Source organism: Halomonas denitrificans, from assembly GCA_019800895.1.
Lineage (GTDB): Bacteria > Pseudomonadota > Gammaproteobacteria > Xanthomonadales > Wenzhouxiangellaceae.
In genome coordinates this window covers 1-57,671 of record JAHVKF010000001.1, presented here as the reverse complement: position 1 = coordinate 57,671, position 57,671 = coordinate 1, and the positions used below count along the sequence as shown (strand labels likewise).

Here is a 57,671-nt window from a genome sequence, read left to right as displayed (position 1 = left end):
CCAGTTCGCCATCAAGGGCATCGATCAGCTCAACTTCCAGCACGACAACCTGATGCTGGAGGCCGCGAACACCAGCTTCCAGGTCCACTTCCAGGTCGGAGCCGGCGAATTCGCCTCGCTCTACAACGTGGCCCAGGCGGTCACCGGCCCGCTGCTGGCCGCCTGCGTCAATTCACCGATCCTGCTCGGCAAGCGCCTGTGGCACGAGAGCCGGATCGCCGTGTTCGAGAATTCCATCGACGCACGCTCCGAGGCCCACGCCGCACGGGGCCTGAAGCCGCGCGTCCATTTCGGCGATCACTGGATCGAGGAGTCGGTGATCGAGATCTTCAAGGAGGACATCGCGCGGTTCCGGGTGATCCTGACCACCGAATTCGAGGACGACCCGATCGGCATGGTCCGGCGCGGCGAGATCCCCCGGCTCAATGCCCTGCGCCTTCACAACGGAACGGTGTACCGCTGGAACCGAGCCTGTTACGGCATCTCCGACAACGGCAAGCCCCACCTGCGGATCGAGAACCGGGTCATTCCCTCGGGCCCGACGGTGGTCGACGAGGTCGCGAACGCGGCGTTCTTCTTCGGCATGATGTCGCGACTGTCGCACGCCATCGACGACATCCGCGACCACCTGAACTTCGCCGACGTCAAGAGCAACTTCATGTCGGCGGCCCGCGACGGGCTGCGCGCCCAGCAGGTCTGGTTCGACGAACGACAGATGCCGGCCCAGCAACTCATCCTCGACGAGCTCCTGCCGCTGGCGGACGAAGGCCTGCGCGAGGCGGGGATCGACCACGACGACATCGAGCGCTACCTCGGCGTCATCGAGCAGCGGGTCAGCAAGCGACGCACGGGAGCGCGTTGGCAGTTGAGTTCGCTGGAGAACATGGGCGAGGCGGGCAGCATGCACGAGCGGCTGCGGGCCCTGACCGCCAGCATGGTCGAGCAGCAGAAGAACGGCGGACCGGTCTCGGACTGGGCGCTGGCCGAGTTCTGCACCAACCAGGACTGGCGCGAGAGCTACCGGACCGTAGGCCAGTTCATGGCCACCGACCTGTTCACGGTCCGGCCCGACGACATCGTCGATTTCGCCGCCAGCCTGATGGAGTGGCGCTACGTTCGCCACGTGCCGGTCGAGGACGATGCGGGACGCCTGCTGGGCCTCGTCAGCCACCGCCAGCTCCTGCGTCTCGTGGCGCGGGGCGCGGACAAGGGCGAGGACGGCGAACCGGTGATGGTGCGCGACATCATGCGTCCGGACCCGAAGACCGTGCATCCCGAGACCACGACCGTCGATGCGATTCGCCTGATGCGCGAGAACAGGCTGTCCTGCCTGCCGGTGGTCGAGAACGACAAGCTGGTCGGCCTGGTCACCGAATACGACCTCATCGTCGTGGCCTCACGGCTGCTGGAGTCGGTGCTTGACGGCAACGACTGACGGTCCGGGGCTTCCCGGCCTTCGACGGGCAACCGGGGCGCCCCTGCTTCCGGTCATCGGCCTGGCCGTCCTGCTGGCCCTTTCCTGCCTGGCGACCGGTTGCGGGTCGCCGCCGCCCGCGGAAGAACGGATTTTCGCGATCATCGGGGAGATGGAAGTCGCCCTGGAGCGCGGCGAGGTCGACGACTTCATGGACCCGGTGGCCGATGATTTCATTGCCGGCAACCGCGGTCTCGACCGGCGCATGCTCGGCTTGCTGGTGCGGCGGGAACGAATGGCCCGGGAGCGGATCGCCGTCAGCCGCTTCGATACGGACGTGGTTCTTCGGGGCGAGGACCGGGCCACCGCGACCTTCACCGCCCTTGCCACCGGTGGCTCGGGGCTGCTGCCCGACGAGGGGCGCCTCTGGCGGATCGACACGGGATGGCGCCTCGACGACGGGGACTGGCGCCTGATCCACGCGGAGTGGCGCCCGGCCGGCGCCGGCTGACCGCGGCCGTTCTCAGGTTCTGAGAACGCCGCCACCGATCCTGCCCCCATGACCCTGTTTTCCGCCGTCGCCCAGTTCGATGCCTGGTTCGCCGAGGCCGTGGGGGCCCCGACGCCGATCCAGCAACAGGCCTGGCCGGCGCTCCGGAGCGGCCGCCACGCCTTGCTGATCGCCGGTACCGGACAGGGCAAGAGCCTGGCTGCATGGCGGCCCGTGGCCGAGCGTCTGGTCGATCGGCCGGACGCGGTCCGGGGCGTCCGGGCCCTGCACATCGCTCCGCTCAAGGCGCTGGCACGGGACATGCTGAACAACCTGGGGCCGCTGCTCGACGCCGCCGGCGAATTGCGCGGCCGGCCGGTCCGACGCGACCTGCGCTGCGGTGACACGCCGGTTGCCGACCGGCGCGCCCAGGTGCGCCGCCCACCGGAGGTCCTGAGCACGACTCCGGAGACGCTCTTCGTCCTGCTCGGTTCCCCGAGCGGACGGCGGATGCTCCGGACCCTGGAAACCGTCGTCGTCGACGAAGTGCACGCCCTGGCCCCCGGTCGACGTGGCGCACACCTGGCGCTCAGTCTCGCCCGCCTCGACGTGCTGTGCGGTCGAGCCGTGCACCGGATCGGACTGTCGGCGACCGCCGAACCGGTCGATGCACTCGCGTGCTGGCTGGGCGGCGAAGAGCGGGTCGAGGTGATCGCGCCCGAGACGAACCGCGATCAAGCGCCGCGGTTGATCGTCGAGCGGCCCGGGCCCGCGCTCGGCGCCTACGCGGGCACCGCGCTGTGGGAGGCGATCCACGAACGGCTGGCCACGCTGGCCGGGCGCGACGGCGGCCTGCTGGTGTTCTGCCAGACCCGGGCGCAGGTCGAGCGGACCGCCCTCGCGCTCGGAGAGCGGCTCGGCCACGAGCGCGTCGGGGCCCACCACGGCAGCCTGGACAGTGCCTGCCGGACGGACGTCGAGGCCCGGTTCCGCGAGGGCCGCCTGGACGTGCTGGTCGGCAGCGCTTCGCTGGAACTCGGCCTCGACCTCGGCACCATCGAGCGGGTGGCTCAGCTCGGCTCGCCGGGCGGCCTGAACGCGCTGCGTCAGCGTGCCGGGCGCAGCCGCCACCGCCCGGGGCAGCGGTCGGTGCTGCACTGGTTCCCGCTGACGCGCCACCAGCTGCTCGAAGTCGAAGCCGTCGAGGACGCACTGCGCGCGGGCGCGATGGATCGACTGACGGCCAGCCCGGGTTATCGCGACGTGCTGGCCCAGCAGCTGGTCGCCATGGTCGCCGCCGACGGCGTCGATTCGATCGACGCCGCGCTGGATCGAATCCGGCGAGCGTGGCCGTGGCGTTCGCTGACGCGCGAGTCGCTGGCGAAGGTCGTCGAGGTGCTGGTGGACGCGGGCGTCGGGCTGCCTGCGGCCCAGCGCACGACCTGGCTGCTGCGCGCCGGGGACGATCGGCTGGTCGTGCCGCCGGGAGCCCGACAGCGCGTACTCGCAAACGCCGGCACGATTCCCGAGTGGTTCGAGTACACGGTCATGGACGTGGTCGCCGGTGAGGCGGTCGGCCGGCTCGACGAGGAGTTCGCCTTCGAGTCCTCGCCCGGTCAGGTCATCCAGCTCGGCCATCGCGCCTTCCGGATTCTCCGCGTGCGCTGCGGCCGGGTCGAGGTCGAGCCGGCCGAGGACGAACCGGCCGCCGCGCTGCCGTTCTGGTTCGGCGAAGGCGCCGGACGCACCGACGCGGTCAGCCGGTCGATGCTCAAGGCGATCGAGCGGGGATCGCGCCGTCCGGAAACGCAGCGATGGCTGGCCGAAGCAGAAGCCGCCCTGGGTGCGCTGCCCGCGCCCGATCGACTGGTCGTCGAGCGCTTCCTCGACCCGAACGGCGACCGCCACCTGGTGCTGCATACGCTGGCCGGGGCGAGAGTGAACCGTGCCTGGGGCCTGGCCCTGCGCAAGCGCTTCTGTCGGCAGTTCAACTTCGAACTCCAGGCCGCAGCGACCGACGACGGCGTGCTGATCTCGCTGGGCGTGACGAGCGACTTCGAGGTCGCCGACGTGGTCGGGTTCGTCCGCGCTTCGAACGTGCGGGCCGTGTTGACCCAGGCACTGCTCGACACGCCGCTGTTCCTGACCCGCTTCCGCTGGGCCGCCAATACGGCGCTGGTCCTGCCGCGCGTGGACGCAGCCGGCCCGGTGCCCGCTCAACAGCAGCGGAGCCGCACCGAGAACCTGGTCGCGCAGGTGTTTCCGGACCAGCTGGCCTGCCTGGAAAACCTTGCCGGGCCGCGCGAAGTGCCCGATCATCCGCTGGTCCACCAGGCCCTCGATGATTGCCTGCACGACTACATGGACCTGGACGGCCTCACCACGCTGCTCGAAGCGGTCGAACAGGGCCGTATGGCCGTCCATGCGGTCGATCTCGATCGGCCCTCGGTACTCGCCGAGGGCCTGATCCACGCGCCGCGCCACAGCTTCCTCGACGAGGCGGCCGCCGAAGAACGCCGCACCCGGAGCTTCGAGCCGGTGCCGGGACGCGCCGGCGCCGGCCCTGGCCGAACGCCGCCCGGTTCCCGTGGGGTGGCCGCTGAAACGGCCCGTCCCCTGCCCGCGGATCGGCCCACGCGCGAGCGAGACGCCTCGTTCCGGCCGACGCTCGACGACCGCTGCGACGCGCTCGAGAAACTGCTGGGTACCGCGGGTTTCCTGACCGTGCGCGAAGGCGAGCGGGGCGTGGGGATGGCCGGGTCGTGCCGGGCCGGGGGCTGGACGCGCCGCTTCTCGGAACTGGTTCGTCAGCGCCGCGCCGTCGCCCTGCGTTTCGGCGACGGCAAGCCGCAGCTGTGGGTCCGCCTGGACCGGCTCGGGCTGGTGCGACGGGCCTGGCCCGATCTCGTTCCGTCGCCCTGGGTGTCCGACGCGCTGGTTCCGGCCTGCGACAAGGCCCGGCGCGACGCGTTTCGCGAGCTGAACAGGCGCCGGAGCCGGCTGGGCCTGGGCTGGCCATCGGCATTGCCGTCGACCCCGGGTTCCGGCGGTTCGCCGTGCCCGCGACGGGACGAGGCCCCGACCGGCGCTTCGTCGAGCGCAGGGACCGGCTCGAAGCGCTCGGACCACGTCGTTGCGCGGCGTGCGGCATCGGCGGGGACGGAGCCGGCTTGACGGACGCACGCGACGAATCCGATACAATGAGCGGTTGATTCGAAGTGAGTTCATCCATGCCCGAGGTCTCCGCAGGAAGCCCGATCCCGATTACCGTGAAAAGCGGTGAAAAGGTGCGCAAGCCCCAGGGGTTCACCGCGATCCGTGACGGCATCAAGGCCCGTCGCGACGCCGCGCCCGAGCCGATCGGCCGCAAGCCCGATTGGCTGCGGGTGCGTTTGCCGTCCGGCGGCAAGTACGAAGACGTCAAGGCCAACGTCAGCAAGCATGCACTGGCCACGGTCTGCGCCGAATCGAAGTGTCCGAACATCGGTGAGTGCTGGAGCGCCGGCACGGCGACGATCATGTTGATGGGCGATGTCTGCACGCGCGCCTGCCGCTTCTGCTCCGTCGATACCGGCAATCCGCGCGGATGGCTGGACGCCGACGAGCCGGCCAATGCGGCCGAGTCGGTCCGCTTGATGGACCTGCGATACATCGTGCTGACGTCCGTCGATCGCGACGACCTGCCGGACGGCGGGGCGGGGCACTATGCCGCCTGCATCCGCGCAATCAAGAAATCCAACCCGAACACCGCCGTGGAAGCGCTGACGCCGGATTTCCAGGGGCGCCACGCCTGTGTCGAGACCGTGGTCGACTCGGGGCTCGAAGTCTTCGCTCAGAATGTCGAGACGGTCCGCCGACTGACCCACCCGGTGCGCGATCCACGCGCATCCTATGAGCAGACCCTCGATGTGCTGGCCCACGCCAAGCGTCACCGCCCGGAGGTGCTGACCAAGACCAGCCTCATGCTCGGCCTCGGCGAAACCGACGACGAGGTGATCGAATGCATGGACGACCTGCGATCGATCGGCGTCGATATCGTCACCTTCGGCCAGTACCTGCGTCCGACGATGAATCACCTGCCGGTGGACCGCTACGTGACCCCGGACACGTTCCGCCGGTTTCGCGAGATCGGTCTCGAGAAGGGCTTCCTGGAAGTCGTTTCGGGACCGCTGGTGCGATCGAGCTACCGGGCCGAGCGAGTCCTCGAGAAGAACAACTGCGGGCTGGAATGAGCGCCCGATGACCGTGCCGGCTGCCGACGAGGTCGAACGCCTCCGGGCGATGCTGGAGCAGGCCCGGCAGGAACGTCGCACGCTGACCTACCGCGAAGTCGCCGATGCGCTCCGGGTCGAAGCACCGCATCGCATCCACCGCGTCACCGCGCTGGTCGAAGGACTGTTCGAAGCGGATGCAGCCGCCGGCAGACCATCGGCCGCCGCGCTGGTCGTCAGCCGGGTACGGAACGGCCGACCGGCCCCGGGTTTCTTCGAGCACGCCCGACGGCTGGGCCTGTACCGCGGCGACGACCCGGACGCGTTCCACGATGCGCTACTCGCCGGCCTGTTCGAGCAGACGCCAGCGAGCTGATGCGGGCATGGCGAGGCACCCACGCCGGCACACGAGTGCTGTCAGACCTTCAGAGACGCGTCACGAGACCGGGTATCTGGCCCGACTGCTGCTGATCGCGGCGACCGCGTCGATCGTTGCATGCAGCGGCTCCGATTCCGATTTTCGATCCTCGCCACCGGCGGCCGAGCGGGAAGCCCACGTCGTACGCGCCCCCGGCGGCGATCGCAGCGATCCCTACTACTGGATTCGCGACGATCGCCGGCAGGACGCTCGGGTGCTCGAACTGATCCGGGCGGAAAACGCACACACGGCCCGGGCGTTGGCCCGACTGGCGCCGCTGGTCGGCACGCTCGAAACCGAACTGGCGAACCGGGTCCCCGCCGAGCACCGGGAGGCTCCGTTCCACCGGGACGGCTACTGGTACTACACCCGCTATGCGCCGGGCGCCGATCATCCGGTGCTGGCCCGACGCCGGGGCAGCCTGGCGGCGCCGGAGGAAATTCTCCTCGACGGCCATCGCCTCGCCAGGGCGCATTCGCAGTTCCGTCTTGCCGGCTGGGACATCAGCCCGGACGGCACGCGCCTGCTCTGGCTGGAGGGTACCCGTACCGGCCGTCAGTTCAGGCTACGGATCCGCGACCTCGAGACCGGCGAGCTACACGACCCCGGAATCGACGGAATCTCGTCGGCCAGCTGGAGCCCGGATGGCCGGACGATCCTGATGGTCGAGAACGACCCGCAGACCCTGCGCGCGTTCCGAGTCCGGCGCCTGGATCCCGGACCCGGCCGGGTATCGACCGTGTACACCGAGGCCGACACCGCGTTCCGGGCGACGGTCGGACGGAGCCGATCGGGTCGCTACAACCTCGTCGAGCTGGAGTCCACCGACAGCAGCGAACTGCGCTTCATCGACGGGTCGGCGTCCGATGCGGAACTCCGGGTGTTCCTCTCCCGGTCACCGGGGCACCGATACCAGGCCGATCACGTCGGTGACCACTGGTTCATCCGGACCAATCGCGATGCGCCGAACTTCCGCATCATGCGGGCCGGTCCGGACGGCCACGACCGACCGTCGTCGTGGACCGAACTGGTCGGCCATCGGGACCAGGTGTTCATCGCCGAATTCGATCCCTTCGAGACCTTCCTGGCCTTCGCCGAACGGTCCGACGGGCAGCGCAGGATCCGGGTGCTGGACTTCGCCGGGCAGGGCGACCGGCGGATCGAATTCGACGAGGACGTTCATGTCGTGCAGCTCGGACGCAACCCGGACCCGACGCGGCGACGTGTGCAATACGTCTACACCTCGCCGACCACGCCGCAGACGACCTGGGAACTGGACCTGGACAGCGGCGTTCGGCGCCTGATCAACCGGTTCGATGTCGGTGGCGGGTTCGATTCGGGGGACTACCGGGTCCGGCGACTGTGGGCGACGGCGCGAGACGGTACGGCCATCCCGGTTTCGCTGGCCTGGCACGAGGACACGCCGCTGGACGGAACGGCGCCCCTGCTCCAGACGGCCTACGGTGCCTACGGCCGCTCGGAAGAGCCCGGCTTCTCCGCGGAGCGCCTCAGCCTGCTCGATCGCGGGATGGTGTTCGCGATCGCCCACGTACGGGGCGGCCAGGAACTGGGGCGCGACTGGTACGAGCAGGGGCGGCTGCTGAACAAGCGGAACAGCTTCACCGACTTCATCGACGTGACCCGGCACCTGGTCGACGAGCGGCTGGTCGATGCCGATCGCGTGTTCGCTTCCGGCGCGAGCGCGGGCGGGCTGCTGGTCGCCGCGGTGGCCAATATGGCCCCGGACCGCTACGCCGGCATCGTCGCTGCCGTGCCGTTCGTCGACGTGGTCACGACCATGCTCGACGAATCGATTCCCTTGACCAGCTTCGAGTTCTCCGAGTGGGGCGATCCGAGGCAACCCGAGGTGTATCGGTACATGCTGTCGTACTCGCCGTACGACAACGTGCAGCGGCGCGATTACCCACCCATGCTGGTGACCGCAGGGCTCTGGGACTCACAGGTCCAGTACTGGGAGCCGGTCAAGTGGGTGGCCCGCCTGCGGCACCGCAAGACGGACGCGAATCCCTTGTTGCTCGCGGTGGACCTGGAGGCAGGCCACGGCGGCCGGTCCGGCCGCTACGGGCGCCTGGAAACCCGGGCGAAGGAGTACGCCTTCGTGCTCGACCTGGCCGGTCTGGGCGAGTAGGGCGCCATGCGCTGGCTGCGGCTCAAGTTCCTGCAGGGTTCGCGCCAGCACCGCGGGCGCATCCGAGCCTGGCTCGCCCGCCACCCACGAGTGACGGCGCTGCTCGAGCGCGGCGGCAGTCTGCACTTCGACGAGTTCGCGCTGGCCCGCGGCGTGTCGTTGGGCCTGTTCGTCGGACTGACGCCGACGGTCGGCATCCAGACCGCGATGATGATCGTCGGGTCACTCGCGTTTCGAGCCAATTTCCCGGCGGCGTTCGTCGTTTCGTTCGTCAGCAATCCCGTGACCATGGCCCCGCTGTACTACGGGTTCAATCGCCTGGGCCAGTGGATGATGTCCTGGCTCCCGATGCCGCGGGCGGCATCGAGAACCCTGGGCGACGCGATCGCCGAGGAAACGGTCGCAACGCTGATCGGGAGCATGGGGGTCGCCATCCCGGCGGCGATCGTGGGCTATTTCGGCTTCCTCTGGCTCTGGCGGCGGCTCGGGCTGCACCTGCCGATCCGGAAGGCTCCGGGCCAGGAACGACCGGCATCCGATCGGGAACCCAGGGCCTGATCGGCCGCCGCGTTCAGACCGGGCTCTCGATCTCGCTGCCGGGCAGCACCAGCTCGCGCAGCCGCACGGGGTTGTGGATGATGTGGCCCTGGAGATAATCGATACCGATCTGCTTGAGACGGATCAGCACCTCGACGCTCTCGACCGACTCGGCAATCGTTTCCAGTCCGGCGACCCGCGCAATCTCGTGAACCGAGCGCACCATGGCGTGATCCAGTTCGCTGTGGGCCAGCTCGCGCACGAAGCCGCCGTCGATCTTGACCAGGTCGACCGGTAGCTGCTTCAGGTAATCGAAGGTCGACAGTCCCTTTCCGAAGTCATCGAGCGCGATCTGGCAGCCAAGGTCGCGCAGTGCGGTGAAGAATTCGCGCGCCCCCTCGAGGCTGGTGATCGCGGCCGATTCGGTGATCTCGAAGCACAGCTTTTCCGGCGGCACGCCGCGCGAGCGGATTCGCTCGATCAGGCCGGGCAGCACGGTGGCGCAGTCGACGGACTGACCGGACAGGTTGATGTGCCAGGCGTGAATCCGGTCGTCGCGGCATTCGAAGGCGCGGATTTCGTCGAGCACGTTGTCGATGACCCAACGATCGACGGTCCGCGCGATGTGGAAGCGTTCCGCCGCCTCCATGAACTGGCTTGCCGTGTGCAGTTCGTCGTCGTCGCCCCGCAGCCGCAGCAGCAGTTCGCAGCGATAGCGGTCGCCGTTCAACGGTTTGATCAACTGGCCGTGGAAGCGCAAGCGTCCCCGCGACAACGCCTGGTTGATCCGGTGCACCCAGCTCATTTCGGCGTGACGCCGTCGCGAGGACGACCGCTCTTCGGAGTGGACCTGCAGCCGATTGCGGCCCTGTTCCTTGGCTTCATGGCAGGCGATGTTGACCTGCTGCAGAAGGACCGCCGCGTCGTGATTGCCCGAGTGGATCGGCACCAATCCGATGCTGGCGCTGATCGTGATCGGGCGCTCCTCCCAGTGGAACTCGAAGGCGGCGATCGTTTCGCGGATGCGTTCGGCAACGTCGTTCGCGAGATCGACCGGGCAGTCCATCAACAGCACCCCGAACTCGTCGCCGTCGAGACGCGCGAGCAGGTCCATCTCGCGCAGGCACTCCTGGACTCGCTCGGTCAGGCGCACGAGCAGCGCATCACCGGCCAGGTGGTCGAAGGAATCGTTGACGACCTTGAACTGGTCGAGATCGACGAGGCACAGCGCATGCTGTCCACCACGGTGGGCCACCGAGTGCAGGACGCGGTTCAACTGTCGCTCGAACTCGCGCCGGTTCGGCAGACCCGTGAGCTGATCGTGGGCCGCCTGGTAGGCCAGTTCTCCAGCCAGCCGGTGCGGTTCCGAGATGTCTTCCAGGACCACGACCTGCAGGTCGCGCTTGCCCCGGCCTTCCGACGCGGCATGGAGCCGGGCGAGCGAAAGCTTGCCCCAGACGCTTTCCCCGTCCGGGCCGAGGTAACGGCTTTCCAGGTCCCCGTGCGCGCCCTCGTCGGTTGCGCCGTCGGCGACGAACTTCCGCAGTGCGGTCCGGTCCTCGGCATGGGAAAAGTGGCTGAGGGGCCGGCCGCGCAATTCACCGGATTCGCGACGCAGCAATCGGCACAGGGCGTCATTGACTTCGACCAGGGTGCTGTCTCGGTCGATCAGCGCCATGCCGACCGGCGCTTTCTCGAAGGTGGTCCAGAACCGGGTTTCCGATCGCCGCATCCCGCGGACCGCCCAGGCCATCGCGAGCAGCAGCAGGAGTGCGACCACGACGACCGCGGTCAGCGCGATCCCGCGGGCCCGATCGACGAGTTCCCGCGCCGCCCGCCCGATGGCCGCCGAAAAGCGGGCCGCCTCGCGTTCCAGGTTGCGGTCGATCAGCGCGAGTTCGTCGCGCACCGAGCTCAGCATCGTCGACGAGCGGCCCGGCTGGTTCCAGAGCGTCTCGAGTTCGTCGGCCAGTCGCTCCAGGCGCAGGATCCAGGTGTCGCTCTCGCGCCAGATCGACCAGGCGAGGCGCAGCGATGAACTGCGCTCCAGGTGCCGATGCAAGCGGATCAGCCGTTCCACGTCCTCCGGGTGGTTTCCGCCGTCCAGGAAGCCTGCACGAGCGCGCTGGAGTTCCTGTGGCGAGGCATCGAGCGCGCGACGTGCTTCGCGGACCGCAAGCGGGACGCGAAGTCGCTCGCGTGCGGTCCGTAGGTCATCGGGGCTGCCGGTCTCCGCATAGCGATCGAGGTGGAAGACCACGTCCTGCTGGGCGCGCGACCACAGGCTCTCGCCGGCCACGAACGCTCTTGCGCCCGACATCAGGTCAAGCACGACGACCGCGGTGCCGCCGCCGGCAGCCGCCAGGACCAGCACCAGGGCGATGACCGGGGCCACGCGCAGCGCGGCCCGCGATCGATTGAACAGGCGACGCCGGCGTCCGCGCCCCGTCATCGTTCGCGCCCCGCCGAAAGCCGGAGCCGCACGTGAACGACGCCCGGCGCATCGGGCTCCTCCAGACAGTCGAACCCCAGTTGTCGGGCCAACTCCAGCATCCGCTCGTTCTCCACCATGACCCGGCCGTAGACGGCGGCCAGACGCTTCTTCCGGCACCACTCGATGATGCGGGTCAGCAGGTACCGTCCGAGCCCGACACCACCGAGTTCTCGCCCGACGGTCAGCGCAAATTCGGCCGAGCGGTCGTTCCCGTCGACCGGGCCGGAAATTCCGACCTCGTCGATCGCCGCCCGCGCGACCGCACCGATTCGCGCCTCGTTCGGCGGGCGGGCTTCGGTCACCACCAGTGCGAACGCGCGAGCGGGGTCGAGCGTGCTCAGCGACTTCGCAAATTCCGGAGACAACTCCTTGATCGGATGAAAGAACCTAAAGCGGATTTCGGCGGGTGTCAATTCCCGGAAGGAACTGCGGAGGCGGTCGGCGTCGGCCGGCTCGATCGGCCGGATCAGCAGCCTGCGTCCGTCGTCCAGCCGGACCGCCTCGCACCACGGGCGTCCGAGCGGAAACCGCTCGAATCGATAGCTGCCTCCGCGACCGCGCCCCGGACTCATGCCGGTATCATGCCACGGCATTCCACCAACGCCTACGGCAGGGTCGGCCCATGAGCGATACCGTTCCGGACCCCGTGCTCGATCCCGCGGAGCGGCGCCTGGTCGCACGGGCACGCGCTGCGATCGAGGCCGGAGCGGGCGGTGATCCGGCACTCCGCATGCGCCTTAGGAACCGGGCCGAACGCTACCGCGAACTGGCGAAGCGATCGCGTCTCGGCGGTGCGGCTGGAGAGGTCGAGGATGCCGATCGCCGGTGCATCCTGTTCGAATCGCTCCATCGCGCGCTGCTTGCGCAGTGCCCGGATCAGTCCGCCGGTTGATCGCCGGCCGATCCGATCGGCACCGCTCCGATCCCGTCCACGGCTTTGGACTCGCGTCCGGCCACGAGGGCCGCGTCCCAGAACGCCCGGTCGAGTTCACCGACCGCGCGCGATTCGGCGTTCATCAGAAGCACCAGTCCGAGATCGAGTTCGTGCGACAGGGCGATCTCGGCACGGTAGCCGGCCAGCCAGCCGCTGTGGATCGCCAGCTCGCGACCGTCGATTCGATAGATGCGCCAGCCCAGGCCGTAGTGGGCGTCGTCGAGCACGCCCCGCCAGTGACGGTTGCGCAGCTCGCGCGCTGTCCGCACGCGCGGTGTCAGAACGTCCCGAATGACCGGTACGGGGACCACGTCCGGGCGGTGGCCGAGCATGGCGATCGCCCACTGGGCCATGTCGACCACGCTGGCATTGACCCCGGCGGCCGAGCTGACCTGGTAGTAGGTCCTGCGCGGGGCGGCCTGTTGCCAGCCGCTGCGGGTCTTCAGGTGGGGCAGGGCACGGTTCTCGACCGCCATGAACGCGTCGTAGCCGATCGACGCCCGCTGCATGCCCAGCGGCTCGAACAGGCGCTGGCGGACCAGCGTTGGATAGGGGACCGAGGTCGCCTGTTCGACGACCTCCTCGACCAGGCTGAACACGCTGTTCTGGTAGCTGTAGCACGCCCCGGGCGGGCAGATCGGCTCGATCTCGGAAAAGCGCGGATAGATCTCCCGGCGCGAGCGCCCGGCCTCGATCAGGTTGTCGTAGGCGTTCGGCACGAAGCCCGACCGCTGGCCGAGGACGTCCTGGATCGTCAGTCGCTCGGAGCCCGGCCCCCGGTAGCCGAAGGACGGCGCGTAGGGGGCAATCGGCTCCTCGAGGGCGATCCGCCCCTCGTGCGCCAGCAGTGCGGCCAGCGTGCCCGCGAAGCCCTTCGAGACCGACGCGATCCGGAACACGGTCGCCGGGTCGACCGGCCGCGAGCGTCGTTGGTCGACGTGGCCGTAGGTGCCGAGACCGAGCACCCGCCCGCGGTGCACCACGACCCAGGCCGCGCCCGGTATCCGCTCCTCGGCCACCGCGCGCTTGAAGCGGTCCTCGAACTCGGACAGCGCCGGTGCGAAGTCCACCGCGTCGAGTGCGGTTTCGGCCAGCCCCGGCCGCGCGGACAGCGCCATCGGGCCCAGGCAAAGCAGGGCCAGGAGGGCGTATCGGAGTGCCGTTTCCCTCCGGCGGCCGGACCGTTTCCGTCGCGGCGTCATTCGTCCACCTGCGGCGGCTTGCGCAGGCGCCGGATCGCCTGCTTGTGGCGCTTGTCCGACAAGCGCTTCTCCCGCTGGGCGCGCGACGGGCGGGTCTTGATCCGCCGCTTCGGCGGGCGGCTGGCCCGTTCGATCATCGCGGCCAGCCGGCGGCGCGCCTCGACCCGGTTGCGGTACTGGCTCCGGCTCGATTCGCTGCGGATCGTGATCACGCCGTCCTGGTCGGCGAGCTGCCCGGCCGCCTCGATCAGCCGATCGCGGATCGGATCGGTGAGAAACCTGCTGGCGCGCGCATCGAAGCGCAGCTGGACCGCGGTTTCGGACCGGTTGACATGCTGTCCGCCCGGCCCGGAGGCCCGGATGAACTTCTCCTCGAGCTCGTCCTCCGGCGGCAGGTGGCGCGGGCGCGGCGCGTCGACGCTCATGGCGACGCCCCGCGACGGGGCGTTGCGGTGACCGCGGCGAGCCGATCGACCGCCGCGTCCAGGGTTTCGTCGGTCTTGGCGAAGCAGAACCGGAGCACCCGATCGTCCCGCCGATCGGCGTGAAAGACCGAGACCGGGATCGCTGCGACGCCGGCGGTCTCGATCAGCCAGTCGGCCATTTCCGTGTCGGGACGCTCCGAGATCGCGCTGTAGTCGAGCAGCTGGAAATAGGTGCCCGGGCAGGGCAGCAGGTGCCACGACGAGCCCTTCAGGCCGGTGCGGAATCGATCTCGCCGTGCCTGGTAGAAGGCCGGCAGCTCGAGATGGAACCGCGGATCGGCCATGAACCCGGCGATCGCGTGCTGCATCGGCGTGGACACGGCAAAGGTCACGAACTGGTGCACCTTGCGGAATTCCGTTGTCAGCGCACGCGGCGCGACGCAGTAGCCGATCTTCCATCCCGTCGTGTGATAGGTCTTGCCGAAGGAGGAGACGGCGAAGCTCCGCTCGCGCAGTTCGGGGTGCGAAAGCACGCTGGCATGCGCCGCGCCGTCGAAGACGATGTGCTCGTACACTTCGTCCGACAGCAGGTAGCAGCCCGAATCGCGCAACAGGCCGGCCAGCCGATCGAGGTCTTCCGCGGCCAGGACCGCTCCGGTCGGGTTGTGCGGGCTGTTGATCACGACCATCCGCGTGTCCGGGCCGATCGCCGCCTCGAGGCGGTCGAAGTCGATCCCGTAGTGCGGAGCGACCAGCGGCAGGTGGGTGCAGCGACCGCCGGCCAGGCGCACGGCCGGTTCGTAGCTGTCGTACGCCGGATCGAACACGATCACCTCGTCGCCGGGCCGGACCGTCGCCTGGATCGCAACGAACAGCGCCTCGGTCGCGCCGCAGGTCACCGTGATCTCCCTGTCCGGATCGACCCGGGCGCCGTAGCAGGCCGCAACCTTCTCGGCGATCCGCTCGCGCAAGAGCGGCAGGCCCGGCATCGGTGCGTACTGGTTGTGCCCATCGGCCATGGCCTGCTCGACGCGCTGGCGCAGCGGTTCGGGGCAGGCGAAGTCGGGGAAGCCTTGCGCGAGGTTCAACGCATCGTGTTGTTGCGCCTTCTGCGACATCACGGCGAAGATCGTGGTGCCGACGTCGGGCAGCTTGGAGTCGATGCGGGTCGCGCCCATCGCGGTTCTCGGGGCTCCGGGTAGGGGTGGGAGGGGCACGAGTATAGCGAGGGGCCATCGAGGTTGCGGCACCGCTCGCGGAGATGCGAGACAATAGGGCAACGATTGCACGCGAAGCCATCGATGCGCTGGATCCGAATCTCCGTGGCCACGACGCTGCTCGGACTCAATACCCTGGTCCATTGCGCCCCCTTGCTGCTGCTGGCGCTGATCAAGGTCCTGTTGCCGTTCGCCGGAGCGCGGCGCGCGCTCACTGCGGTCCTCACCCGGATTGCGGAAAGCTGGATCGGTTTCAACAACTGGATGATCGACCGCCTCAGCGGCACCCGTCTGATCCTTCGGGGCAATGTGCCGGAGCAGCCCGATGGGCAGCTTCTCGTCATCGCCAACCACCGCAGCTGGGTGGACATCCCGGTGCTGCAGCGGGTCTTCAACCGGCGGCTGCCCCTCCTGCGCTTCTTCCTGAAGAGCCAGCTGGTCTGGGTGCCCGTGCTGGGCCTGGCCTGGTGGGCCCTGGACTTCCCGTTCATGAAACGCTATTCGAAGGAGCAGGTGGCGCGACGACCCGAACTGGCCGGCCGCGATATCGAGGCCACGCGCCGGGCCTGCGAGAAGTTCCGCGACCGGCCGGTGGCGGTGATGAACTTCGTCGAAGGCACGCGGTTCGATCCGTCGAAACAGGCCCGGCAGGACGCCCCGTTCGAACACCTGCTCAATCCGCGCGGCGGCGGAATCGCCTTCGTGCTCGACGCGATGCAGGGAGCCATCGACACGATCGTCGACGTCACGCTGGTCTATCCCCGGGGCGGCGGAGAGCTTCCGGCGCTGATGGCCGGCGAGATTCCCGAAGTCGTGGTCCTCGTGCGCTCGTTCCCGGTTCCCGACGCGCTGCGCGGCGGCAGCTACCAGGACGACCCGGAATTCCGCCGTCGCTTCCAGCAGTGGTTGAACGAGTTGTGGCGCGACAAGGACCAGGCGATCGCGGCGGTCCGGGCCGAGCGGGGCGCCTGAAGCCCGATGGCCGATCGCCTCGCGTCCAGCACGCGATCCGGCTAAGCTGTTGCCTGCTTCGCAGTCGGCAGGCTGCCTGTCTCGAACCACCTGGAGAGCTCCATGTCCCGAATTCCGTCCCTCCTCGGTCTGCTGGCCGGCACGTTCCTGCTCGCGGCCGGGTCGCCGCCGCTCCATGCCGACGACGCCGCCCCCGACGCCGGCGAAATCTTCGGCGGCCTGAGCGTCCGCAACATCGGCCCGGCGGTGACCTCCGGCCGGATCAGCGATTTCGCGATGCACCCGGACGGCTGGCAGACCTTCTACGCCGGCGTGGCCTCGGGCGGCGTATGGAAGACCACGAACGGCGGGATCACCTGGACGCCGATCTTCGACAACGAGGGGTCCTACGCGGTCGGGGTGGTGGAACTCGATCCCGAGGACCCGGACACGATCTGGGTCGGCACCGGCGAGAACAATGCCCAGCGCTCGGTCGGCTACGGCGACGGCGTCTACAAGTCGATCGACGGCGGCCGCACGTGGTCGAACATGGGGCTGAAGGACTCGGGTCACATCGGTGCGATCGTCATCGATCCGCGCGACTCGAACCACGTGTTGGTCGCCGCGCACGGTCCGCTCTGGAGTTCCGGCGGCGATCGCGGGCTGTACCGGACCCGCGACGGCGGCGCGACCTGGGAACGGGTGCTGGAGATCGACGAGCACACCGGGATCAACGAAGTGATCATGCACCCGGACAACCCGGACCTGCTGCTGGCTTCGAGCTACCAGCGTCGGCGCCACGTCTGGACCCTGATCAACGGCGGCCCCGGCAGCGGCATCCATCGCTCGACCGACGGCGGCGAGACCTGGACCGAGATCACGGCCGGCCTGCCCGGCGAGGACATGGGCAAGATCGGCATGGCCTATGCGCCCGCCCGCCCCGACACGGTCTACGCCGTGATCGAATCCGACGGGCCGGGCGAGGGTACCTACCGGTCCACCGACTTCGGCGTCAGCTGGGAAAAGCGCTCGAGCTACGTCGCCGGCAGCCCCCAGTACTACAACGAGTTGATCGCCGATCCGGTCCACCCGGACCGCGTCTACTCGATGGACACCTTCATGATGGTCTCCGAGGACGGCGGCGCGAACTGGTCGATGGTCGGTTCGGCGCACAAGCACGTCGATGAGCATGCGCTGTGGATCAACCCCGACAACCCCGATCACCTGATCACCGGCAACGACGGCGGCATCTACGACAGTTTCGACCGCGGCGCCAACTGGCGCCACGTCGAGAACCTGCCGATCACCCAGTTCTACCGGGCCACGCCCGACAACGCCGAGCCGTTCTACAACGTCTACGGCGGCACCCAGGACAATTCGACGCTCGGCGCGCCGTCGCGCACGACCTTCAACTACGGCATCGCGAACTCCGACTGGGTCGTCACGCTGGGCGGCGACGGCTTCAAGACCCAGGTCGACCCGACCAACCCGGACATCGTCTATTCGCAGCTCCAGTACGGCATGCTGGCGCGCTACGACCGCACCTCGGGCGAGCGCGTGCTGATCACGCCGATGCCGGGCGCGGACGAGGACGACTTCAAGTGGAACTGGAACTCGGCCTTCATCATCAGCCCGCACGACCCGAAGCGCCTGTACTTCGCCGCCGAACGGATCTTCGTCTCCGACGACGGCGGCAACGCCTGGCGCCGCTTCAGCCCGGACCTGACGCGCCAGCTGGACCGCAACGAGCTCGAGGTCATGGGCCGCGTCTGGAGCGTCGATGCGGTGGCCAAGAACGATTCGACCTCGATGTACGGCAGCATCATCTCGCTGTCGGAAAGCCCATTGGTCGAAGGCCTGATCTACGCCGGCACGGACGACGGCCTGGTCCAGGTCACCGGCGACGGCGGCGAGACCTGGACGCGCCGCGACGATTTCGGCCGCGTGCCGGACATGACCTACGTCAGCGACCTGGCGGCCTCGCTGCACGACGAAGACACGGTGTTCGCCACCTTCAACAACCACAAGCGCGGTGACTACAAGCCTTACGTCTATCGTTCGAACAATCGCGGCCGGTCCTGGACCTCGATCACCGGCGATCTGCCCGAGCGGGGCAACGTGCACACGATCGTCCAGGACCACGTCGACCCGGACCTGCTGTTCGTCGGCACCGAGTTCGGCGTCTACTACACGCAGAACGGCGGCGAGAACTGGCACGAGATCACCGGCGGCATGCCGACGATCGCGGTGCGCGACCTCGAGATCCAGCGCCGCGAGAACGACCTGGTGATCGCGACCTTCGGCCGCGGCATCCGCATCCTCGACGACTACCGCGCGCTGCGGACCCCGGCCCAAGCGGTCGTCGAGAACGAAGCGACGATGTTCCCGGTCCGCGACCCCTGGATGTATGCCGTCGAAGACGTCTTCGGCTACGGCACGAAGGGCTTCCAGGGCGAGACCTTCTACACCGCCGACAACCCGCCGTTCGGGGCCGTGTTCACCTACTACCTGCGCGACGGGTACAAGAGCCTCCGCGATCAGCGCCTGGAACAGGAGGCAGAGCGCCGCAAGAGCTTCGAGGACAACCCGTATCCGTCCTGGGACCGCCTGCGCGAGGAAGACCGCGAGCAGGCGCCGGAGATCCTGATCGAGATCTACGACGGTGCCGGCGACGTCGTGCGTCGCATCACCGGGCCCGCGGCCAAGGGCCTGCATCGCGTGGCCTGGGACCTGCGCACGCCGGCCCCCGACCCGGTCGAACTGGGCGGGGGCGGCTTCCGCGCGCCCTGGGACAGCGAGCCGCAGGGCGTGTTCGTCGCGCCCGGCGAGTACAGCGCGCGGATCTTCAAGCGCGTCGGCGGCGCAACCGAGGCGCTGACCGAGCCGGTGTCCTTCACGGTCAAGGCGCTGGACCGCGGCCTGTTCCGTCCCGATTCGCTGGCCGAACATGCCGAGACCATGCAGGCCGCCGCCGACCTGAGCCGCGCGGTGCAGGGTGCCGGCCGGGCCCTCGGCGAGCTCCGCGACCGTGCGGCCCACCTGGACGTGGCGCTGCGCGATACGCCGGAGCTGGCGCACGACCTGCGCGACCGCCTCGACCGCGTCGACGAACGGCTGGCCGACCTCGGCGTGCTGCTGTACGGCGACAACGTGCGTGCCGGCGCCAACGAACCGCGCCCGATGGGCCTGGCCGGCCGCGTGGGCATGTTCGGATGGGCCCACATGGGCGCACTGGCCGCTGTCACGGACAATCAGGCGCAGTCGCTGGCGATCGCGCGATCGCAGTACGACGAGGTCGAGGACGCTCTACGAGCCGCCGACGCCGCGCTCGACGGACTGGAAGACGAGGTGGCCGGCAAGGCCCCGTGGACGCCGGGGCGGATTCCGAGAATCGAGGACTGAGACGGGGCGGAGCAGGGCGATCCCGGCAGGCATCGCCGGCCGGGACCTCGTATGCTGGTGACGACTCGAGGAGCTCGACGAAGGGGACCATGACTTCGAAGCAGGCTCGTGACGCGATCGACCGCGCAGGACGTCCGAAACCTCGGCCGTCCGATGCCGTCGGCGTGGCGCTGATGCTGGTCGCGCTCGCGGTCATGGTCGGTTGGTTGGCCGACGTTGCCGTGCTGGTCCAGCTGTCCCCGGCCTGGGTGCCGATGCAGTTCAACACTGCCCTCGGCCTGCTCACGCTCGGCATCGCGATCGTGGGGATGGGGAGAAGCGGCCGCACGGCGATCTTCGTCGCCGGTGGCGCATTGCTTCTGCTCGCCTGCGCGACGCTTGCCCAGTACGTCTTCGGCATCGATCTCGGCATCGACGAGGCGGTGGTCCGGCACGGGATCACGGTCGGAACGTCCCACCCCGGCCGGATGGCTCCCAATACCGCGCTCTGCTTCCTCCTTTCCTCGGGCGCGCTGCTGGCCGTGGCCGGGCGGCGCCAGGTCGTGAAACGCATGATCGCCGTGCAGGTTCTCGGCCTGCTGGTGCTGGTGCTGTCCTCGGCGGCGCTGCTCGGCTACGTGTTCGGCAGCGAGTCGGCCTACGGATGGGGCGACTGGACTCGGATGGCGCCGCACACGGCAGCCGCGCTGCTGATCGCGGCCGCGATGATGACGTGGTGGGCCTCCGAGGTTTCCCGGCGAGAACTACCGCGTGCCCCCTTGTGGTGGGCCGGAGGGCTGTTCGCGGGCGTCTTCCTGCTCGACACGCAGACGCCGCTCGGCGTCGCCGTCGGCGTGGCCTACGTACCGCTGGTCTTCGCTTCGCTCTGGTATCGGCGCCCGCGGGCCGCCTATCTGTTCGCGGCCCTCGGCAGCTCGCTCATCGTTCTCGGCTATGTCGCCTCGCCGCCCGGAGAAACCGATGCCCATGCGGCCGTGGTCAATCGCGCCCTGGCCATCACCGCGGTCTGGATCACCGCGGCCACCCTGTCGATGTATCTGCGCGCCGTGATCGCCATCGAGCGCGGCAAGGAACAGCTCGAACTGGCGCTGGAAGGCGGCCGGCTCGGCCTCTGGGACTGGAACGTGCCGACCGGGCGGGTGGAGTATTCCAGTGCCTGGTGCGAGATGGTCGGTTACCGGCAGGAGGAGCTGACACCGGATTTCAGCACCTGGGAACGCCTGCTGCATCCCGACGACCTGCCGGTTGCCCAGAAGCGGGCGATCGACTATGTGGAAGGTCGGCTGTCGGACTACAACTCGATCTTCCGCATGCGCCACCGCAATGGCGACTGGCGCTGGATCCAGGCGCGCGGCAAGATCGTCGAGACCGACGAGCACGGCGCGCCGGTCCGCATCGCCGGTACGCACCTCGACATCACCGCGGAACGGACCGCTGAAGAGGCGCTTCGGGCCGAGCGGGAACGCTTCCTCTCCGTACTGGAGTACTCGCCGATCGGCATTGCGCTGGTGGCCCCGGACGGGTCCTGGCTGCACGTGAATCCGGCGATCTGCCGGATCGTGGGCTACTTCGAGGACGAACTCCTGGCCACGGACTTCCAGAGCATCACCCACCCCGACGATCTCGACCTGGATCTCGGCTATCTTCAGCAGACCCTGGACGGCGAGATCGATGGCTACGAGATCGAGAAGCGCTATTTCCACAAGGAGGGCCACGTGGTCTGGGTGCTGCTGACGGTCTCGCTTGTGTCGAACGCCGACGGCTCTCCGCGCCACTTCATCTCGCAGATCCAGGACATCAGCCGGCGCAAGGAAAGCGAAGAAGCGAGCCGGCGCTACCTCGACGAACTCGAGCGCAGCAACCAGCAGCTCGATGATTTCGCCTACATCGCCTCCCACGACCTGAAGGAGCCGCTACGGGCGATCAACAACCATTCGCAGTTCCTGCTGAAGCATTACTCGGACCAGATCGACGAGCGAGGACGCCACAAGCTCGATCGACTCGGCAAGCTGACCGCTCGAATGCAGCAGTTGATCAGCGATCTTCTGTATTTCTCCAGGATCGGTCGATCGAAGGAATCGAACCGGCCGGTCGATGTCGCCCGCCTCGTCGAAGAACAGCTCGATACGCTTTCGGCGTTCCTGTCCGAACGCAACGCGCGGGTCATCGTGCAGGGCGAGTTGTCGCCGGTGGTCGGCGACCCGGCAAGGATCGCGACCGTGTTCCGCAATCTGGTGATCAACGGGATCAAGTACAACGAACAGGAGCAACCCCGGGTCACGATCTCGTCCGATCCCGTTCGGAACGACGCCGATGGCGTCACCGAAGCCCTGGTGACCTTCCACGTGGAAGACAACGGAATCGGGATCGAGCCCGAGTTCCACGATGATATATTCAAGATGTTCAAGCGGTTGCACGGAGAAAAGGTCTACGGCGAAGGAACCGGCGCCGGGCTCGCCTTCGTCCGGAAGATCGTCGAGCAAGCCGGCGGCAGCATCTGGCTGGACTCGACCGTGGGAACCGGCACGACGATTCATTTCACCCTACCGCGAGCGACGCATGAAGAATCCGGATGAGCTTCAGACGATCCTCATCGTCGAAGACAGCGACGACGACTACGAGATCATGACCGAAGGACTGGCCGCGGAAAGCCGGATCAGGAACCCGGTGCTGCGCTGCGAGGACGGCCGCGAGGCGCTGGCGTATCTGCTCAGGGAGGGAGACTACTCGGACCCGCAACGTTCGCCCGCTCCGGGCATCATCCTGCTCGACCTGAACCTTCCTGGCATCGACGGGCGCGAAGTCCTGCGCCGGATCAAGGGCACGCCGCGCTTGAGAAGGATTCCGGTCGTCGTCCTCACCACCTCCGATGACGAGCGCGATGTCGAGGACTGCTACGAACTCGGTGCGAACAGCTATATCCAGAAACCCGTCGACCTGGACAAGTTCCTGTTCGCGATCCGACAATTGACGGACTACTGGCTCGGCATCGCGATCCTTCCGAAGGATTGAACGATGAGAAAACCGCTTCACCTCCTCGTGGTCGACGATAGCGAAGACGATCGCGAGCATTACCGGGATCTTCTATCCGAGGATCGGCAGCACGAGTGGACGTTCACCGGGACCGGCGACAGCACCGAATGTCTGCGCCTCGTCGAACGCCATCATTTCGACTGTGTGCTGCTGGATTACTCGATGCCGGGACATACCGGGGTCGAAGTAATGCGACGCTTGCGCGAAAAGAACCTGGAGGTCCCGGTCGTGATGTTGACCGGGCAGGGCACCGAGCGCATCGCGGTCGAGGCCATGAAGGCGGGCGTACAGGACTATCTTCCCAAGGACGATCTTGACGGACGAAGCCTCTCGGACGCCGTCCTCGCGGCCATCGAGCAGAGGGAAACGGAGCTCGACCTGTTGCGGCGGGCGAATTTCGATCACCTGACCGGCCTGGCCAGCCGGGCCCTGCTGCTGGACCGGATGCGGCGGGCCTGCAGTCGCAGCGACCGGCAGAAAACGCCCTTCGGGCTGTTGTTCATCGATCTCGACGGCTTCAAGAGCATCAACGACTCGCTCGGTCACCGGGCCGGCGATCTGCTGCTCAAGGACGTCGCCCGCCGGCTCGACGCCTGTTCGCGCGAGGGCGACACGGTTGCTCGCCTGGGCGGCGACGAGTTCGTGGTGATCTTCGAAGAACTGCCCGGCGACGGAATCCTGACCATGACCCGACTCACAGAGCGCGTCCACGAGGCGATCGCGGGGCGCGCCTATCGGCTGGCCGACCGCGACGTCGGGGTCGGCGCCAGCATCGGCTCGGTCATCTATCCGACCACGACGCGCGATCGGGAGGCGCTGCTCGACCTCGCGGACTCGGCCATGTACACCGCCAAGCAGTCAACCGATCGTGATTACGAGGTGCTTTCCGGCGAGGAGGCCTCCCCGCAGGCGAAGTAGCACGGTGCGGGGCAGGCCCGCGGTCCCACCGCCGACGAACGAATGGCGCCGGTCGTTCCCACCGATGGTTTCTTACGGAACGGCTTTCCCCGGCCTGATCCTTCGACCCGAACGCAACAGGCCCGCCGGGGGCGGGCCTGTGCGGTGCAGGCTGAACGAGTCCGGACGCGACTCAGGCGGCGGCACGACCGCTGTCCGCCGGGTCGGTGCCGGCCAACTGGCGCAGGACGTAGTGCAGGATCCCGCCGTGCTTGTAGTACTGGACTTCCTTCGGCGTATCCAGGCGAACGCGGACCTTGAACGTCGTCTCCTTGCCGGCGTCGTCGGTGGCGATCACGGTCGCTTCCTTCGACTTGCCGATGTCCAGGTCCTCGATCGCGTAGGTCTCGAAACCCGTGAGGCCGAGGCTCTCGCGCGACTCGCCTTCCATGAAGTTCAGCGGCAGCACGCCCATGCCGACGAGGTTCGAGCGGTGGATTCGCTCGAAGGACTCGCAGATCACGGCCTTCACGCCGAGCAGCAGCGTGCCCTTGGCCGCCCAGTCACGCGACGAGCCGGTGCCGTACTCCTTTCCGGCGATCACGATCAGCGGCGTGCCTTCGGACTTGTACTTCATCGCCGCGTCGTAGATCGGCATGACTTCGCCGGTCCCGACGTGGGTGGTGAAGCCGCCTTCCGTGCCTTCGGCCATCTCGTTCTTGATCCGGACGTTGGCGAAGGTGCCCCGCATCATCACTTCGTGGTTGCCGCGACGCGACCCGTAGCTGTTGAAGTCGACCGGCGAGACCCCGTGCTCCTGCAGGTACTGGCCGGCCGGCGAATCGGGCTTGATCGCACCGGCCGGGGAGATGTGGTCGGTGGTCACCGAGTCGCCCAGCTTGGCCAGGCAGCGAGCCCCCTTGATGGCGCCGAGCTCGGGCAGGTCCATGGTCATGCCCTCGAAGTAGGGCGGGTTCTGCACGTAGGTCGAGTCATCGGACCAGGCGAACATTTCCCCGGTCGGGGTGTCCATCGACTTCCAGCGCTCGTCGCCTTCGAACACGCTGGCGTAGTTGCGCGAGTACATCTCCGAGGTCACGGTCTTCTGGATGAAGTCGTGCAGCTCGTGGGCGTCGGGCCAGATGTCCTTGAGGAAGACGTCGTTGCCGTCCTCGTCCTGGCCCAGCGGCTCCTCGATCAGGTCGATGTCCATCCGGCCTGCGATCGCGTAGGCGACCACCAGCGGCGGCGAGGCCAGGTAGTTGGTCCGCACCTCGGCGTGGATCCGGCCCTCGAAGTTGCGGTTGCCCGACAGCACCGAGGCGACCACCATCTCGCGCTCGCGCACGGCCTTCTCGATCGGATCCGGCAGCGGTCCGGAGTTGCCGATGCAGGTGGTGCAGCCGTAACCGACGGTGTAGAAGCCCAGGGCCTCGAGGTCGTCATGCAGCTCGGCCTTCTCCAGGTAGTCGGTGACCACCTTGGAGCCCGGGGCGAGCGAGGTCTTGACCCAGGGCTTGACCTTCAGGCCCTTCTTGCGCGCATTGCGCGCCAGCAGGCCGGCACCGAGCATCACCGCCGGGTTCGACGTGTTGGTGCACGACGTGATCGCGGCAATGACCACGGCCCCGTCCTTGAGAACGAATTTCTCGCCCTTGTACTCGACCTCGGCCACCCCGGGGGTGTCGTGACCGACCGCGGTTCCGCCGCCTTCACCGGCGAAGGTGCCGTCCTCGTTGCCGTCGCGCTTCTGCGTCATCTGCGCACAGGTCTCGAGGAAGGCGTTCTTGGCGTCGGTCAGGGCGATGCGGTCCTGCGGACGTTTCGGCCCGGCCAGCGACGGCACGACGGTGCCCATGTCGAGTTCGATGACGCTGGTGTAGTCGGCCTGCGCATCGCCGTCCTCGCGCCACAGGCCCTGCGCCTTGGCGTACTGCTCGACAAGGGCCACGCGCTCGTCGCTGCGGCCGGACATCTTCATGTAGCGGATCGTCTCGGCGTCGATCGGGAAGATCGCGCAGGTCGAGCCGAATTCCGGCGACATGTTGCCCAGGGTCGCGCGATCGGCCAGGGGAAGGTGGGTCAGCCCGTCGCCGAAGAATTCGACGAACTTGCCGACCACGCCGTGGTCGCGGAGCATGTCGGTCACGGTGAGGACCAGGTCCGTCGCCGTCGCGCCCTCGGGCAGTTTTCCGGACAGCTTGAAGCCGACCACCTGCGGTAGCAGCATCGAGATCGGCTGGCCCAGCATCGCGGCCTCGGCCTCGATGCCGCCCACGCCCCAGCCGAGCACGCCCAGGCCGTTGATCATGGTGGTGTGCGAATCGGTGCCGACCACCGTGTCGGGCCAGGCCATCATCTCGCCGTCGACTTCCTGGCCGAAGACCACGCGGGACAGGTGTTCGAGGTTGACCTGGTGGACGATGCCGGTGTTCGGCGGCACCACCTTGAAATTGTCGAACGCGCCCTGGCCCCAGCGCAGGAACGCGTAGCGCTCCTTGTTGCGCTCGAACTCGATGCGGTTGTTCAGGTCCAGCGCATCCGGTCGCCCGTATTCGTCGACCTGCACCGAGTGATCGATGACCAGTTCGGCCGGCGACAGCGGGTTGATCCGGGTCGGCGAGCCGGAGAGATTCTTCATCGCGTCGCGCATCGCGGCGAGGTCGACGATCGCCGGCACGCCGGTGAAGTCCTGCAGGACGACGCGAGCCGGGGTGAAGGAGATTTCCTGCGAAGGCTCGGCGTTGGCGTCCCAGTTGGCCACCGCGGCGATGTCGTCGGCGGTGATGTTTTCGCCGTCCTCGTGTCGCAGCAGGTTTTCAAGGAGGATCTTCAGCGAGAAGGGCAGGCGCGAGATGTCGTGTTTCTCGCCGAGCTTCTTCAGGCTGTAGAACTGGTAGGACGTGCCGTGGGCCTCGAAGGCGTCACGGCAATTCAGAGCGTCTCGCATGGCAGTCTCCGGATTGAAGGGTCGATCGGGCAGAAGACCGCCATTTTATCATGCGGTGCCTCCGCTTCCGGCCGCACTGTCCGGCTGGCCGCGTTCAGCCGTCGGCCAGCTCGGCGGCGATCCGGAACATCCGCCTGCGCTGGAACAGCAGACGCCAGGGGCGGCCTCCGATCTGGCGCCACAGGAAGGCCGAGCGCAGGCCGCCGAGCAGCAGCGCGCGCACCCATTCGACCTTGTCCGACTGCTTGAGCACCTCGGGCCGGCCGATCACCTGGATCCGGAACGGCAGCGTCGACAGGGTGGTGCGATAGACGTCGGCCAGCTGGGCCAGGATGGCCGGGTCCAGGGGATCCTCGGCGCGCTCGCGCGCGGAGGCGACCAGCGCCAGTTCGCGTTGCAGGGCGCGCTGGCGATCCCGGTCCCGCTCGATCAGCCGGGCCAGTCGCAACAGGCCCGAGGCGTAGCCCAGGGAGGTGAGCGCATCGCGCGATCCGCCGCCGCCGAGCTCGCAGGCCACGGTGAGGCCGAGGCGTACGCCATCGACGCCGCCGTAGACCGCTGCCGTCGACTCCGCGTCGACTTCGAACAGGCTGTCGACGGTTCGCGCCGCGGCCTGGCGGCTGCACTGGCCGGAGGCGCCGAGCTGGCGCACCAGTTCGCCGGCCTGGAGCGTTCCGGCGAAGGCCAGGGTCTGTTCGGCGAGGTCGTGCTTCATGCCGCCTCCGGGACGCGCTGGCTGCCGCGCTCGATGATCCCGCCGCCCAGGCACTCGTCGCCCCGGTAGAGGACGACCGACTGGCCCGGCGTGATCGCGCGCTGCGGGCTCTCGAAACGTAGCGTCAGCCGGCCGTCCTCGAGCGCTTCGATCGCGACCTGCTGATCCGCCTGACGGTAGCGGATCTTCGCGGTCAGGGTGCCGTCGTCGTCCGGCGACGCGCCGGCGATCCAGGTCAGGCGGGAGGCGACCAGTCGCTCGCCGACCAGGTGCGGGTCGTCGGGGTCCTGGGTGACGAACAGGCGGTTGCCCGCCAGGTCCTTGTGGACCACGAACCAGGGCGCCTCCGGGCACCCGCGCACGCCGCCGATGCCCAGGCCCTTGCGCTGTCCGAGCGTGTAGTGGATCAGGCCCCGGTGCGTGCCGATCCGCCGCCCCCCGGTGGTCAGGATGTCGCCGAGCGAGGCGTCGAGATAGCGGGCGATGAAGCCGTCGAAGTCGCGTTCGCCGATGAAGCAGATGCCGGTCGAGTCCTTCTTCGCCGCGGTCGGCAGGCCCGCCTCGGCGGCGATCCGGCGCAGCTCGGGCTTTTCCAGCTCGCCGACGGGGAAGCGGGCGCGCGCGAGCTGCGCCTGGTCGAGCATGTACAGGAAATAGCTCTGGTCCTTGTTCCGGTCGCGTCCCTTCAGCAGCCGGAAGCGCCCGTCGACTTCATCCCGGCGCGCGTAGTGACCGGTGGCCATGGCCTCGGCGCCGAGGTCGCGGGCGTGTTCGAGAAAGGTCTTGAACTTGATCTCGCGATTGCACAGGACGTCGGGGTTCGGGGTCCGCCCGGCCCGAAGCTCGGCGAGAAACTCCTCGAACACCGATTCCCAGTATTCGAGCGCGAAGTTGCGGGCGTGGAAAGGAATGCCGAGCAGCTCGGCCACCGCCCGGGCATCGGCCGCGTCGTCCTCGGCCGCGCAGGCGCCGGCGAGACCGTCGTCGTCTTCCCAGTTCTTCATGAACAGGCCGGCGATCGGCTCGCCGCGCTGTTTCAGCAGCAGCGCGGTCACGGACGAATCGACGCCGCCGGACATGGCGACCATGGTTTCGGTAGTCATGGGCTGCAGGATGGGGGGCGCGGCCCCGTATCGCAAGCCGGACGCGAGCCGAGTGCGCGCCTGCGGCGCCCGGTCGCGTGTCAGCGCGCCGGCCGATCGGCGACGAATTCGGGTTCGGGGAACAGGTCCGGCGACATCAGCTCGATGAAGCGGCGCGCCTGCGGGGTCTGGTAGGCCCCCTTGCGCATGACCACGCCGTAGGTGCGCTTCGGAAACCAGCGGCTGACGTCGCGAGTGATCAGCTGGTCGCGATCGGCGTCGCTCAAGCAGATGCTGGTGACGATCGAGATGCCCATGCCGTGCGCGACGAACTTCTTGATCACCTCCCAGCCGCCGACCTCGAGGGTGACCCGGAACGGCAGCTTGTGTTTCTGGAACACGCGGTCGATCAGCGTGTAGGTGGTCAGGCGACGCGGCGGCAGGATCAGGCCGTAGGGGCTGATATCGGCGAGCGTGATTTCCCGTCGCCGGGCCAGCGGGTGGTCCCGGTGCGCGATCAGCACCGGCTTGAAGCTGTAGACCGGCCGATAGCGTATGTCGTCGGGCACGTCGATCATGGAGCCGACCGCGAAATCGACCTCGTCGGAGCGGATCAGGCCGAGCCCGTCGGCCCCGGTCACGTTGTGCAGGTGGACGAAGATCCCCGGGTGTTGCCGACGGAACCGCTGGAGCAGGGCGGGGAGCAGGTGGAGGATGGTCGACTCCCCGGCGGCGACCCGGATCTCGCCCGAGTCCAGCCGACCGAAGGCCCGCGCGAACTCGTCGGGCAGGGCGTCGATGCGGTCGACCAGCGGACGGGCCAGGTCGAGCAGGGTGCGGCCGGCCGGCGTCAGGTGCATGCGCGGTCCCTGGCGATCGAACAGCTGCTGGCCGAGCTCCTCCTCGAGCGCCCGGATCTGCTGGCTGACCGAGGGCTGGGAGACGTAGAGCCGGTCCGCGGCCGCGGACACCGTGCCCAACCGGGCGGTCTGGCAGAACGCGCGCAAGTGCTTGAGCAGATTGCCCTTGTACATGACCGGCTCCTTTCGGGTCGTGTGCAGGTCGCGTCGGGAAGTGCCCCGGGGTCGAGCGTCAGCGGGCATTGTATTGGAAAAACCAATACGGAATATCCGAATATTTAATTTGTCATATACCCATCCGGCGCCTAGGCTGGCCCCGTCTTTCGTGGAGATCGCCGATGTCGTCGAACGCCCGCACCGAAACGCGCCTTCCGGCGCAGGTCCTCGCGCCGTGTCCCGAGGGGACGGAAAGCGTGCTCGACGAGGCGTTGCTGGACCTGCTCGGCGAACTCGGGCGCCTGTACCGCGATCCCGTCGACCGGTTGCTCGCCGAACGGGCCCGGCTGCAGGACGAACTCGACGCCGGCGGCACGCTGGACTTCCTGCCGGAAACCCGCGAACTCCGTGAATCGGACTGGACGGTCGCCGAGATTCCGGCGGACCTGCAGGACCGCCGGGTGGAAATCACCGGGCCGGTCGATCGGAAGATGATCATCAACGCTCTGAACTCCGGCGCTCGCGTCTTCATGGCCGATTTCGAGGACTCGAGCACGCCGACCTGGGCGAACATGGTGCACGGCCAGAAGAACCTGTACGACGCAGCGCGCCGGTCGATCGAATTCACCGCCGCGAACGGCAAGCACTACGCGCTCGGCAACGACCCGGCGGTGCTGATCGCCCGTCCGCGCGGCTGGCACCTCGACGAAAAGCACGTCGAAGTCGACGGCCGCCCGATCCCGGCCGGAATCTTCGATGCCGCGACCTTCGTGTACCACAATGCCGCGCCCCTGATGGCGCGGGGCTCCGGCCCCTACCTGTACCTGCCGAAGCTCGAGCACCACCGCGAAGCGGCGCTCTGGGACGAGGTCCTGGGCCGGATCGAGCAGCGCTGCGGACTGGCGACGGGCACGATCAAGGTCACGGTGCTGATCGAGACCCTGCCCGCGGTCTTCCAGATGGACGAGATCCTGCACGCGCTGAAGCGCCGGATCGTCGGCCTCAACTGCGGGCGCTGGGACTACATCTTCAGCTATATCAAGCGCTTCCGTAACCATCCTGACAAGGTGCTTCCGGACCGCGAGCAGGTCACGATGACCACGCCGTTCCTGCGGGCCTACTCGCAGCTGCTGATCCGGACCTGCCATCGACGCGGCGCCTTCGCGATGGGCGGCATGGCGGCGCAGATTCCGATCAAGGACGACGAGGCTGCCAACCGCGCGGCATTGGACAAGGTGCGTGCCGACAAGAAACGCGAGGCCTCGGAGGGCCACGACGGGACCTGGGTCGCCCACCCGGGCCTGATCCCGATCGCGATGGAGATCTTCGATGAATACCTGCACGGCCCGAACCAGCTCGGCACGCTGCGCCGCGATGTCGAGGTCACGGCCGCCGACCTGGTCCGGCCCGCCGAAGGATCGATCACCGAGGCCGGCGTGCGCGGCAACATCCGGGTCGCGATCGAGTATCTCGCCGCGTGGCTGGACGGCCAGGGCTGCGTGCCGATCCGCCACCTGATGGAGGACGCCGCGACCGCGGAAATCGCTCGCGCCCAGCTCTGGCAGTGGATCCGCCACCCGGCGGGCCGCCTCGACGACGGGCGCGACATCGACGCCGACCGGGTTCGAGCCTGGCAGGCGGAGATCGTCGCCGAGCTGGCCGAGGACGGAACCGCCGGCCCCCAACTGCATGCCGCTGCCGAACTCCTGGATCGCGTCACCCACGACGACGAGTTCATCGAGTTCGTCACGCTGCCGGCCTATGCCCGGCTCGACTGAACGCAACCGGAACAGCGACCACCCCGACCCCACCCGCATCAAGGAGCCTGCAATGAACGCATCGAACGACGTCGGCGACATCATCGAGATGGAGCGCGATTGGACCGAGAACCCGCGCTGGAAGGGCGTCGAGCGCCCCTACGACGCCGCCGAGGTGCACCGCCTGCGCGGAACGCTGCAGGTCGAGCACACGCTGGCCCGGCACGGGGCCGACAAGCTCTGGCGCCTGATGCACGACGAACCGTACGTCAACGCCCTGGGTGCCCTGACCGGCAACCAGGCCATGCAGCAGGTCCGGGCCGGGCTCAAGGCCATCTACCTTTCGGGCTGGCAGGTCGCTGCCGACGCCAACAACGCCGGCCAGATGTACCCGGACCAGTCGCTGTATCCGGCCAGTTCGGTGCCCGACGTGGTCCGGCGGATCAACAATACCCTGATGCGGGCCGACCAGATCCAGCACTTGGAAGGCGAGGGCGGGATCGACTGGTTCGCGCCGATCGTGGCCGATGCCGAGGCCGGCTTCGGCGGCGTGCTGAATGCGCATGAACTGATGAAGGGCATGATCGAAGCCGGTGCCGCCGGCGTGCACTTCGAGGACCAGCTGGCGTCGGCAAAGAAGTGCGGACACATGGGCGGAAAGGTCCTCGTGCCGACCGCCGAGGCGGTCAACAAGCTTGTCGCCGCCCGGCTCGCGGCCGACATCGAGGGCGTGCCGACGATCATCGTGGCGCGAACCGACGCCATGGGGGCGAATCTCCTGACCTCGGACATCGACGAGCGCGACCGCGAGTTCTGCACGGGTGAACGCACCGTCGAGGGCTTCTACCAGGTCCGCGCCAGCCAGGAGCAGGCGATCGCCCGGGGCCTGGCCTACGCCCCCTACGCCGACCTGATCTGGTGCGAGACGTCCACGCCCAGCCTGGAGCAGGCGAAGAACTTCGCCGAAGCGATCCGCGCCGAGTACCCGGACAAGATGCTGGCCTACAACTGCTCGCCGTCGTTCAACTGGAAGAAGAACCTGTCGGAAGTCGACATCGCCCGGTTCCAGAACGAACTCGGCGCGATGGGCTACAAGTTCCAGTTCATTACCCTGGCCGGCTTCCACGCCCTGAACTACTCGATGTTCCAGCTGGCCCGCGGCTATCGCTCCCGGCAGATGGAGGCTTACGTGGAGCTCCAGGAAGCCGAGTTCGCGTCGGAAAAGGACGGTTACACGGCCACGCGCCACCAGCGCGAGGTCGGCACCGGCTACTTCGACCAGCTGACCCAGGCCATCTCGTCGGGCCAGTCGTCGCTGTCGGCCCTGAGCGGGTCGACCGAAGAGCAGCAGTTCCGCGAAACGGCCTGAGCCGCGTCCCGCCGATCCGGCGGGCGCCTCCTGACCTGCGCCGCGTCCGGCCACCGGTCGCGGCGTTTTACCGCCCGCTCGTCTTGAAAGACACCGCCGGGCGCACAACGTTGGGGTACCATCTTCCCCACGAGCGATTCATGGCTTCCTGCCGATGACCGAACCGTCCAGAACGCCCGGCGCGCCCCACGACGGGCTGGCGCTGGAAGAAGCGAAACCCAAGGTCCGGAAACCCCCGCTGTACAAGGTGGTGGTCCTGAACGACGACTACACACCAATGGAATTCGTCGTCGACGTCCTGAAGCGGTTCTTCGGCCTCGCTCACGACAAGGCGACCCAGATCATGCTCCATGTCCACACGCGCGGCCGCGGCGTGGCGGGCATCTACACCTTCGAGATCGCGGAAACCAAGGTGATCCAGGTCAACGACTATGCCCGCGAACACGAGCACCCGCTGCAGTGCACGCTGGAAGAATCGTGACGCGCATCACGCTTTCACACACGCCCGCCGACTTGACCTCCGGCGGGTCGAAGACGCACAGTGAATGCGTCGACCGCCGGCACGGCGAGGAGTGACCCGAAATGTTCAGCAAGGATCTCGAGCTTTCCATCTCGCAGGCCTACCACGCCGCCCGCAGTCGACGACACGAATTCCTGACCGTCGAACACCTGCTGCTGGCGCTGATCGACAACCCGTCGGCGCGGTCGGTCCTGCAGGCCTGCAGCGTGGATTTCGATCGGCTGGCGGCGGATCTGGAGCAGGTGCTCGACGAAACCATCCCGGTGCTGTCGGCCGGCGACCAGCGGGACACCCAGCCGACGGTCGGGTTCCAGCGCGTGCTCCAGCGCGCCCTCTACCACGTCCAGTCGGCCGAGAAGAGCGAGGTCCTCGGCGCCAACGTGCTCGCCGCGATCTTTTCCGAGAAGGATTCGCACGCGGTCTATCTCCTCGGTCAGCAGGACGTCAGCCGGCTCGACGTCATCAACTTCATCTCGCACGGCATTACCAAGTCCGGTGATCCGGCCCGCGCCGACGAATCGGCGGATGCCGAACCGGCCGGCGAAGAGTCCACGGAACCGCAGAAGTCGCCGCTGGCCACCTACGCGGCCAACCTGAACGAGCGCGCTCGCGCCGACCGGATCGACCCCTTGATCGGCCGCCAGGCCGAGATCGAGCGCACGATCCAGATCCTCTGCCGCCGGCGCAAGAACAATCCGCTGTACGTCGGCGAGTCCGGGGTGGGCAAGACCGCGCTCGCCGAAGGCCTGGCGCTGCGAATCGTCGAGGAGGACGTTCCGGAGGTGCTGCGCGATGCCGAGATCTGGGCCCTGGACCTCGGCGCGCTGCTTGCCGGCACCAAGTACCGCGGCGACTTCGAGAAACGGCTGAAGGCGGTGCTCGCCGAACTGAAGAGCCGGCCGCACGCCGTGCTGTTCATCGACGAGATCCACACCATCATCGGCGCCGGTGCCGCCTCCGGTGGGGTCATGGACGCCTCCAACCTGATCAAGCCGGTGCTGGCCAACGGCGAGCTGCGCTGCATCGGCTCGACGACCTTCGAGGAGTACCGCGGCGTGTTCGAGAAGGACCGTGCGCTGGCCCGGCGATTCCAGAAGATCGACGTGGTCGAACCGACCGTCGGCGAGACGATCGAGATCCTGCACGGACTCAAGCATCGCTTCGAGGAGCACCACGGCGTCCGGTACACCGCCGAGGGCCTCGAAGCCGCAGCGACGCTGTCGGCCCGTCACATCAACGATCGCCACCTGCCGGACAAGGCGATCGACGTCATCGACGAGGCCGGCGCGCGCCAGCGGCTGCTGCCCGACGACGACCGCGTCGATACGATCGGCGTGCACGAGATCGAAGACGTGGTCGCCCGCATGGCGCGCATCCCGCCGCGCCAGGTCTCGCGCTCCGATCGGGACGCGCTCAAGACGCTCGAGCGTGACCTCAAGCTGACCGTGTTCGGCCAGGACAGCGCGATCGAAACGCTGTCGGCCGCGATCAAGATGGCCCGGTCGGGTCTGGGCGAGGCCGAGAAGCCGATCGGTGCCTACCTGTTCGCCGGGCCCACCGGGGTAGGCAAGACCGAGGTGACCCGACAGCTCGCGATGACCCTCGGGATCGAACTGATCCGCTTCGACATGTCCGAGTACATGGAGGCGCACACCGTGTCCCGCCTGGTCGGCGCGCCCCCGGGCTATGTCGGCTTCGACCGCGGAGGACTGCTCACCGAGGCGGTGACCCAGACGCCCCACGCCGTGCTGCTGCTCGACGAGATCGAGAAAGCCCATCCGGACATCTACAACCTGCTGCTGCAGGTCATGGACCACGGCAAGCTGACCGACGCCAACGGGCGCACGGCGGATTTCCGCAACGTGATCCTGGTGATGACCACCAATGCCGGTGCGGCGGACATGAGCAAGCGCAGCATCGGCTTCACGGACAACGATGCAAGTTCCGACAGCATGGAGGCGATCCGTCGTCAGTTCACTCCGGAGTTCCGAAATCGGCTCGACGCGGTGATCCAGTTCGGCGCGCTGCCGTTCGAGGTCATCCTCCAGGTCGTCGACAAGTTCGTGATGGAACTCGAGAACCAGCTGGCCGACCGCAACGTGCACATCGAGGTCTCCGACGAGGCGCGCGAGTGGTTGGCAAGGAACGGATTCGATCCGGCCATGGGCGCCCGCCCGATGAAGCGGGTCATCCAGCAACACATCAAGCGCGCGCTGGCCGACGAGCTGCTGTTCGGCGAACTCGCCGACCACGGGGGCACGGTCAAGGTCGACCTGGACGGCGAGGGCAAGGGGCTGGCTCTGAGCTTCCCGAAGACGCCGCTGGAGACCGTTCCGGCCGACTGATTCGCTGTTCGGAGCCGCTGCGGTTCCGCTCGATCCGAGACTGCGCTCGATTCAATGGCGCTCAGTCCGGTTGCGCCGGGTCCGATCGCTGGTCGGCCCGGCGCATCGCCTCCACCAGGCGTGCCAGGCGGGCGCGATCCAAGCGACCGTCGCGGCGCAGCCCGCTGCACAGGTCGATTCCGAAAGGGCGCACGGCGCGGATCGCTTCGGCCACGTTGTCGGGATCGAGACCGCCCGCCAGGTAGACCGGCACCTCGGACAGGGCGCGACAGCGCTCGACGATCCGGCGACTGATCGACCAGTCGTGGCGGCGACCTGTCCCGCCGAGCTCGGCCACGGCCGCCGACGGCCTTCCCGAATCCAGGAGCAGCGCATCGACCCGCGGCGCGTAGGCGGCGGCCCGTTCGATCGCTTCTTCGTCTTCGACGTGCACGACCTGGACCCGGCGCAGAGCGGGCCGGGCCGACGCGAGCCTGCGATGGAGTTCCAGCGGAAGTTCCCGAACCAGCTGCAGCGTCCGCGCGCCCAGCCGATCGGCCTGGGCGAGGAGGTCGCGTTCGGTGTCCAGCGAGGTGAGAACGAAGCCCTCGATCGGGGGCGGCAGTACAGGAATCAGTCGTCGGATCGACGTCTCGTCGATGATCCCGGGTCCGCTCGGCATGGCCGAGACGAGCCCCAGTGCATCGGCACCGGCGGCGATCGCCGCGCGGGCTTCTTCGATATCGGCAATGCAACAGACCTTTAGACGCGTCCGCCGGGGCGGCGGGCCGTCCGGGCGGGCGGCCACTACTTCATGCGGTAGGTGATGCGCCCCTTGCTCAGGTCGTACGGCGTCATTTCGACCTTTACGCGGTCACCGGTGAGGATGCGGATGTAGTGCTTGCGCATGCGGCCCGAGATATGGGCGGTGATGGTGTGTCCGTTGTCGAGCTCGACGCGGAACATGGTATTGGGCAGGGTTTCGAGCACCCGGCCCTCCATCTCGATGTGATCGTCCTTGGACATGGAACTCCGTCGTTTGTAAAAACCGCGTTATTCTGCCACCAAACGGCGGGAATGGAAACTACGCGGTCGACGCCCCGGGCCGCCACCGGCTTCGGGCTCCTGACGCCGCGCGTTCCCGTGCACGCCGGCCGGTTGCCGGACCGAACGCGAGGCGTCCACCGTGCGATCACTCTTCGGGCAGGCGGTCGGCGGGGTCCTGGCCCGGGTAGCGCAGCTGCTCGGGCCGGAAGCCTTCGGCGACGCGCCAGTACATCTGCTGGATGGGCTTGCCGTTGCGCTCGACGCTCTGTGTCTGCAGCGGCCCGAGACCGATCAGCGCGTCCTCCAGCCATGGTTTCGTGATGACCTTGGTCTCGTGGCTGACCAGCAACACCGGGCGCGTTGGATCGGTGTCTCGGTCGAACCAGCGCTCCCACTGCGATCCGCCCATGCCGATCAGGTTGCGCGCGGTGATGTTGTCGCGGCGACCGTCGACGTCGTGGAAACTCAGCGCCGCCGCGATTCCCCACTTGGCGAGGCCAGCGACGATCGGCCGGCGGCCGGTGCGCGTTTCGATCTCGCGCTCGAGCTCGTGGACCTCGGCGGCGATTTCGGGCCATCCCAGGTAACCCAGCCGATGCTCGCGCCAGGGCACGCCGGGCAGCCCCAGCGCCACGTAGTGCATTCCCGCGCCGACCAGAACGAGCGAGGCCAGCAGCACCGGCGGCCAGGCGGCACGCAGGGCCCGCACGGGCGCGGGCGGTGGCGATTCCGAGGGTGCATGGACGGTCGCCGCAAGCATCGGCAGCAGACTCAGCCAGACCGGCACGATCCAGTGGAACTTGGTCGGGGTGAGCGCGCCGAAGGCGACGAACACGGCCAGCGGACCGAGCGCCATGGAAACCATGAACCGCCGCGCGAGCAGCGAGGGCGCCGCCCATCGACGCACCCGCGGCCACGCGACCAGGAGCAACGCGGCCAGCCCGGCCAGCGGCGCCAGCATGACCAGCGTGTGGACCAGCGGAAGGTGCGCGGAAAAGGCCGGGTCTTCGCTCACCCGGCGGGTCGACTGGAACGCGAACGACGCCCAGTCGTTGCGAGCGTTCCAGACCAGCACCGGCGTCACGAGGACCCAGGCCAGTCCGACCGCGCCCCAGAGGTGGATGGAGCGCAGCTGGCGCCGCGCCGGCGGGTGGAGCAGCATGAACAGCAGGATCCCCGGCACCAGGAAGACCATCGTGTACTTGGCGAGGGCCCCGACGCCCATTGCCGCGCCGACCCACCACCAGGCCCGCGCCCGGCCTTCGAGCAGGGCCGCGCGCAGCGCGACCAGCGCGGTCAACCATGCCGTGGTCAGCGCCGCGTCGGTGGTCATCAGGAAGCCGGTCGCGATCCACGCAGGCACCGTGGCCACCAGCATCGCCGACAGCAGGCCGGTGGTCTTGTCGCCGAACGCGCGGCCGTAGCGGTAGGCCAGCCACAGCGACAGGGGCGCCAGGACCAGCAGCGGCAGCCGCACACCCAGCACCGTGTCGCCGGCGAGAAGGGTTCCGGCCGCGATCAGCCAGGCGGTCAGCGGCGGGTGATCGAGATAGGACAGGGCCGGGTGGAGCGTGTAGACCCAGTAGTACATCTCATCGGGGATCAGGTCGACGCGCCCGACATACAGCAGGCGCAGCAGCAGCGACGCGGCGATCAGGCCCAGCGCCGCCATGCGCCAGCGCAGCGCGGGCTTGTGGATCGCGGCGTCGGCCTGAGCGCGCCGCGCCGGAAAGACGTAGAAGATCGAGCCCAGATAATTGATCCCCGCGGTCAGCGCGACCGCAGGGGCGATGGCCAGTGCCGGCGCCAGGCCGAAGCCGTGGACCAGCATCGCCAGCACGCCGCCGCGCATCGCCAGGGCGAGCAGGGCGACGGTGAGGAAGCGCAGATAGCGCAGGGCCGGGGATCGATCCGCACGGTACTCACCGCGGAAACTCCACGCGGCGTTGAGCGCGAAGTTCGACACCGTCGCCACCAGGAAACTGCTGCAGTGGGCGGTGGCCAGGCCGGCACCGGCCAGGGTCAGCGCCCAGAACACGATCAGGTCCACGGCGACGCCGCTCAGCCCGACCACGGCGAAGCGCGCCAGATTGCCGCCGCTGAGCCGCGCCCCGCCGAACGCCGCGAGACGGCGCAGGAACAGCCACTGGACGCGCAGGGACAACTTCGACTCGCCCGCGGCGCGGTCGTGGAACGTGAACGGAACTTCGGCGACGCGCAGCCGCTCGTCGGATCGGACCAGCAACTCCAGCAGGACCTTGTACCCGCAGGCGGCCGGCTCCAGGGCGGCCAGGTGCGCCGTCCGGGTCGCGAAGAAGCCCGACATCGGGTCGCGAACGGAGGTGAACGGCCAGGCCAGCATTCCGGCCCCGCGCGACACCAGGCGGCGGACCGCCGGCCAGTTGTCGATGCCGCCACCGGCAACGTGGCGGCTGCCGACGACCACGTCGGCCTGCCCGTCGACGAGCGGTCGAAGCAGGGCGGCGACGCGGTCGGCGGGATGGCTGCCGTCGGCGTCCATCACCACGCACCACGTGCCGCGCGCGGCGCGGGCACCGGCCAGGACCGACGCCGTCAGATCGCGAGGACCGGCGTGTTCGACCAGGCGGACCCTTGCGTCCCCGTAACCGCGCACGCGCTGCTGGGTGCCGTCGTCGGAGGCATCGTCGACGACCACGATCTCCATCGAAGGCGGCAGCCCGGGCTGTGCCAGAAGCGAGGAAAGCAGCGCTTCGATGGTCTCCGCCTCGTTCCAGGTCGGAACGATGACCGAGAGCTCGAGCGCGGCGGGTTCGGTCGTCGGCGGGCTCGGTTCCGTAGGGTGCAAGGTCGTTCCAGGGGCTGGGGCAGGGGTCGGGGACCGCGGCCGGAGACAGTCGCACCAGCGCGCGCCGGGCAGTATACGTGGCTCTCACGGTGCCATCGAAGCGAATACGGTTTTCGCGCGCCAAAGTGCTTGACAGGCTCGAGTCGTCGATTACAATACTCGACTTGTTCGCGGGAATAGCTCAGTTGGTAGAGCACAACCTTGCCAAGGTTGGGGTCGCGAGTTCGAGTCTCGTTTCCCGCTCCAGCTTACGAAGGACCCCGGCGCCGCCGGGGTCTTTCATTTCCGGCCTCGGCCGGTCGTGACCCGGCACCCGATTCGACGTTGGAACCCGCGTGGGATTCGCTGATAGAATCGGGTGAACAGGGAGCACTGTCGCGGCTAGGTGGCAGAGTGGTTATGCAGCGGCCTGCAAAGCCGTGTACCTCGGTTCGACTCCGGGCCTAGCCTCCAATCCGAAACGCCCGAAGCGCTCGCGCCTCGGGCGTTTTTTTTCGCGCAGGCGAGATCGACGCTCGCGCGAGCTTTCGCATCCTTCTATGATGTCTGCCGGGCCCGGGTGGTGAAACTGGTAGACACAGGAGACTTAAAATTTCCCGGCCGCAAGGCCATGCCGGTTCGAGTCCGGCCCCGGGCACCAGTCTCCATCCTCCTTTGCGCGGATTTTGCGCGATGCCCGTTTGCGGCTATGATCGGAGTCGAGGGACCGGTCCGCACGCCCCCTTCGATGGGCGATCCGGGCGCCGCCGCAGACCAGGGAGGGAAATCGAATGTCCGAGTCCGGAAGTTCACCGAAACGCCGTCACATGCGCTTCGATCCCGGCGACGTGGTCATTGCGCAGGTCCAGTTCATCGACGCCGAGCCCGACGACCAGTTCTTCAAGGCCGACGCCGCGGGTCCGGTACTCGACGAGTCCTACACCGGCTGCGCGCTGGTCGCACTGACCGCCGCGCTCCCCGAAGGCGCCGAACAGGGCCTGCCGTGCCTGGTCAAGCTCAACCGGCTCGGGCCGATGCGCGCGGAACTTCGGTGGGTCAAGCCGCTCGACGACGAGGTGTGCAAGATCGGCCTGCAATACATCGACGCGCGCTGACACAATAGGCGCTCGCCAACTCCAGGAACGACCCGCCGATGTCCATTTCGATCCGCCTCGACTCCGAGATCGGGGCCCTGCAGACGGTGGTGGTGCACACCCCGGGGCAGGAACTCGAGAACATGACGCCCGCGACCGCTGCCGAGGTCCTGTACGACGACATCCTCAGTCTTCCGCTCGCCCGCGGCGAGCATCGCCAGCTGAAGGGCGTACTCCAGCAGGTGGCCGAGGTCATCGAGTTTCGCGACCTGCTGACCGAAGTCCTCGGGCGGGAAAAGGTGCGGCGGGCGCTGATCGAGGAACTCTGCCAGCTGTTCCGCTGCCCCGAGTTGATCGCGGAGCTGATCGACCTGGAGCCGCGGCGCCTCGCCCGGCAGTTGATCGAAGGCACCGGCAAACGCGTCGACAGCCTGGAGAAGTTCCTGGCGCCGTCGAGCTACGCGATCCCGCCGCTGCCGAACACGTTCTTCACCCGCGACGCGACGATGTGCGTCAACGATCGCATCGTGATCGGCTCGATGGCATTCCGGGCGCGGGTGGCCGAAGCGCTGCTGCTCAAGGCGATCTTCAAGCACCATCCTCGCCTGTCCAGCGCCGGTTTCTACTTCGACGGCACGGCGAATCCCGACTCGGAAGTCACGATCGAGGGCGGAGACCTGCTCGTCGTGCGCGAAGACCTGGTGGTAATCGGCTACAGCGAGCGGACCTCGGTGGCCGGCATCGACCGGCTGATGCGGGCGATCGCCAGCAAGGGCCCGGTCACGGACTTCATCGTGGTGGAAATTCCCAAGACGCGGGCTACGATCCACCTGGACATGATCTTCACCATGGTCGATCGCGATGCCTGCGTCGCCTACCCGCCATTGATCACCGGCACCCAGCGCTGCCGCGCGTTCCACTGCCGATTCGACGGCGCGGGCGAGGGTGGGGCGCACATCCGCGAGTATTCCGGCGTGCTCGAAGCGCTTGCGGCGCTCGGCATGGACGTCGAGCCGATTGCCTGCGGCGGCCCGGATCCGTTCCATCAGGAGCGGGAACAGTGGGCATCGGGAGCGAACTTCTTCGCATTCGGGCCGGGACGCATTCTCGGTTACAAGCACAACGTCCACACGATCGAGGCCCTGTCCACGGCCGGCTTCCGGATCATCGATGCCGTCGACCTGCTCGAGGGCGACACGACGCTGCCCGACTCCGGGCGCGTCGCGGTCGGCATCGACGGCGCGGAACTCAGCCGCGGCGGCGGCGGTTGTCGGTGCATGACCATGCCGCTGGCTCGCGACCGCGTATGACCCCTGTTCCGCCGCAAGAAACTCGCTGAACCGGAATCCGCTTGCGCTCGGGGCAGGGCGTGTACGTCCGGTCGGCCGGATGCGATCAGCGCCCGCCGGACGTTTCGAGATTTCATCTCACATACATCTTGTAAGCCGTTGTTACATCAACGGTTTACTTGAAAAAAAGTGGCTCGATCGAGATGAATTCGCGCTTTGTACAGTACGCCGCGACGCGTCCGTTCGTCATAGGCAGTGCCTATGGAACGACCTTCGGTCCGGTCAGGGCGCCGCGGTCGACGCGGGTGCGGCTTCGTCGCGAGGAGCCGCCCCGAGCACGCGATACTCCGGGCCGTCGAGATCGATCAGCGGAGGATGGCCGGTCCGACGGAAGTATCGCTCCAGCGGAACGAGGGTCGACCAGAACGCCCGGTGCGGCGACTCCGCATGACGACTCAGGTTCTCTTCGGACATGCGGAACGGAAACACGTGAACCTCGACGGCGTACTGGCCGGCATCGAGGGCAGCCTCGACCAGCACCCAGAGTTGCTCCATGTAATAGTCGGTCATCGCGAAGCAGCCGTTCGACGCGCAACCGCCGTGGATCATGATGTTGCTCCCGGTCGCACCGAGCGCACGGTCGCGAGGGTTCGGGAACCCCAGGTTGAACGCGAGATGGAAGTCCGACGTCGGATGCATGCGATCGCGCGTGATCCGGTAGACGCCTTCGGGCGCCTGCAGATCGCCTTCCCGCAACTTCGGCCCCAGCGACCCGGAAATCGCGCAGATCCGGAAGGTCCGGAAGTGATCGAAACTCCCGTCACGGAGCAGGTGCACTTCGAGCTCGCGGCTTTCCTTGTAGATGCGAAGGTGGGTGCGATCACCGAGCCGGAAACCGGCCCGGCCGAGTTGCGCCCGCAGGTACTCGGCCTGCTCCGTCCACGCCGCCAGCGGCCGCTGATGTGCCGGATCGTCTTCGGACGCCGATTCCGTGTCGCGTGTCGGTTCCGGGCTCGGCGGCAGGAACCAGGCTTCCGGAACCGGCGCGTGAAGCGGGTCCGGATAACTCGACTCGGCCGGCGAGCCGTTTGCGGTGCGTGATGCTTCGCGCTCTGCAGCCTGGACGATTCCAGCCGCGGCGCACTGGAGGCCGAGAAGACCGGCACCGAACAGTAGCAGCACGCAAGCGGCGCGCGCGGCGTCGTGGCTTCGCGCGCGAGCCCTGCATCCGCTGGGCCGTTCGAACCGGGAGATCACTTGGGCAGCCTCGTCGTTGAGGGCGGTCGTGCGGATGATACCTGCCTCGAAGTCCATCGCAAGCGAAACGGGCTCGCGGACTCGGACCGCCCGGGCAGCGGGCGGCGTTTCGTGCAGGGCTAAGAAGGGGGGCCTACGGCCGCCGGGAAAGGGGCGCCCAGGGCTCCATCGATGCGACGGATCACGCGCCTTCGATCCGGATTCGGCCGCTTTATTTACCATAATATACATTATGCGCAATAGTGTGCGGGCGGCTGTTCTTCGCCACGCGCTCCCGCGTTCCTGCAACGACGTGTGCGGAATCCGTTGTTCACAGCCCGACGCGATGCGTGCCCCGGGGTTTCTAGCGGGGCTGCCGGACAGGCCCCTCCCGGCGGTGGTCAACCGGCATGAAATGCATCGGTCGATCAGGAACTTGCGGAACTTCTGGTCACTACGGGCCGAAAACCCAGACGGGCGTCACACCTCGTCGAAATCGAGTGTTGACGACCACCGGTTCAATCGGGTATCACTAGGTCCGCCGGGTCCAAAAAAGGGGTCTCGCCGACCGGATCCGGCTCGAAATGTGCTGAAAAAGGCAAACCCGCCGAAAGGCGGCGACGCAAAGCCACCTGTCTACAAGACGCCGCTTCGGTGTCTCATGATCGAGGGGCCGCCAAACGTACAGCGAACGCGTTCGATGACGTACTCGTCCAAGTCCGTGTTTCGCAACTCGAACTCCACCTCCGGGACCATGCGTTCAGGAAATCGTGGAGTCACGATTGGCATTGTGTCTGCCTCCAGCATTTCATCCACTGTCATTCGACCGATTGAAATGGAGGAACACCCATGCGTACCAACATTCGCAACTTCGCCGCAGCTGTCCTGCTGCTCACCCTTTCCTGCGGTGCATTCGCCCAGAGCGACTCGAGTACCTTCGATGTGACGGCGACCGTCGCCTCGACCTGCAGCATTTCCTCGAGCTCCTCGCTTGCGTTCGGCAGCTACGATCCCGTGACCGCCGCTGCCGTTACGGGCACGACCACCGTCGCCGTCACCTGTTCGAACGGGATGTCGGGCACGAACGTCGGCCTGGCCTACACCGGCAGCATGAGCGATGGTGCCTCGGGCACCTTGACCTACGGCCTGTATTCCGACGCCGGCCACACCACGTCCTGGGGCGACACCGCCGGAGTCGATCGCGTTGCAGTCACCGCGGACGGAACCCAGCAGAACCTGACCGTCTACGGAAGGATCGACCCCAACCAGACGACGGCACCGATCGGCAGCTACTCCGAAACGGTTACGGCAACCGTCTACTGGTGATGCAATTCCTTGCAACCCGCTCCATCCGGGCCGCCCTGTGCGGCCCGGTAATTGCGGCTTGGGCGGCCCTTTCGGCGTCCTCACCGGCGGCAGCGTCGGGGCTCCAGATCAGCCCGACCCGTGTCGATCTCGACGCCGAGCAGCCGATCGCCGCTCTGCACCTGAAGAACGGCAGCGACCGCGAAATCGCGTTCGAGATCGAGCTTGCCGAGTGGTCCCAATCCGGCGGTAGCGATCAGTTCGAGCCGACGCCGGACTTGCTGGTGTCTCCGCCGGTGTTCATTCTTCCGGCAGGCGAAGAGCAGGTCATTCGGGTCGGACTGGCCAACCGCGCCATCACCGACGGGATCGAATCCAGCTATCGCCTCTTCATCCAGGAATTGCCCGACGAAGAGGCTGCGAGCGTCAACGGATTGCGAATGCTGGTCCGGCTGAGCCTCCCGGTGTTCGTGCGTCCGGCGGAGTTCGAGCCGCGCCCTGCCCTTCAATGGCGGCTGGAGCGGTCTTCCGACCGTGCAACGGAGCTGGTTGTCACCAATGCCGGCAACGGCCACGCCAAGGTGACGGACCTGACCATCAAGAATGCGGGCGATGCGTCGATCCGTTCCGACATGTTCTATGTGCTGCCGGGCGCGACGCGCAGGATTCCCCTCGACGGTCCGGTCCCGGCATCCGAGGCCGCCCGCGTCGAAGCGCGCGTGAACGGCCACCCGATCGAAGCGCAACCCCGCGCCGATTGAGCGAGACATCGAAGATGCAGGCCTTGTCCCGTCGAGCCCTCGGTCTGCTCCTGTCCGTCACCCCGCTGTTGGCGACCGCCGTTCCGGCCGGACCCGACGCGACTCGCTCGACGGCATCCGTCGACCGAACGCCAGCCCACGGCCAGTTTGCGGCCACGGTTGCTGCGGCAACCCTCCCGGGCCCCTCTTCCGAGGGCGGGTCGTCGCCTATCGTCGATATCCGGTTCGGGCAGGATCGCGGTCGCACTCGCCTGGTCATCGAGACGACTCGCCCCATCGACGTCGAGGTCGAGGAACGGACCGCCGAGGCCGGCCTGGCCGAGTACGCCCTCGACATCGCCGGAATTTCCACGGCAGAGTTGCGAAACGCCCTGCCCGTCCCGGCTGCGCTTCCCGGCCCGTGGCTGCAGAGCGTCGATGCAATCCAGTCGGCGCGCGACTCGAACGGGCGGATCGCACTGAAATTTCTTCCCGACGTCTCGATGCGCAGTTTCCGGCTGGCACCGATGGAAGGATTCGGTCACCGGCTGGTCTTCGATTTCTCGCCACCCGCGTCGTCGCCCGTTCGGAACACTCGACCGCAGCCGCCCTCGCGGAAACCGGTCGGGATGCCGACATCGACCGATACGGAAGCGCAGGCGGAGTCTCCGCGCGAGGACTTTCTCTGGGTCGAGGCCGGGGTCAATCAGCGAGCAGGAACGGTTTCCATTCTCGTCCTGCGCGACTCGGACGGGTTCCTGGTCGCCGGCGACGATCTGCTCACGTTCGGACTGGCGGTTCCGGATCGGCCGGACCGCACACGCAATGGTCGGGAGTGGTTCTCCCTGCAACGAATGGGGATCGCGGCCGACTTCGACCCCCGGAGGCTCACGCTCGAACTGACGGCCCCTGCGAACGCCTTCGAAGGGAACACGATCACGCCCCCGGGACCGTCTCGGCCCGTTCCGACGCCAACGGCCCCGGGCCTGTTCCTGAACTATGACGTAACGGCGCGGCGGGATTCCGACGCCGGCTCCGCAGGCGCCTTGCTCGAGCTCGGAGCATTCGGTCGCTGGGGAAGTCTCACGTCCGACGCGCTGGCCGAGGCCGGTTCCGGATCCGATCGGTTCGACTTCGTGCGGCTCGAGACCCGTTTCCGCCGGGACGACCCCGCGTCGCTCCGCACGCTCGAACTCGGCGACACGGTGACGGGATCGCCCGAATGGGCCGGAAACGTTCGATTCGGTGGCATCCGGTGGGGCAACAATTTCGACCTGCACCCTCAACTCGTGACCACGCCGTTCCTGTCGCTGGACGCAGAAGCCGAACTGCCTTCGACCATCGAACTGTACGTCGACGACGCCCTGCGCTTCCGCGACCGAGTCGATCCCGGCCCCTTCGACATCGAGCGAATCCCCCTGGTCACCGGTACCGGTGAGGCACGTCTCGTGATCACCGACCTGCTCGGGCGCCAGCGCGTGATCACTCGCAGTTTCTACGCGCGTCCCGAGCAGCTCCGCGAAGGGCTGAGCGACTGGAACGTCTCGTTCGGGCGGATCCGCGAGCGCTACGGGTCGACCAGCTTCGACTACGGGCCGTACTTCGCGGCGGTAAACCATCGCTACGGCCTCACCGACCGCGCGACGGCGGCACTGCACGCCCACCTCGTCGAAGGACGGGGCGCCGCCGGCGCGGGGATGAGCTGGCTGGCGCCCTTCGGCGGTCTGATGACGGTCGATGCCGCGTGGAGTCACGGCAGCCGCGCCGGTAGCGGCTGGCAAGCGTCGCTGGGGCTCCAGCGGCAGACTCGACGCTTCTTCGGGTCGATCCAGGCGCGATGGGCAACGGAAGGGTTCAGACGGCTCGGTGCAGACCCGGACCGTGAGCTCCCGAGCCGTGAGCTCTTCGCGACCGTCAGCGCCCGCGAGATCCTCGGCGGTTCCCTGGGACTTTCCCTGTCCCACCGCGATCAGCGTGATCGTCCGGATCTCCGGTTGGCGACTCTTCGCTACTCTCGACGGATCGACGCGATCGGATTCGTGAATCTCGCGGCAGTACACGACTTCGAGCAGGACGATCTCGCCCTCGATCTGCGCCTGACCGTCCCGTTGTCGAATCCGAGGACGAGTCTCGCCCTCGGTGTCGGAAGCGCGGACGGAAGGGAGCGCTTCGGCGCCCGAGTGCGCAGGAACCTGCCGGTCGGCCCCGGGTTCGGGTACGAGCTCGAGTGGGACCGGGCCGAGGAGGAGCGACTTCGCGCCTCCCTGGCCTGGCAAACCACCCAGGGCCGATGGACGCTGGAAGCCGCGCGACGATCCGGTCGGAACTCCGGGCGGATCTCGGCGGCGGGCGGTCTGGTCTGGATGGCCGACTCGACGTTCGCGAGTCTTCCCGTGCGGGACAGCTTTGCCGTTGCCCGGGTCGGCGATTTCGAGGACGTCCGAGTCTATCTCGACCATCAGCTGATCGGCCGAACCGGCGCGGACGGCCGACTCCTGATTCCCGGTCTCCGACCGTACGAGCGGAACCGCTTGCGCGTCGAACAGGGCGACCTGCCGATCGGCGCCGATATCGACGACCTCGAGACCGAGGTCGTGCCGAACTGGCGAAGCGGTACGGTCGCGGACTTCCCCATCCGTCGCTCGCTCGATGCGCGGTTCCGCGTCGTTCTCGATTCGGGCCGGCCACCACCACCGGGCACACGCATTCTCGACGGGAACGGGCGGGCCTGGGCGATCGGTCGGGAAGGTCGAACCTTCGTGTCCGGACTGTCCCGCACCAACCGTTTCACGATCACGCTGGAGGAGGGAGAATGCATCATCGAACTTCATGCGCCGCCGAGCCAGGATCCGCTGCTCGACCTCGGTACGCAGATCTGCCGGAGCCAATGATGACAACGACCCTCCGATCCGTCATCGCGCTGACGCTACTCGGGGCCTCCGCGGCAGCTCGTTGCTGCACCGTCTCCGCCAGCGGCCTTGCCTTCGGGAGCTACGATCCCTTCGACGCTCTGCATCGCGACAGCACCGCCACGATCACCGTGGACTGTCCGACTCCCTACACGGTCGAACTCGATGCCGGCCAATCGGGCAACTTCACCCTTCGATCGATGTCGAGCATCGACGACACGCTGCAGTACAACATCTACACATCGCCCACCTACACGATCGTAGCGGGCGACGGTACGGGAGCGACCCAGACGCTCGCTGGATCCGGTGCGCCAACCCCGACCGACCACGTGGTGTACGGCAGGATCTTCGCGCTGCAGAATCCGATGATCGGAAGCTACAGCGACCTGATCGTGGTCACGGTGAATTTCTGACGCTCAGCGATACAGGCTGGGCCGTGGCCCATCGAGCTTCGAGGCCATCAGCCTCCGCTCGGCATCGGTCCCGGCCCGCGAATCTGGCGGAGCCACATCTGGGTCTCGCGATCCTCGCGTCGCAACTCCGCGACGCTGCGGCAGGTCGTACGCTGGAAGTTCGTTCCCGCCTGCCGTTCGCGTCGGCAGACGACCTGTTCGGCTTCCTGGCCGCTGACCACGCCCCAGAGCTTTTGCGACTTGTTGAAGATCATGGCCTGCTGGTTGGGATTCAGCGCGGCGATATCGTCAACGCCGTTCAGTAGCCCTCGCAGCTCGTCGGCCAGGAGATCCACCTCGCGCATCTCGGATGCGTTGAGCGCGCGCGGCTCGCCGACCTCGAGGCTCGCCTCCAGATCGTTCAACCACGCGATGAACTGCTCGGGCGAAACGACTTCCGATTCGGCCTCGGCGGTTTCCGCTTCCGCTTCGGGCCGGGGCCCGCTGGACGCACAGGCGGCAAGAAACAGCACCAATAGAAAGGCGACGACTACTCGATTCATGATCGACTCCTCCGTTGCGACGAGCGTCCAGCATAGCCGAATCGTGCTGAAATCGCGATTTCCTTCCGCGGGCGCCGGAAACGAGAAACGCCCGCAGGGCGGGCGCTTCGTCGGCTGGGCTCGTGCCCTCGGACCAGCAGGCAGGCGCGTGACGCCCTGCCCGGCTCGACCGTTCGTTACGACTTACTGAACGCCTTTCTTCGGCATCGGGCCCGGGCCGACACCCTGGAGGTAGCGTGCCGCCTGGCGCTGGTCTTCGCGGATCTGCTCCACCGTGCGGCAGCGCGTCGACTTGAAGTTCGTGCCCACGCGGTGCTCGCGACGGCAGATGACCTGGTCCTCGGCGCGACCGACGACGGTGCTCCAAAGGGCCTGGGTCGTGTTGTAGACGTCGATCTGCGCGTTGTTGTTGAGCTGTTCCACCGATTCCACGTCCGACAGCATCTCACGCAGTTCGTCGGCCAGTTCGTTCACCCGGCGCCGCTCCAGGCTCGTCAGTTCGCGCGGCTCGCCGACCTCGATATCGGCCTGCAGGGTGTCGAGGAAGACGAGGAACTCGTCGGTCTCGACGATGCGCGGCGCTTCGGCGGCCGCGGCGGGCTCCGCGATCGGCTCCGGCGCGCGGTCGGACGGCGACGATGCACAGGCGGCGAGGAAGGCCAGGGTCGCAACGGCAAGGACAAGCTTCTTCATGGGCAGACTCTCCGATCGGTTCAGGGGTGGGCAAGCGATCGGCGAAGACTATCGCAAGTCCCCGGGCCTGTGAACATGACGATCGTCATGGCTGAAGGCGAACCGGGTGATCCGAGGCGCTTCGTTCAGGCCGGCGGTGATCCATGGAGATGCCAGAGGAAGATCGCAACGGCACCGCGGTGGGGTTTCCAGCGCTCTCCCAGCCGATCGACCTCCCGGCGGCCGGGCCGGTCCTCGAGCTCGAGCAATCGCTGCAGGCCGGCCTGGATGCCGAGGTCGTCGGCCGGCCAGACATCCGCTCGCCCGAGGGAAAACAGCAGGAACATCTCCGCGCTCCAGCGTCCGAAGCCCTTCAGTGCCGTCAGCCGATCGATGACCTCGCCATCGTCCATCCCGGCCAGCGCCTCGGGAACGAGATCTCCGTCCCGCACGGCTTCGGAAAGGCCGCGTGCGTAGGCGATCTTCTGTCTCGACAGGCCGAGCGACCGAAGGGTCCGGTCGTCGCTGTCCAGCAATGCGTCCGGGTCCGGCGGATCGCCGATGTGATCGATCAGGCGGCCGTAGATGGTCGCCGCGGCCTTGACCGAAAGCTGCTGCCCGGCAAGGATTCGCAGGAGGTGTGCATAGCTCGGCGACCCCGAACGCCGCGCGGCGGGGTAGCCGACCCGCGCGATTGCCTCGGCGAGTTGCGGGTCGGCCTCTGCAAGCGTGTCGAGGCGCCGCTTCAGTCCCTTCTCGGTCAGCTGGAATCGCATGAGGTCGAGTATTGCACGGGCCGTCGTCGCATGGCTCGGCGAAGGGGCTGCGGGCCCCGTATCTCCGTGTGCCGTGTCTTGGTGAACCTCGTCCTCGTGAGACGTGTCCTCTTGAGCCTGCCGCAACACCCGACCGGCTACCATCGTCGCCTACTCCACGATCGCGCGAGGAATGCCCGGGTGGCCGACGACGACATCAAGCAGATGAAGCTGTACCAGCACGTGGAACGCGTCGAGCGGGCGCTGGCCGACCGCGGCCTCGCCCCGCCGGCCCCGCTGCGACCGGAGCAGATCGAGGACCTGGACCACCTCCATTACGAGGGCCGCGACTCGGTCGATCTGGCGAGCAAGCGGCTGGGTCTGACGCGTGACCATCGCGTCCTCGACGTCGGGTCGGGACTCGGCGGTCCGGCGCGCCGCCTGGCGACCGTGCCCGGATGCCGGGTCGTGGCCCTGGAACTGCAGCGCGATCTGCACGAATGCGCCTCGAGCCTGACTTCGCGCTGCGGCCTGGACGACCGGATCCGCCACGTGCACGGCGACATCCTCGATGCAGAAGCGGTCGACGGCCCCTTCGATGCGCTGGTCAGCTGGCTGGTGTTCCTGCATATTCCCGATCGCCCCGCCCTGCTCCGCCGCTGCCGGGCGCTGCTCGAACCCGGCGGTGGCCTGCATGCCGAGGACTTCTACCTGCGGCGCCCGCTCCACGACGACGAGAAAGCGCTCCTTCGCAACGAAGTGCAGTGTGCGCACCTGGTCGATCGCACGACCTATATCGACGAACTGGAATCGGCCGGCTTCGGCGACATCCGCTTCGACGACTGCACCGAGGACTGGCGCCGTTTCGTCGGCGACCGGGCCCGGGACTTCCGTTCCGATGCTGAACCCTTCATCGCCCTGCACGGCCGCGCGGCCTTCGAGGCGCTGTCTTCGTTCTACGCCACGATGGTTCGGCTGTTCGACGGGGGCCGGCTCGGCGGCGTGCGGGTCACGGCCCGGGCGAAGTAGACTCGATGCACCGGAGCGACGCGCTGGGTCCTCCCCGAAACCCACCGTCGCCATCCCCCCGCACCGAAGAGCGCTCCATGAACGACGACTTTCGACTCGATCCGACGCTGGAAGACGACACGCTGCAGGTCGCCGACCTCGCCCTGTGCCGCGTACGCTTGATGAACGACTCGCGCTTCCCCTGGCTGGTCCTGGTGCCGCGCCGCGCCGGCTGCCGCGAGCTGATCGATCTCGACCCAGACGACCGCCGCGAACTGACCGCGGAGATCGACCGATGTACGCGCGTGCTGCGCGACCACGCCGGCGCCGACAAGATGAACGTGGCCGCCCTCGGCAACCAGGTCGCCCAGCTTCACGTGCACGTGATCGCGCGTTTCGTGAACGACAGCGCCTGGCCGCGGCCGGTCTGGGGCGTGGGGTCGCCCCGGCCCTACCCCAACGAGGCCGCAACGCAGTGCGCGGCCCTGGCCCGGGCGCTGGACGAATGAACGACGCCGTCGCCCGGTGGCTCGACGACTACGCGCGGCGCTTTCCGGAGGAGTCCGCGACCGTCGAGCGGTTCCGCGACCTGGTCGCAGGCCACCCGGATTGCTTCCACCGCGACTGCTGGGCCGGTCACATCACCGGCGCGGCCTGGCTGGTTTCCGCCGACCACGAGGACGTGCTGCTGACCCACCATCGCAAGCTCGACCGCTGGCTGCAGCTCGGCGGCCACAGCGACGGTGACCGCAATCCGCTGGCGGTCGCAGCGCGCGAAGCCGAAGAGGAGTCCGGCTTGTCGGTCGAACCCGTCGGTCCGGGACTGCTCGACATCGACATCCATTCGATTCCCGCGCGCGGCCGGGAACCCGAGCATCTCCACTTCGACCTGCGCTTCGCGTTCGTAAGCACATCCGGGCGAGCCTTCCGGGTCAGCGAAGAATCCACGGCCCTGGCGTGGGTTCCGATCGATCGCCTGCACGAACATGTCGATGAACCCTCGATTCTCCGCATGCGCAGCAAGTGGCGACGGTGGATCGACGAAGGCTCCGTCGCCCTCGCCTGACCCCCGGTCCCGGCCGTTGCCCACTGTGCTACCTTCTGCCCATACGCTGGCGTATGTGCACGCTTCGCTCACGCGCCGGACCCGATCCGTGAACGGACTCCATGCGCTGAGCTTCGCCGCCGTACGGCGACGGCGTCCTCGCTACCCCTTCGAAATCAGGAGACCCCATGCCCAGCTATCACGCCCCCCTCGAAGACTTTCGCTTCGTCTATCACGACTACCTCGACCTCGAGGACTGCAAGGCGCTGCCTTCGATGGCCGAGGCCACGCCGGACGTGATCGACGCAGTGCTCGACGAGGCGGCCCGGTTGAGCCAGGAGGTCCTGCAGCCGCTCAACGAGGTGGGCGACCGCCAGGGCTGCCGCTTCGACCAGGGCGCGGTCATGCTGCCGGACGGCTTCGGCGACGCCTACCGGCGGTACATCGACAACGGCTGGACCGGCCTGACCACGGACCCCGAGTACGGCGGCCAGGGCCTGCCCAGCTTCGTCGGGCTTGCGCTCTCGGAGATGATCAATGCCGCGAATCCGTCGTTCGCCGCCTATCCGGGCCTGACCCACGGCGCGTACGAGGTGCTGCACGCGCACGGCACCGAATCGCAGAAACAGCGATTCCTGCCGCCGATGGTCGACGGACGATGGACCGGCACGATGAACCTGACCGAACCCCAGTGCGGGACCGACCTCGGACTGATCCGCACCCGGGCCGAGCCGAACGAGGACGGAACGTACCGCATCAACGGCACCAAGATCTGGATCTCGGCCGGCGAACACGACCTGGCCGAGAACATCGTCCACCTCGTGCTGGCCCGCCTGCCCGATGCGCCGGAGGGCACGCGCGGCATCAGCCTGTTCGTCGTGCCCAAGTACCGCGTCGGCGACGACGGCTCGCTCGGCGAGCGGAACGGCGTGACCTGCATGGGCCTGGACCACAAGATGGGCATGAAGGCCTCGGCCACCTGCGAAATGCAGTACGAAGACGCGATCGGAGAACTGGTCGGCGAACCGAACCGCGGACTCGCGGCCATGTTCACCATGATGAACGCCGCCCGACTCGTGACCGGAATCCAGGGCCTGGGCATGGCCGACGTCGCGCTGCAGAACGCCCAGCGATTCGCGCTGGAACGCCTCCAGGGCCGCTCCCTGGACGGGCCGCGCTACCCCGATCGCCCGGCCGACCCGATCATCGTCCACCCCGACGTCCGCCGCATGCTGATGATCGGTCGGGCGTCGGTCGAAGGATCACGCGCGCTGGGCCTCTACACCGGCGTCCAGCTCGAACTCGAGCAGCACCACGAGGACCCGGCAACCCGCGAAGCCGCCGGCGACTGGGTGGCCTTGATGACGCCGATCATCAAGGCCTGGTTCACCGACGTCGGCAGCGACGTCGCCAACCTGGCCATGCAGGTCCACGGCGGCGCCGGCTACATCGTCGACACCGGCGTCGAACAGTTCGTCCGCGATGTCCGCATCACCCAGATCTACGAAGGCACGAACGGGGTCCAGGCGCTGGACCTGGTCGGCCGCAAGCTCGTCGCCAATGAAGGCCGGACCCTGAAATCGTTCTTCCACCACGCCGAACGCCTGCTCGAGCGCACGGCCGATGCGACCGAACTTGCCGAATTCGTCGGCCCCTTCGCCGCGTCCGTGACGCGCCTGAAGGAGGTCAGCCAGTGGCTGTACGGCCGGATGGCGAAGAACCCGCTCGAGGCCGGCGCCGCGTCCAGCGATTTCCTGCGGATGTTCGCGCTGACCGCCATGGCGTTCGCCTGGACCGGCATGGCCGAGGCGGCGTTGCGATCGCGCGCGGCCGGCCGGGGCCGCCGGGCCTTCCTCGACGGCAAGCTCGCCACTGCCCGTTTCTTCATGCAGAAGATGCTGCCCGACACGGTGGCGCTGGACGCGAAGATCCGCGCCGGCGCCGAGCCAGTCATGGCCCTGTCCGAATCGCAGTTCGAGATCGGATGAGCGGCTCGTCGCGGCGACGGAACCGGAATCGTTCGAGCAATCGATCGATCACGATCGGCGGCACCTCCGTCGCGCCCGGCGAGCGCACGAGCATCGACCTGGAGATGGGGCGGCTCTACACGCATACACCGACGGTGATGCCGGTGCAGGTCATCTGCGGCCGCAAGGCCGGACCGGTGCTGTTCGTCAGCGCCGCGATCCACGGCGACGAGCTGAACGGGGTCGAAATCCTTCGGCAGCTGCTCAAGCTTCCCGTACTCGACCGGCTTCGGGGCACCCTGGTCGCCGTGCCGATCGTGAATCTGCACGGCTTCATCCAGTCCAGTCGCTACCTGCCCGACCGACGCGACCTGAACCGCTCATTTCCCGGGTCCGAGCGCGGGTCCCTGGCCGGCCGCGTGGCCCACCTGTTCATGCGCGAAATCGTCGGCCAGGCCACGCACGGAATCGACCTGCACACCGGGGCGGTCCATCGAAGCAACCTGCCGCAGATCCGCGCCGACCTCGACGACCCGGAAACGCTTCGGCTCGCGCGCGCCTTCGGTACCCCGGTCATCCTGAACGCGGCGATTCGCGACGGATCGCTACGCGCAGCAGCCGCCGAGCACGACATCCCGGTGCTGCTCTACGAGGCCGGCGAAGCCCTGCGCCTCGACGATTTCTCGATCCGCGGCGGCATCAATGGGATCCTTCGGGTCATGGAGGCGCTCGACATGCTGCCCGCTACCCGGAGGAAGCCGCCGCCGGAGCCGGTGGTGGCGCGCTCGAGCGGCTGGGTTCGCGCCCCCGAAAGCGGCCTGTTCCGCGCCCGACTCGACATCGGCCAGCGCGTGACGCGCGACCAGAGCGTGCTCGGTGTCGTGTCCGACCCCTTCGGCGAGCGCGAACAGGACGTCCGTGCACCGTTCAGCGGGCTGATCATCGGTCGCTCGAATCTCCCGCTGGTCAACGAAGGCGATGCGCTGTATCACGTCGCCCGTTTCTACCGCACGGACCTCGCCGCCGAGCGGGTCGAGGACTACCAGGAATCGCTGGAGACGCAAGGCGTACCGCCCTTCGACGAGGAGGAAGCCCCGGATGCGGACTGAACGGCTCCAGCGGCTGTTGGAAGCGCTGGACCTCACGCGGCTCGAAGCCGGCGATCCGGAGGCAGCGATCGAGACCCTGTGTCGCCGTGCGCACACCCCCTTCGGCCGTCCCGCCGCGGTCTGCGTACTGCCCGACCGGGTCGGCGTGGCGAAGCGGACCCTGGCCGATGCCGATCCGGACCACCGGATTCTCCTGGCAACGGTGGCCAATTTCCCGGCCGGCGACGACGACGTCGCCGCTGTCACCGCGACAGTCGAGCACGCGCTCGAGGCCTGCGCCGACGAGATCGACGTCGTTCTGCCGTGGCGGGCGCTGCGCGACGGCCGGCCGAACGCTGCGCGACGCATGCTCGAGGCCGTTCGCCGTGCCTGCGGTCCGGCGACGATGAAGGTGATCGTGGAAACCGGTGCCCTGACGAACGAGCTGGTCGATCACGCCGCTGCGCTGGCGATCGACTGCGGCGCAGATTTCCTCAAGACGTCGACCGGCAAGGGCCCGACCGGAGCGACGCCCGAGGCGGCGTCGCTGCTGATCGACCGGATCGAGCGCGAAGGCGCGGTCGATCGCTGCGGCCTCAAGGTGTCCGGCGGCATCCGCACGATCGCGGCGGCGGAAGGCTACCTGGCCCTGGCCGAACGTCGGCTCGGACCGGACTGGCCGACCCCGTCGCGATTCCGGATCGGCGCATCCGGCCTGTTCGACGTGCTGCTCGACGCGCTCGGCCGGACCGACGGCGAGCTCGGGAACGCGTCACCACCGGATTGACACCGAACTCAGTGGTCGTGCTCGGCCGCGTCGGCTTCGCTTTTCGTTGCGTGGCGCGTGCCCGCCTCGTGCTCCGGCGGCGCGTACAGGGTATAGAGCTTCAACGGCCGATCGCCCGTATTGATGAAATTGTGTTCGACGCCGGCGTGGACGAAGATCAGGTCGTTGGCCTCGACCTCCGTGGCCTGGCCGTCGAGGACCGCCTGGCCGCGCCCCTCGGCGAGCACCAGCACCTGGTCGTGCCCTCCGTGTACCTCGGCACCGATTTCCTCGCCGGGCTGGATCGTCATCAGCACCACCTGACACTTCTCGCCGGTGATCACGGTCTGACGGAAATCGTCGTTGGCCAGGGTACGTTTCAGGATCGGAACGATGGCCGATTCGTTTGCGTTGCTCATGGGGGTCTCCGTTCTGGACTCGGGTCGCACGCTACCAGCATCGCGTGCAGGCGGCCTGAACCGACCGACCGAAACGACCCCGCCCATCGTCCTTCGATCGCGCCACAACGCCTCCCGTGGCTGCGCGCGGTATGCTTTCCGCCAACGATTCCGGAGGGAACCCTCGATGTCCATCCCGACGCCTGCATCCGACCATCGCGAGGAGCTCGTCAATGCGCTGACGCACGGGCTCGGCGTGCTGTTGAGCATCGGCGGTGGTGCGGTCCTGATCACGATGGCGTCGATCCACGCAGGCGCGCGCGAGGTGGTCAGCGTGTCGATCTTCGTCGCCAGCCTCGTGCTTCTCTACACGGCCTCGACGCTCTACCACGCCGCCCGGCATCCCGACCTCAAGCGGCGCCTGAAGGTTCTCGATCACTGCGCGATCTTCCTGCTGATCGCGGGCACCTACACGCCGTTCACGCTGGCGGCGATGCGAGGACCCTGGGGCTGGTCGCTGTTCGGCGTGATCTGGGGCCTGGCGGTGTTCGGTATCGTGCTGAAGCTGTTCTTCACGGGACGCTACAAGGCCGTATCGACCGCCACCTACATCGGCATGGGATGGCTGGTGCTGATCGCGCTGGTGCCGCTGGTGCGCGCCCTTGAACCGGCCGCACTGGCATGGCTGGTCGCCGGCGGCGTGCTGTATACCTCCGGAACGCTCTTCTATCACAACGATCGCATCCCCCACGCCCACGGCATCTGGCACCTGTTCGTCCTCGCCGGCAGCATCAGCCACTTTGCCGCCGTTGCGGAAACGGTGCTGGGGTGAAAGACGAGGGGCCAGGGACAAGGGGCTAGGGGCTGGTGGCGATTTCGAGGGTTTTCCGGCCGCCCCCTAGTCCCTCTCCCCTAGTCCCTCTCCCCTAGTCCCTCTCCCCTAGTCCCTCTCCCCTAGTCCCTCTCCCCTAGTCCCTCTCCCCTAGTCCCTCTCCCCTAGTCCCTCTCCCCTAGTCCCTCTCCCCTAGTCCCTCTCCCCTAGTCCCTCTCCCCTAGTCCCTCTCCCCTAGTCCCTCTCCCCTAG

47 protein-coding genes, 3 tRNA genes and 1 riboswitch (1 of these 51 running past the window's edge) are annotated in these 57,671 nt (G+C 67.8%); of the genes, 33 read left to right on the top strand and 17 right to left on the bottom strand.

Going from position 1 to position 57,671, the window contains the following annotated elements:
- The 7 genes in view from KUV67_00250 to KUV67_00220 are tightly spaced (at most 56 nt apart) and all read left to right on the top strand, a layout consistent with a single transcriptional unit that may run on beyond the window.
- Nucleotides 1-1,435 carry the 3' portion of a CBS domain-containing protein gene (locus KUV67_00250; GenBank protein MBY6203306.1) on the top strand. Its footprint begins 491 nt before the window's first position, so 1,435 of the gene's 1,926 nt are visible here — the last part of the coding sequence; its start codon lies off the left edge, out of view; its stop codon occupies nt 1,433-1,435.
- Nucleotides 1,419-1,925 (top strand): hypothetical protein, encoded by a 507-nt coding sequence (locus KUV67_00245; protein MBY6203305.1) that lies wholly within the window; start codon nt 1,419-1,421, stop codon nt 1,923-1,925. The genes KUV67_00250 and KUV67_00245 overlap by 17 nt, the downstream gene beginning before the upstream one ends.
- A 48-nt stretch (nt 1,926-1,973) precedes the next feature.
- Nucleotides 1,974-5,078, top strand: coding sequence for a DEAD/DEAH box helicase (locus tag KUV67_00240; GenBank protein MBY6203304.1), 3,105 nt, complete (start codon nt 1,974-1,976; stop codon nt 5,076-5,078).
- A gap of 56 nt (nt 5,079-5,134) precedes the next feature.
- Nucleotides 5,135-6,136, top strand: a complete 1,002-nt coding sequence (lipA, locus tag KUV67_00235; protein MBY6203303.1) for a lipoyl synthase — start codon at nt 5,135-5,137, stop codon at nt 6,134-6,136.
- A 7-nt stretch (nt 6,137-6,143) separates the two neighbouring features.
- Nucleotides 6,144-6,491 carry a hypothetical protein gene (locus tag KUV67_00230; GenBank protein ID MBY6203302.1) on the top strand — a complete coding sequence of 116 codons (348 nt, stop codon included), beginning with the start codon at nt 6,144-6,146 and terminating at the stop codon, nt 6,489-6,491.
- Between the two features lie 7 nt (nt 6,492-6,498).
- On the top strand, nt 6,499-8,682 hold the full coding sequence (locus KUV67_00225; protein ID MBY6203301.1) for a S9 family peptidase: 2,184 nt from the start codon (nt 6,499-6,501) through the stop codon (nt 8,680-8,682).
- Between the two features lie 6 nt (nt 8,683-8,688).
- A complete protein-coding gene (locus KUV67_00220) occupies nt 8,689-9,240 on the top strand; it encodes a DUF2062 domain-containing protein (protein ID MBY6203300.1) in 552 nt (183 codons plus the stop codon).
- Between the two features lie 13 nt (nt 9,241-9,253).
- On the opposite strand, the gene KUV67_00215 is transcribed toward KUV67_00220, so the two are convergent.
- Entirely contained in the window at nt 9,254-11,671 is a 2,418-nt protein-coding gene (locus KUV67_00215; protein MBY6203299.1) for an EAL domain-containing protein, read from the bottom strand.
- Nucleotides 11,668-12,285, bottom strand: coding sequence for a GNAT family N-acetyltransferase (locus KUV67_00210; GenBank protein MBY6203298.1), 618 nt, complete (start codon nt 12,283-12,285; stop codon nt 11,668-11,670). Before KUV67_00210 ends, KUV67_00215 begins: the two co-directional genes overlap by 4 nt.
- Before the next feature lie 50 nt (nt 12,286-12,335).
- Here KUV67_00210 and KUV67_00205 point away from each other — a divergent pair, with 50 nt between their 5' ends.
- Nucleotides 12,336-12,605: a hypothetical protein gene (locus KUV67_00205; protein ID MBY6203297.1), complete on the top strand. Its 270-nt coding sequence runs from the start codon at nt 12,336-12,338 to the stop codon at nt 12,603-12,605.
- On the opposite strand, the gene KUV67_00200 is transcribed toward KUV67_00205, so the two are convergent.
- From KUV67_00200 to KUV67_00190, 3 genes are read right to left on the bottom strand one after another with little or no spacing between them, the layout of a single operon-like run.
- Nucleotides 12,590-13,849: a beta-lactamase family protein gene (locus KUV67_00200; protein ID MBY6203296.1), complete on the bottom strand. Its 1,260-nt coding sequence runs from the start codon at nt 13,847-13,849 to the stop codon at nt 12,590-12,592. The two genes, KUV67_00205 and KUV67_00200, sit on opposite strands and share 16 nt — an antisense overlap.
- Nucleotides 13,846-14,274, bottom strand: coding sequence for an aminoacyl-tRNA hydrolase (gene arfB, locus KUV67_00195; GenBank protein ID MBY6203295.1), 429 nt, complete (start codon nt 14,272-14,274; stop codon nt 13,846-13,848). Before arfB ends, KUV67_00200 begins: the two co-directional genes overlap by 4 nt.
- A complete protein-coding gene (locus KUV67_00190) occupies nt 14,271-15,452 on the bottom strand; it encodes a pyridoxal phosphate-dependent aminotransferase (protein ID MBY6203294.1) in 1,182 nt (393 codons plus the stop codon). The genes arfB and KUV67_00190 overlap by 4 nt, the downstream gene beginning before the upstream one ends.
- A gap of 123 nt (nt 15,453-15,575) precedes the next feature.
- On the opposite strand from KUV67_00190, the gene KUV67_00185 reads away from it, so the two are divergent.
- From KUV67_00185 to KUV67_00165, 5 genes are all read left to right on the top strand, one after another.
- The gene (locus tag KUV67_00185) at nt 15,576-16,463 is read left to right on the top strand and encodes an acyltransferase (GenBank protein MBY6203293.1); all 888 of its coding nucleotides are present in this window, start codon (nt 15,576-15,578) and stop codon (nt 16,461-16,463) included.
- A gap of 102 nt (nt 16,464-16,565) precedes the next feature.
- Nucleotides 16,566-19,844, top strand: coding sequence for a hypothetical protein (locus KUV67_00180; GenBank protein ID MBY6203292.1), 3,279 nt, complete (start codon nt 16,566-16,568; stop codon nt 19,842-19,844).
- Nucleotides 19,845-19,933: 89 nt separating this feature from the next.
- Nucleotides 19,934-22,420 (top strand): PAS domain S-box protein, encoded by a 2,487-nt coding sequence (locus KUV67_00175; GenBank protein MBY6203291.1) that lies wholly within the window; start codon nt 19,934-19,936, stop codon nt 22,418-22,420.
- Nucleotides 22,404-22,856, top strand: a complete 453-nt coding sequence (locus KUV67_00170; GenBank protein MBY6203290.1) for a response regulator — start codon at nt 22,404-22,406, stop codon at nt 22,854-22,856. The genes KUV67_00175 and KUV67_00170 overlap by 17 nt, the downstream gene beginning before the upstream one ends.
- A gap of 3 nt (nt 22,857-22,859) precedes the next feature.
- A complete protein-coding gene (locus KUV67_00165) occupies nt 22,860-23,795 on the top strand; it encodes a GGDEF domain-containing response regulator (GenBank protein ID MBY6203289.1) in 936 nt (311 codons plus the stop codon).
- Nucleotides 23,796-23,967: 172 nt separating this feature from the next.
- Here KUV67_00165 and acnA read toward each other — a convergent pair whose 3' ends face one another.
- From acnA to KUV67_00145, 4 genes are all read right to left on the bottom strand, one after another.
- On the bottom strand, nt 23,968-26,724 hold the full coding sequence (acnA, locus tag KUV67_00160; GenBank protein MBY6203288.1) for an aconitate hydratase AcnA: 2,757 nt from the start codon (nt 26,722-26,724) through the stop codon (nt 23,968-23,970).
- Between the two features lie 94 nt (nt 26,725-26,818).
- Nucleotides 26,819-27,439 (bottom strand): lysogenization regulator HflD, encoded by a 621-nt coding sequence (locus tag KUV67_00155; GenBank protein MBY6203287.1) that lies wholly within the window; start codon nt 27,437-27,439, stop codon nt 26,819-26,821.
- Nucleotides 27,436-28,542 carry a tRNA 2-thiouridine(34) synthase MnmA gene (mnmA, locus tag KUV67_00150; protein ID MBY6203286.1) on the bottom strand — a complete coding sequence of 369 codons (1,107 nt, stop codon included), beginning with the start codon at nt 28,540-28,542 and terminating at the stop codon, nt 27,436-27,438. Before mnmA ends, KUV67_00155 begins: the two co-directional genes overlap by 4 nt.
- A gap of 80 nt (nt 28,543-28,622) precedes the next feature.
- The gene (locus KUV67_00145) at nt 28,623-29,555 is read right to left on the bottom strand and encodes a LysR family transcriptional regulator (protein MBY6203285.1); all 933 of its coding nucleotides are present in this window, start codon (nt 29,553-29,555) and stop codon (nt 28,623-28,625) included.
- A gap of 164 nt (nt 29,556-29,719) precedes the next feature.
- Between KUV67_00145 and aceB the strand changes: the two genes are divergently transcribed.
- The 4 genes from aceB (at nt 29,720) to clpA (ending at nt 35,528) form a co-directional block, all read left to right on the top strand.
- On the top strand, nt 29,720-31,315 hold the full coding sequence (gene aceB, locus KUV67_00140) for a malate synthase A (GenBank protein ID MBY6203284.1): 1,596 nt from the start codon (nt 29,720-29,722) through the stop codon (nt 31,313-31,315).
- A 52-nt stretch (nt 31,316-31,367) separates the two neighbouring features.
- Nucleotides 31,368-32,663 carry an isocitrate lyase gene (aceA, locus tag KUV67_00135; protein ID MBY6203283.1) on the top strand — a complete coding sequence of 432 codons (1,296 nt, stop codon included), beginning with the start codon at nt 31,368-31,370 and terminating at the stop codon, nt 32,661-32,663.
- Nucleotides 32,664-32,817: 154 nt separating this feature from the next.
- Complete coding sequence (clpS, locus tag KUV67_00130; protein MBY6203282.1) at nt 32,818-33,144, top strand: ATP-dependent Clp protease adapter ClpS; 327 nt, start codon at nt 32,818-32,820, stop codon at nt 33,142-33,144.
- 101 nt (nt 33,145-33,245) lie between these two features.
- Complete coding sequence (gene clpA, locus KUV67_00125) at nt 33,246-35,528, top strand: ATP-dependent Clp protease ATP-binding subunit ClpA (protein MBY6203281.1); 2,283 nt, start codon at nt 33,246-33,248, stop codon at nt 35,526-35,528.
- 61 nt (nt 35,529-35,589) lie between these two features.
- On the opposite strand, the gene KUV67_00120 is transcribed toward clpA, so the two are convergent.
- From KUV67_00120 to KUV67_00110, 3 genes are all read right to left on the bottom strand, one after another.
- Complete coding sequence (locus KUV67_00120; GenBank protein MBY6203280.1) at nt 35,590-36,315, bottom strand: phosphoribosylanthranilate isomerase; 726 nt, start codon at nt 36,313-36,315, stop codon at nt 35,590-35,592.
- On the bottom strand, nt 36,315-36,533 hold the full coding sequence (infA, locus tag KUV67_00115) for a translation initiation factor IF-1 (protein MBY6203279.1): 219 nt from the start codon (nt 36,531-36,533) through the stop codon (nt 36,315-36,317). Before infA ends, KUV67_00120 begins: the two co-directional genes overlap by 1 nt.
- A 166-nt stretch (nt 36,534-36,699) precedes the next feature.
- Entirely contained in the window at nt 36,700-39,381 is a 2,682-nt protein-coding gene (locus KUV67_00110) for a glycosyltransferase family 39 protein (protein MBY6203278.1), read from the bottom strand.
- A 170-nt stretch (nt 39,382-39,551) separates the two neighbouring features.
- Between KUV67_00110 and KUV67_00105 the strand changes: the two genes are divergently transcribed.
- The 5 genes from KUV67_00105 (at nt 39,552) to KUV67_00085 (ending at nt 41,764) form a co-directional block, all read left to right on the top strand.
- A tRNA-Gly gene (locus tag KUV67_00105) sits at nt 39,552-39,627 on the top strand.
- Between the two features lie 133 nt (nt 39,628-39,760).
- Nucleotides 39,761-39,834, top strand: a tRNA-Cys gene (locus KUV67_00100).
- A 100-nt stretch (nt 39,835-39,934) separates the two neighbouring features.
- Nucleotides 39,935-40,021: transfer RNA gene (locus tag KUV67_00095), tRNA-Leu, on the top strand.
- A gap of 130 nt (nt 40,022-40,151) precedes the next feature.
- Nucleotides 40,152-40,475: a hypothetical protein gene (locus KUV67_00090; protein ID MBY6203277.1), complete on the top strand. Its 324-nt coding sequence runs from the start codon at nt 40,152-40,154 to the stop codon at nt 40,473-40,475.
- Between the two features lie 38 nt (nt 40,476-40,513).
- The gene (locus tag KUV67_00085) at nt 40,514-41,764 is read left to right on the top strand and encodes a hypothetical protein (GenBank protein MBY6203276.1); all 1,251 of its coding nucleotides are present in this window, start codon (nt 40,514-40,516) and stop codon (nt 41,762-41,764) included.
- 261 nt (nt 41,765-42,025) lie between these two features.
- On the opposite strand, the gene KUV67_00080 is transcribed toward KUV67_00085, so the two are convergent.
- Entirely contained in the window at nt 42,026-42,925 is a 900-nt protein-coding gene (locus KUV67_00080) for a hypothetical protein (protein ID MBY6203275.1), read from the bottom strand.
- 641 nt (nt 42,926-43,566) lie between these two features.
- Nucleotides 43,567-43,660: riboswitch (cyclic di-GMP riboswitch) on the top strand.
- Nucleotides 43,661-43,828: 168 nt separating this feature from the next.
- On the opposite strand from KUV67_00080, the gene KUV67_00075 reads away from it, so the two are divergent.
- Genes KUV67_00075 through KUV67_00060 form a run of 4 tightly spaced genes read left to right on the top strand, consistent with a single transcriptional unit; the run spans nt 43,829 to nt 48,346 of the window.
- Complete coding sequence (locus KUV67_00075) at nt 43,829-44,305, top strand: spore coat U domain-containing protein (protein MBY6203274.1); 477 nt, start codon at nt 43,829-43,831, stop codon at nt 44,303-44,305.
- Nucleotides 44,305-45,045, top strand: coding sequence for a molecular chaperone (locus KUV67_00070; GenBank protein ID MBY6203273.1), 741 nt, complete (start codon nt 44,305-44,307; stop codon nt 45,043-45,045). Before KUV67_00075 ends, KUV67_00070 begins: the two co-directional genes overlap by 1 nt.
- 14 nt (nt 45,046-45,059) lie before the next feature.
- Nucleotides 45,060-47,915, top strand: a complete 2,856-nt coding sequence (locus tag KUV67_00065; GenBank protein MBY6203272.1) for a fimbria/pilus outer membrane usher protein — start codon at nt 45,060-45,062, stop codon at nt 47,913-47,915.
- Nucleotides 47,915-48,346, top strand: coding sequence for a spore coat U domain-containing protein (locus KUV67_00060; GenBank protein ID MBY6203271.1), 432 nt, complete (start codon nt 47,915-47,917; stop codon nt 48,344-48,346). Before KUV67_00065 ends, KUV67_00060 begins: the two co-directional genes overlap by 1 nt.
- Before the next feature lie 47 nt (nt 48,347-48,393).
- Here the strand turns inward: KUV67_00060 and KUV67_00055 are convergent, their stop codons facing one another.
- The 3 genes from KUV67_00055 to KUV67_00045 form a co-directional block, all read right to left on the bottom strand.
- Nucleotides 48,394-48,888 (bottom strand): hypothetical protein, encoded by a 495-nt coding sequence (locus tag KUV67_00055; GenBank protein MBY6203270.1) that lies wholly within the window; start codon nt 48,886-48,888, stop codon nt 48,394-48,396.
- 183 nt (nt 48,889-49,071) lie between these two features.
- A complete protein-coding gene (locus KUV67_00050; protein ID MBY6203269.1) occupies nt 49,072-49,581 on the bottom strand; it encodes a hypothetical protein in 510 nt (169 codons plus the stop codon).
- A gap of 125 nt (nt 49,582-49,706) precedes the next feature.
- Entirely contained in the window at nt 49,707-50,336 is a 630-nt protein-coding gene (locus KUV67_00045; GenBank protein ID MBY6203268.1) for a DNA-3-methyladenine glycosylase 2 family protein, read from the bottom strand.
- A gap of 180 nt (nt 50,337-50,516) precedes the next feature.
- Between KUV67_00045 and KUV67_00040 the strand changes: the two genes are divergently transcribed.
- From KUV67_00040 to deoC, 6 genes are all read left to right on the top strand, one after another.
- Nucleotides 50,517-51,344 carry a methyltransferase domain-containing protein gene (locus tag KUV67_00040; GenBank protein ID MBY6203267.1) on the top strand — a complete coding sequence of 276 codons (828 nt, stop codon included), beginning with the start codon at nt 50,517-50,519 and terminating at the stop codon, nt 51,342-51,344.
- 77 nt (nt 51,345-51,421) lie between these two features.
- Nucleotides 51,422-51,832 (top strand): HIT domain-containing protein, encoded by a 411-nt coding sequence (locus KUV67_00035; protein MBY6203266.1) that lies wholly within the window; start codon nt 51,422-51,424, stop codon nt 51,830-51,832.
- Complete coding sequence (locus KUV67_00030; protein ID MBY6203265.1) at nt 51,829-52,389, top strand: NUDIX domain-containing protein; 561 nt, start codon at nt 51,829-51,831, stop codon at nt 52,387-52,389. Before KUV67_00035 ends, KUV67_00030 begins: the two co-directional genes overlap by 4 nt.
- Nucleotides 52,390-52,556: 167 nt before the next feature.
- A complete protein-coding gene (locus KUV67_00025) occupies nt 52,557-54,356 on the top strand; it encodes an acyl-CoA dehydrogenase C-terminal domain-containing protein (GenBank protein ID MBY6203264.1) in 1,800 nt (599 codons plus the stop codon).
- Entirely contained in the window at nt 54,353-55,444 is a 1,092-nt protein-coding gene (locus tag KUV67_00020; protein ID MBY6203263.1) for a succinylglutamate desuccinylase/aspartoacylase family protein, read from the top strand. The genes KUV67_00025 and KUV67_00020 overlap by 4 nt, the downstream gene beginning before the upstream one ends.
- The gene (gene deoC / locus KUV67_00015; protein MBY6203262.1) at nt 55,434-56,210 is read left to right on the top strand and encodes a deoxyribose-phosphate aldolase; all 777 of its coding nucleotides are present in this window, start codon (nt 55,434-55,436) and stop codon (nt 56,208-56,210) included. The genes KUV67_00020 and deoC overlap by 11 nt, the downstream gene beginning before the upstream one ends.
- A gap of 8 nt (nt 56,211-56,218) precedes the next feature.
- On the opposite strand, the gene KUV67_00010 is transcribed toward deoC, so the two are convergent.
- Complete coding sequence (locus KUV67_00010) at nt 56,219-56,608, bottom strand: cupin domain-containing protein (protein ID MBY6203261.1); 390 nt, start codon at nt 56,606-56,608, stop codon at nt 56,219-56,221.
- A 166-nt stretch (nt 56,609-56,774) separates the two neighbouring features.
- Between KUV67_00010 and KUV67_00005 the strand changes: the two genes are divergently transcribed.
- Nucleotides 56,775-57,419, top strand: coding sequence for a hemolysin III family protein (locus KUV67_00005; protein ID MBY6203260.1), 645 nt, complete (start codon nt 56,775-56,777; stop codon nt 57,417-57,419).
- Nucleotides 57,420-57,671 lie beyond the last annotated feature (252 nt).

Bases quoted from the DNA above. Each gene is read 5' to 3' on its own strand.
- KUV67_00240 (MBY6203304.1), top strand. From the start codon at position 1,974: ATGACCCTGTTTTCCGCCGTCGCCCAGTTCGATGCCTGGTTCGCCGAG.
- lipA (MBY6203303.1), top strand. From the start codon at position 5,135: ATGCCCGAGGTCTCCGCAGGAAGCCCGATCCCGATTACCGTGAAAAGC.
- KUV67_00230 (MBY6203302.1), top strand. From the start codon at position 6,144: ATGACCGTGCCGGCTGCCGACGAGGTCGAACGCCTCCGGGCGATGCTG.
- KUV67_00225 (MBY6203301.1), top strand. From the start codon at position 6,499: ATGGCGAGGCACCCACGCCGGCACACGAGTGCTGTCAGACCTTCAGAG.
- KUV67_00220 (MBY6203300.1), top strand. From the start codon at position 8,689: ATGCGCTGGCTGCGGCTCAAGTTCCTGCAGGGTTCGCGCCAGCACCGC.
- KUV67_00215 (MBY6203299.1), bottom strand. From the start codon at position 11,671: ATGACGGGGCGCGGACGCCGGCGTCGCCTGTTCAATCGATCGCGGGCC.
- KUV67_00210 (MBY6203298.1), bottom strand. From the start codon at position 12,285: ATGAGTCCGGGGCGCGGTCGCGGAGGCAGCTATCGATTCGAGCGGTTT.
- KUV67_00205 (MBY6203297.1), top strand. From the start codon at position 12,336: ATGAGCGATACCGTTCCGGACCCCGTGCTCGATCCCGCGGAGCGGCGC.
- KUV67_00200 (MBY6203296.1), bottom strand. From the start codon at position 13,849: ATGACGCCGCGACGGAAACGGTCCGGCCGCCGGAGGGAAACGGCACTC.
- arfB (MBY6203295.1), bottom strand. From the start codon at position 14,274: ATGAGCGTCGACGCGCCGCGCCCGCGCCACCTGCCGCCGGAGGACGAG.
- KUV67_00190 (MBY6203294.1), bottom strand. From the start codon at position 15,452: ATGGGCGCGACCCGCATCGACTCCAAGCTGCCCGACGTCGGCACCACG.
- KUV67_00185 (MBY6203293.1), top strand. From the start codon at position 15,576: ATGCGCTGGATCCGAATCTCCGTGGCCACGACGCTGCTCGGACTCAAT.
- KUV67_00180 (MBY6203292.1), top strand. From the start codon at position 16,566: ATGTCCCGAATTCCGTCCCTCCTCGGTCTGCTGGCCGGCACGTTCCTG.
- KUV67_00175 (MBY6203291.1), top strand. From the start codon at position 19,934: ATGACTTCGAAGCAGGCTCGTGACGCGATCGACCGCGCAGGACGTCCG.
- KUV67_00170 (MBY6203290.1), top strand. From the start codon at position 22,404: ATGAAGAATCCGGATGAGCTTCAGACGATCCTCATCGTCGAAGACAGC.
- KUV67_00165 (MBY6203289.1), top strand. From the start codon at position 22,860: ATGAGAAAACCGCTTCACCTCCTCGTGGTCGACGATAGCGAAGACGAT.
- acnA (MBY6203288.1), bottom strand. From the start codon at position 26,724: ATGCGAGACGCTCTGAATTGCCGTGACGCCTTCGAGGCCCACGGCACG.
- KUV67_00155 (MBY6203287.1), bottom strand. From the start codon at position 27,439: ATGAAGCACGACCTCGCCGAACAGACCCTGGCCTTCGCCGGAACGCTC.
- mnmA (MBY6203286.1), bottom strand. From the start codon at position 28,542: ATGACTACCGAAACCATGGTCGCCATGTCCGGCGGCGTCGATTCGTCC.
- KUV67_00145 (MBY6203285.1), bottom strand. From the start codon at position 29,555: ATGTACAAGGGCAATCTGCTCAAGCACTTGCGCGCGTTCTGCCAGACC.
- aceB (MBY6203284.1), top strand. From the start codon at position 29,720: ATGTCGTCGAACGCCCGCACCGAAACGCGCCTTCCGGCGCAGGTCCTC.
- aceA (MBY6203283.1), top strand. From the start codon at position 31,368: ATGAACGCATCGAACGACGTCGGCGACATCATCGAGATGGAGCGCGAT.
- clpS (MBY6203282.1), top strand. From the start codon at position 32,818: ATGACCGAACCGTCCAGAACGCCCGGCGCGCCCCACGACGGGCTGGCG.
- clpA (MBY6203281.1), top strand. From the start codon at position 33,246: ATGTTCAGCAAGGATCTCGAGCTTTCCATCTCGCAGGCCTACCACGCC.
- infA (MBY6203279.1), bottom strand. From the start codon at position 36,533: ATGTCCAAGGACGATCACATCGAGATGGAGGGCCGGGTGCTCGAAACC.
- KUV67_00090 (MBY6203277.1), top strand. From the start codon at position 40,152: ATGTCCGAGTCCGGAAGTTCACCGAAACGCCGTCACATGCGCTTCGAT.
- KUV67_00085 (MBY6203276.1), top strand. From the start codon at position 40,514: ATGTCCATTTCGATCCGCCTCGACTCCGAGATCGGGGCCCTGCAGACG.
- KUV67_00075 (MBY6203274.1), top strand. From the start codon at position 43,829: ATGCGTACCAACATTCGCAACTTCGCCGCAGCTGTCCTGCTGCTCACC.
- KUV67_00070 (MBY6203273.1), top strand. From the start codon at position 44,305: ATGCAATTCCTTGCAACCCGCTCCATCCGGGCCGCCCTGTGCGGCCCG.
- KUV67_00065 (MBY6203272.1), top strand. From the start codon at position 45,060: ATGCAGGCCTTGTCCCGTCGAGCCCTCGGTCTGCTCCTGTCCGTCACC.
- KUV67_00060 (MBY6203271.1), top strand. From the start codon at position 47,915: ATGACAACGACCCTCCGATCCGTCATCGCGCTGACGCTACTCGGGGCC.
- KUV67_00055 (MBY6203270.1), bottom strand. From the start codon at position 48,888: ATGAATCGAGTAGTCGTCGCCTTTCTATTGGTGCTGTTTCTTGCCGCC.
- KUV67_00050 (MBY6203269.1), bottom strand. From the start codon at position 49,581: ATGAAGAAGCTTGTCCTTGCCGTTGCGACCCTGGCCTTCCTCGCCGCC.
- KUV67_00045 (MBY6203268.1), bottom strand. From the start codon at position 50,336: ATGCGATTCCAGCTGACCGAGAAGGGACTGAAGCGGCGCCTCGACACG.
- KUV67_00035 (MBY6203266.1), top strand. From the start codon at position 51,422: ATGAACGACGACTTTCGACTCGATCCGACGCTGGAAGACGACACGCTG.
- KUV67_00030 (MBY6203265.1), top strand. From the start codon at position 51,829: ATGAACGACGCCGTCGCCCGGTGGCTCGACGACTACGCGCGGCGCTTT.
- KUV67_00025 (MBY6203264.1), top strand. From the start codon at position 52,557: ATGCCCAGCTATCACGCCCCCCTCGAAGACTTTCGCTTCGTCTATCAC.
- KUV67_00020 (MBY6203263.1), top strand. From the start codon at position 54,353: ATGAGCGGCTCGTCGCGGCGACGGAACCGGAATCGTTCGAGCAATCGA.
- deoC (MBY6203262.1), top strand. From the start codon at position 55,434: ATGCGGACTGAACGGCTCCAGCGGCTGTTGGAAGCGCTGGACCTCACG.
- KUV67_00010 (MBY6203261.1), bottom strand. From the start codon at position 56,608: ATGAGCAACGCAAACGAATCGGCCATCGTTCCGATCCTGAAACGTACC.
- KUV67_00005 (MBY6203260.1), top strand. From the start codon at position 56,775: ATGTCCATCCCGACGCCTGCATCCGACCATCGCGAGGAGCTCGTCAAT.